This window comes from Eikenella sp. (assembly GCF_057315495.1).
Genome location: NZ_DBHKXY010000046.1, coordinates 57,161 through 108,186 on the forward strand (window position 1 = coordinate 57,161; position 51,026 = coordinate 108,186).

Below are 51,026 nucleotides of genomic sequence, written 5' to 3' on the forward strand. Positions count from 1 at the left end.
TACCACGCTGAAATCGTTGGATGGCGTGAAGATTTTGAAATGGAAATGTAACGGCAGTTGCAGGTTTTGCATCATCATTCTTTCTTGAAAGGTTGAAACCAAATTGGAGATAAGTTTCAGGTAGCCTCAAGCTGTGTGCTCACAGGCTACCTGAAAATGTATATATAAGATACCAAGGTGGCAAACGCTATTCTTCCCGCTCCGAATCCGCAGCATCGTAGGCATCTACAATTTTCTGTACCAAGGGATGGCGTACTACGTCTTCGCTGGTAAAGGTGTGGAAATAAATGCCCTCGATGCCTTGCAGTTTTTCCCGCGCGTCTTTCAGGCCGGATTTAATGTTGCGCGGCAAGTCGATTTGGCTGATGTCGCCGGTAATCGCTGCTTTGGCGCCGAAGCCGATACGCGTGAGAAACATCTTCATCTGTTCCGGCGTGGTGTTCTGCGCCTCGTCTAAAATCACATACGAGCCGTTCAGCGTGCGCCCGCGCATATAGGCCAGCGGGGCAATCTCAATCAGCCCGCGTTCCAGCAGCTTGGTAACGCGGTCGAAGCCCATCAAGTCATACAGCGCGTCATACAGCGGACGCAGATAAGGGTCTACCTTCTGCGCCAAATCACCCGGCAGAAAGCCGAGCTTCTCCCCTGCTTCCACCGCGGGGCGCACCAACACAATACGTTCCACTTCGTGCTTGCTCATGGCATCTACTGCCGCCGCTACAGCCAAATAAGTTTTGCCTGTACCCGCCGGGCCTAGGCCGAACACAATATCGTGGCTGAGCAGTGCGCGGATATAGCCGTTTTGGCGCGGTGTGCGCCCGCCCAGCTTGCCGCGCCGCGTTTGCAGGAAATACTGATGCCCGGCCTCGTTTTTCGGCACAAAAGCTTCATCGGCCGTTTTAGCTTCCACTGCCGAAAGCTGAATATCGTTATCGTCCAAATCCCGCCGCTCGGCCAATTCGGCCAGCTTCAAAAGCGCCTTCCGTGCCGCATGGGCATGGTTGCCGATAAAGGTAAACTCAGCAAACCGCCGCCCGATTTCCACTTCCAGCGCCTTACCCAGTTTTTCCAAATTTTCTTCCAATGGTCCGCACAGCCGTTGCAAAACGGTGTTGTCTATCTCTTCAAATTTCAGGTGTACAGTGTGGCTCATAAGCTCTCAAATATTCGTTGCAAACCTCCGGCTGTTGCTTTCCAAGTCTGCCGGAACAATATAATTTATAAGATGATAGGCCGTATTGCCCGCTAGGGCAAACTCCCTGTTGAACAGCTTTTAAGCGGCATAAAATCCATCCCCAACATGACGCCACATTGTTGCATAAAGCATACAATTTCGCCCGCATCTGCCGTTTTGCCCGCGATTGGATTTGTTTTTTTGCCGCCAAACAATTATATTGCAGTCATGAAATCGCTAATGCGGCGATTGCGTGAGAGCTTAAATAAAGAAAGACGAAGTTTCTTTTTTAAGTGTGTATTTTTAGTTTAGACATAGATAAAGGAATGCAGCATGAAAAAAACCCTGATTGCATTAGCATTGGTTTCCTTGCCGGTTGCCGCTTCTGCAGAAGTGATTCTGTACGGTACCATCCGTGGCGGTGTGGAATTTACTCGTGAAGGCACCTCCGCCCAGCTGAAGAGCGAAAGAAACGCTTGGGGCGTGGTTGACTACGGTAGCTACGTTGGCTTCAAAGGTTCTGAAGACCTGGGTGGCAACCTGAAAGCCATTTGGCAAGTTGAATCCAACGCCAGCTTGAACGGCGGCAGCTTTGTAAACAACCGCGACAGCTTCGTTGGTTTGGAAGGTGGCTTCGGTACCGTTAAAGTTGGTCGTGTAAGCACCCCGCTGAAACAAGCCCTGGATGCCCAAGACAACTGGGAATACAGCAACGAGGCTTTGGGTCTGTCCCGTTATACCCGTTTCGGTGCTCGTCGCACTAGCTTGAACTATCAGTCTCCTGACTTTGCTGGTTTCGACTTCTCATTCCAGATGGCTCCCGGTACTAACGTACGCGGCGGTCGTACTAACGATGGCAAACCGGTATTCGGTTTGGGTCTGGGCTACAAAAACAGTGGTTTCTTTGCACGTTACGCAGTTGAATACGCTCGCAAATCTACTGCCGCTGCTGGTGGTCTGAAAGACAGCCACGCTCATAACCTGTCTGCAGGTTACGAGGCTAATAACCTGTATGTTGCTGGTGGTATCCAGTACGCTAAGAACGTAAACTCTGACTTCCTCGCAGATGCTGACGTTGCTGCTAACACCGAACTCAACGGCAAAACCACAGAAGCTCAACTGTCTGCTGCTTACACTTTCGGTGCCGTTACTCCGAAAGTAACCGTAGCTTACGGTCGTGCTAAGAGCGATAGCGCTGCTACTGATGGTGGCCGCTACCTGCAAGCCATCGTTGGTGCTGACTACGCCTTCTCTCGTCGCACTACCGGTTTGGTATCTGTAGGTTGGTTGCGTGAAAAAGCCAACTCTGATGCTAAGAACGTTAACAACTGGGGCGTAGGCACCGGCTTGGTACACAAATTCTAATTTGTGGCTAGCTTAGTCTAGTAACCCGATAAAAAGGCTTGCTTCGGCAAGCCTTTTTCTTTGTCTATACTCTTCTATTTGCTTGGCATACAGGAGAGTAAGGCTACCTGAAAATATGGTTTCACCGAAATTAAACTAGTCATTTGTATTTTCAGGTAGCCTTCACTGAGACATAGCAAATTATGTGCATAGTGAGTATCACGCATATATTTAAGTCTCCCCTTGTAGTATTTCTCTTGCAGTATACGCATGGAATTGTTCTGTATCTTCCTTGTGCACTGAAGAGACTACCTGAAACCTAACGTTGTTGTTCTGCAGCTTTGTGTACTGTTTATCCACTCTCATATGGTGGGAGATAAACTACTAATTAGCAGGGGTGGTGGCCATAAGAGCATAGCCTTCTTCATCTATCCACATAAAAAGGCTACCTGAAACCTTTCAGGTAGCCTTTTCTTATCCAGTTGCAGCGGCTTAATTAGTAAACGGATGCTGCAGCACGATGGTTTCCACGCGGTCGGGGCCGGTGGAGACGATGGCGATGGGTGCGCCGCACACCTCTTCTATACGTTTCAGGTAGCCTTTGGCGTTTTCCGGCAGCTGATCAAAACTTTGCACGCCGAAGGTGGATTCTGTCCAGCCGGGTAAGGTTTCGTAGATAGGGGTGCAGCCGGCCACGGCATCGCTGCCGAAGGGCAGGATATCGGTGGTGCTGCCGTCGGGCAGGGTGTAGCCGGTACAGATTTTGATCTCGGGGATGCCGTCCATCACATCGAGCTTGGTGATACACAGTCCGCTGATGCCGTTGATTTGGATGGCACGTTTGAGAGCGGCAGCATCGAACCAGCCGCAACGGCGGGCACGACCGGTAACCGAGCCGAATTCGTTGCCGCGTTCGGCCAGGCCTTTGCCGGTGTCGTCGAACAGTTCGGTGGGGAAGGGGCCGGAGCCGACACGGGTGGTATAGGCTTTCACAATGCCGAGCACATAATCCAAAGCCTGCGGCGGTACGCCTGCACCAGCGGAAGCAGCACCTGCCAAACAGTTGGACGAGGTAACAAAGGGATAAGTGCCGTAGTCGATATCCAGCAGCGTGCCTTGTGCTCCTTCAAACAGCAGGCGTTCGCCGCGTTGAATAGTGTCATGTAGGCTGCGCGACACGTCGGCGAGCATCGGCAGAATACGCTCTTTGAAGGCGTTGATTTTGGCCACTACGTCATCAAACTGCACGGGCTCGGCGCCGTGCAGATGCTGCAGCTGCACGTTGTACACTTCGAGATTGGCGCGCAGTTTGTCGGCCAACAGTTTGGCATCGGCCAAATCGCCCAAACGGATGGCGCGACGGGATACTTTGTCTTCATAAGCCGGGCCGATGCCGCGGCCAGTGGTGCCGATTTTGCCAGCGCCTTTGGAGGCTTCGCGGGCATGATCGAGCGCAATGTGGTAGGGCAGAATCATCGGGCAGGTGGGGGCGATGTGTAGCCGGCCAGCCACGTTCTTCACGCCGGCAGCAGTGAGCTCGTCGATTTCGCCGAGCAGGGCTTCGGGGGAAACCACCACGCCCGAGCCGATATAGCAATGCAGGTTTTCATGCAGGATGCCGCTGGGAATCAGGCGCAGCACGGTTTTTTTGCCGTTCACCACCAGCGTATGCCCGGCATTGTGGCCGCCTTGGAAACGCACCACGCCGGCGCACTCTTCGGCCAGCCAGTCTACGATTTTGCCTTTGCCCTCGTCGCCCCATTGCGCGCCGATTACTACGATATTTTTTGCCATAATGTGTTGCCTTTATTTGTTAATTGGTAGAAATGGTTTTTTGTAACTTCTGCCTACATTAGCACCTTAATGTGTTCAGGTAGCATGGGCAGGGTCAGGAATGTTAATTCATACATACTGCTGAAAGCCTTGGCCTGTGTTTCGTCTATGTCGGTAACCAGTAAGATAAAGTTTTCGGCAGGAATATTCAGACGTTTGCGTAGGGTAAGGTATTTATCCAAATCGCGACGATATTCACCAGTTTTGCATTCGATTACCAAAGGCTGCTTGCCAGTAGGTAGAAAGACGACATCTAGTTCATGCAGGTCTTCATTGGCGAAACGAATTTCTAAGCTTCTGGCGCAAGAGAAAGAATAAGTTTTCCCCCGTTGCTTGGCTTCTTTCAATATCTGCCAGAGTGCGTACCATTCCAGCCATTCACCACTAAAAAATTGGCGGACAGGTGCGGCACTTTGTAGCTTCAAATGAATGAGTTTATCTTGTTTTTGATAAGAATAACGGGAGAATAGGGTGTTGCTATAAAACTCGCGGCAGAGGGTGTTAATTTGTTGGGCGTCTTTTTGCGAGTATTTTTTCAAATCCAAATTCAGCCCGCTGTGGCTATTGCGGTATGACCAAGCAATTCTGCCGATAATGTCTTTGAATACGTTGTAATACTTACCAATACGTTCGGCAGCTTCATCGTAGTAGCCGCTCATGTCCACGGCGGAATAGTCGAAGTTTGGGGTAATTTGTTTGTCAGCGAACCATTGCGCCAATCCTAAATGCTGTTGTGCAGTACTTAGAACTTCAGTATCCGACAATTTAATGCCGTATAGTGGATTGGTATCACTTGATTGTGTGGCCTCATCTGCTGAATTAGAAACCTGTTCGCTTTCCTGCTCTTTCAACGCATTTAATTCACGCATAACAGCAGCGTATCGGTTAATTAGCTGGCTGATGAAATACACGGTATCGTAAACGATAACGGGCTGCCCGCATTTTTGGCATACGGCACCTTCCTGTGCAGGATGTTCTCCTAGTTGTTTACAATGGTTACAGCGATAGACGCCCATTACTTCTCCTTGTTAATCTTAATAAATAAGAAATACTTGGATTTTCAGGTAGCCTCTAAGTGAGGTTACCTGAAATTATTTATGCCACCTGTGTTTGATGCTCGCTTCCCGCGCGTTCGCGGATTATGCCCAGGCGGTATACGGTTTCGCCTTGTTCGGTGAGGAAGGCCTGCGCCGCCTCAGCCTGTTCGGCAGGCACGATAACGGCCATACCGATGCCGCAGTTGAATGTGCGGTACATTTCCTGCTGCTCCACGTTGCCGGCCTGTTGCAGCCATTGGAACAGTTTGGGCAGCGGCCAGGATTGTGCATCGATTTGCGCCACGCAGTTTTCGGGCAGTACGCGCGGGATATTTTCTGTGAGGCCGCCGCCGGTAATGTGCGCCATGCCTTTGATTTCAAATTTTTCCAGCGCCGCCAAAATCGGCTTCACATACAGGCGGGTGGGCGCAATAACGGCTTGGCGCAGGGTTTTGCCGCCGTCGAATTCGGCATCCAAATCGGGATTGCTGCGCTCGATGATTTTACGGATGAGGGAATAGCCGTTGGAGTGCGCGCCGTTGGAGGCGAGGCCGAGCACCACGTCGCCGAGCCGGATGCTGCGGCCGTTGATGACTTTGCTTTTTTCCACCACGCCCACGGCGAAACCGGCCAAGTCGTATTCGCCTTCGGGATACATGCCGGGCATTTCGGCCGTTTCGCCGCCAATCAGGGCGCAGCCGGATTGTTCGCAGCCTGCGGCGATGCCTTTAATCACATCGGTGGCGCGTGCCACGTCGAGCTTGCCACAGGCGAAATAGTCGAGGAAAAACAGCGGCTCTGCGCCCTGCACCAGGATGTCGTTCACGCTCATGGCCACCAGGTCGATGCCCACGGTGTGGTGAATATCCCATTCAAATGCCAGTTTCAGCTTGGTGCCCACGCCGTCGGTGCCGCTCACCAGCACGGGGTTTTGGTACTTTTTACTGATTTCTACCAGTGCGCCGAAGCCGCCCAAGTCGCCCAACACTTCGGGGCGCATGGTGCGCTTGGCAAAGGGTTTGATGTTTTCGACCAGTTGGTCGCCCGCATCGATATCGACACCGGCATCGCGGTAGCTGAGGGATTGGGTCATGGCACTCTTTCGGGGAAAAATTTAAAACAGGAAAACGCTATTTTACCTGATTTTAAGCAGCAGCTAAGGATTGAATTAGACAAGCTAGCCGAGCAGGTTGTCGAGCGCGCTCTCAATGGTGGGGAAAGCAAACTCAAATCCTTGCTGCAACAGGGCTTTCGGCGGGGCAAATTGGCCGTCCAACACCAAATCGGCCTGTTCGCCCAGCATCAGGCGCAGCGCCTGTTCGGGAATAGAAAACAACAGCGGGCGGCGCAGCCGTTGGGCGGCGGCGCGGGCAAAGTCGAGCTGGGTGGTGCGCTTGGGGGCAGTAATGTTGTAGGCCTGAAATCCGTTGTGTGTTTGCGTGGCCAGGAAACGGATGGCGGCCACGACATCATCCAGATGCACCCACGGCAGGGGCTGCTCGCCGCTGCCGAGCCGGCCCGCGCAGTAGCGCACCGGTTTGAGCAGCTGCGGCAAAATGCCGCCATCCCTACCCAGCACCACGCCAAAACGGCACACGGCCACCGGCACGCCGCTCTCTTGCTGCACACGCTGTATTGCCGCCTCCCATTGCTGGCACAGCTGCGAAGGGAAAACATGTTGCGGCGGCGCATTTTCCATGCACGGCCGCCAGCCATCCGCGCTGCCGTTGCCATAATAGCCCACGGCGGAAGCCTGAATGATGAGGCGCGGCGGTTGCGGGTGGCGATGCAGCCAGTCGGCCACCGCCTGCACCGGCTGCAAGCGGCTTTGCAACAGCTCCTGCTTGCGCTGCGCCGTCCAGTGCCCTTCGCCCACCGACGCGCCGGCCAAGTTGATCAGCAAATCGGGGAGGATGCTGTCGTAGAGGTGGTGCAGTGCGGCGATGTATTCAAAACGCTTATCCGCCTCCCGCGCGCTGGCCGGATGGCGGCTAACGATAATCACGCGATGCCCTTCGGCCTGGTAGGCCGCGGCCAGATGGCGGCCGATAAAGCCGCTGCCGCCGATAATCACGATGGTTTGCCGACTCATGCGCACCTCCGGCCGGCAAAAGAAAAGGCTACCTGAAACATGATTTCTCTTTTCATGCGTAAATTTTCAGGTAGCCTGCCATGTTCCGGGCGGGCGTGCAAGTTTATTGACGTGAGGAATTGAGGTGGAGAGAGCGGAGTAGTTGGCTATTCTCTTCATGCAGAGCTAGGTTTCAAGGCGGATCGCTGAAAAAAGGCTACCTGAAAATTTTCAGGTAGCCTTTTTGTGTGAAATACCTTGTTGCTTACAGGCCGTGTACTTTAAAGCGGCCTTCAACCGGAGCGAACTGCTTGTCGGCGGCGGGCGCGGCAATGCCGCCGAATACGAGCTGGGCGCGCAGGGTCCAGCTGGCTGGGATTTGCCATTGTTCGGCTACGGCTTGGTCGATGACGGGGTTGTAGTGTTGCAGGTTGGCACCGATGCCGGCGGCGGCGAAGGTGGTCCACACGGCGTATTGGTGCATGGCGTCGGCGTGTTCGGCCCACACGGGGAAGTTGGCGGCGTAGGCGGGGAATTGCTCTTGCAGGCCGTGTACGACGGACTGGTCTTCAAAGAAGAGCACGGTGCCGGCTGCGGCGGCAAAGCCGGCCAGCTTTTGGGCAGTGGGCTCGAATTTGTCGGCGGGCACGATTTGGCGCAGGGCGGCTTCGGTGAGCTGCCAGAGCTTTTCGTGTTCGGCGCCGAACAGCACCACGACGCGGGTGGATTGGGAGTTGAAGGAAGAGGGAGTGTGCAGCACGGCGTGTTCTACGATGGCGGCCACTTCTTCGGCGGGCAGGGGCAGATTTTTGTTGAGCGCGTACACGGAACGGCGGGTGCGGGCGGCTTCTTGCAGGATTTGGTGGGTCATGATTTTTCCTTTCGGATGTGCTGGATAATGTAATGTGCGGCAGTATAAGGGTTTTGTAGCGCGGGGTGTAGCACTTTGCGGCAAGACGGTGTTTCTTGTTGGGAAAAGATGGGCGTGTTTTGTTTATGTTTTCAGGTAGCCTGTACCGGATGCGGGCTACCTGAAAAAGATTGGGCAGAGGCGCATTCATTTTATGGAGTGGCTATGCTCAATCTGCGGCGGTTGATTGAATAGAAAAGGCTACCTGAAATTCTAGCTCCGCAGAAACGTGCGCAGTCTGCTTTCAGGTAGCCTTCTGACTACTATGGCATCACAAAATCTGCCACACGAAGAAAATCAAAGTGTGCAGAATAAACAGCGGCACGAGGATGCCGAACGACCAGGCCATGTAGCCGAAGAAGCCGGGCATGGGCACTTTGCGCTGTTCGGCGATGGCTTTTACCATGAAGTTGGGGGCGTTGCCGATGTAGCTGAGCGCGCCCATGAACACGGAGCCCATGGATACGGCCAGCAGGGTGTGGAACAGGTGGCCGTTCATCAGGGTGTGCGCGTCGCCGCCGGCCATGTTGAAGAACACGAGGTAGGTGGGGGCGTTATCCAAAAAGGCGGAGAGCATGCCGGCCATCCAGAAATACATGGTGTTGATCGGGTTGCCGGAAGCGTCGTGCACCAGGGAAATCAGCGGGGCAAACGCGCCGTGTTCGCCGGCTTGCAGCATGGCCAATACGGGGGCGATGGTGATGAAGATGCCGAGGAAGAGTTTGCCCACTTCGGCAATCGGGCCCCAGTTGAATTCGTTTCCGGTACGCACCTGTTTGGGGGTGATGGCGAGGGAGGTGGCGGCCAGAGCCACCAAAATCAGGTCGCGGGCGAGGTTTTGCAGGGCGTAGTGGGTGCCGAAAATTTCCAGGCCGGGGTGTGCGGGCTTCCAAATGCCGGACATCATCACGGCTGCCACCACGCCGCCCAGGAGCAGGAAGTTCCATTTGCCCATGAGCTTGATTTTTTCGGGCGGGCTGTCGGGGCTCGGGTCTTTGGCAAGGACTTCATCGGCTTGGGCGAAGTATTTGCTGTCGAGGATGTAGAACACGGTGAGCAACACGGCGGCGCTAATCAGCACGGGCGGCAGCATGTGTTGCACCGTCCACAGGAAATCCACGCCTTTGAGGAAGCCGAGGAAGAGCGGCGGGTCGCCCAGCGGGGTGAGGCCGCCGCCGATATTGGCCACGAGGAAGATGAAGAAAACCACCACGTGCACGCGGTGCTTGCGATTGTCGTTGGCTTTGAGGATGGGGCGGATCATCAGCATGGCGGCGCCGGTGGTGCCCATTACGGAAGCCAGGAGCGTGCCGATGGCCAGCAGCGCGGTGTTCATGCGCGGGCTGCCGTGCAGATTGCCCCACACGAGGATGCCGCCGGAGATGGTGTAGAGCGCCCACAGCAGCAAAATAAAGGGAATGTATTCGGCCACCAAGGCGTGCACCAGCACATGCAGGCTGGTGGAGAAGCCGTAAACAAGCGTGAAGGGGATGAGGAAAGCCAAGGTCCACATTGCAGTAATTTTGCCAAAATGGTGATGCCAGATGTGGGCGAAAAACAGCGGGCCGGTGGCGATGGAGAGCAGAATCAGCACGAATGGGATGCCCCAGGGCAGGCTCAGCTCGGCGCCGTTAAGCTCGCCGGCCAGCGCGGGGAGCGGCAGGGCGAGCAGCGGCAGAAGGAGGGCGGTTCGGATACGCATTGGGTTTCCTTTTGGAGGGAGTCACAAACAAAATATTTCAGCCCGGATGGATGATCCTGGCTGCTTTACTGGGCTGATTGTAAATGAAAGCGGGCAGTGTGTCAGTATATGCTGTTGGGTGGCGGTTGCAGGCTACCTGAAAACAAGCAGGCTGTATTGCCTATGCCCGCCACTTGAGGCAGCAGAGGCTACCTGAAACCCGCCTGCCTGCTGTGATACAATCCCGCCCCTGAATCGAACTGCCGTAAACCCGCCATGACCAAGAAAAAACCGAAAACCTTTGAAGAAGCCGTGAGCCGGCTGGAAGCCATCAACCAAGCCATGCAGGCCAGCGATATGCCGCTGGAAGACGCGCTGGCCGCCTATCAGGAAGGCAGCGAACTGGTGCGTTTCTGCCAAGCGCGGCTGGCCGAAGTGGAGCAGAAGCTGCAAGTGCTGGATTCCGGCGTGGAACGTGAGCTGGTGTTGGAGCAAGATGAATAAACCCGATCATTGGCAACAACGCGCCCGCGCCCAAGCCGAACTCGTGCTGGAACGCGTACTGCCCGCAGAAAACAGCCGGCCGCAGCGGCTGCACCAAGCCATGCGCTATGCCGTGCTCGGCGGCGGCAAACGGCTGCGCCCGCTGTTGGTGCTGGCTGCCGCCGAATTGGGGCAGTCCGAAGCCGCTGCTGCTGAAGCCGCCCTAGCCGCCGTGGAGCTGGTGCACGTTTATTCCTTGGTGCACGACGACATGCCCGCCATGGACAACGACAGCCTGCGCCGCGGCAAGCCCACCTGCCACGTCCAATACGACGAAGCCACCGCCCTTCTGGTGGGCGACGCGCTGCAAACCCTCGCTTTCGACGTGCTCAGCCGCCCCAACGGCCTGCCCGCGCAACGGCAGCTGCAAATGGTGCACACCCTCGCCCGCGCTTCCGGCAGCCTCGGCATGGCTGGCGGGCAGGCCATCGATTTGCAATCCGTGGGGCAGCACATCGGCCAAGCCGAATTGGAAACCATGCACCGCCTGAAAACCGGCGCCCTGATCCGCGCCGCCGTGGCCTTGGGCGCGCTCAGCTGCCCCGATTTGGACGATGCCGCCCTGGCGCGGCTCGACGACTACGCCGCCAAACTCGGCCTTGCTTTCCAAGTGATCGACGACGTGCTCGATTGCGAAGCCGACACCGCCACCTTGGGCAAAACCGCCGGTAAAGACCAAGAAGCCGACAAGCCCACCTATGTCAAACTCATGGGGCTGAACGCCGCCCGCGACTATGCCGAACGGCTCGTGGCCGAAGCGCAGCAAGCCTTGTCTGGCTTCGATGCGCGCGCCGACCGCCTGCGCCAACTGGCCGCCTTCGTGACCGCACGGCGAAACTAAGAGATTGCCGGCCAAATATCAGATAAAGGCTACCTGAAAACCTGTTGAATCGGTTTCAGGTAGCCTTTAATTTGATCGGTGCAATCTATTTGACCGTGAACGGGTTTTGCCCATTTGCTGCAAGTGGAGGCTACCTGAAAAATCGGTGTGGTTTTTTCAGGTAGCCTGTGGCGGCACGGGTTATCTGAAATACAAAGTGCTCAAGCTTGCTGTTTGTAAGGCCATATTGATCTGCTTTGTGTGTGGCAAATAATCAAAAGGCTACCTGAAACTGTCAGGTAGCCTTTCGTTATGCTTCAACGTTGCCGGTGTAAAGCTTGGGGTTTACCAGTAACCCATCACTTTCCACCAAACGCCGCCGATGATCACGAAGACAGCGAGGTTGACCACGCTCATGATGAAGCCTGCTTTCCACCATTCGCCCAAGGTGGTGTAGCCGGAACCGAAAATCACAGGCGAAGTGCCGGTGGCGTAGTGGGTGAGGGTCATCATGATGCTGGAAGAGGAGGCCAGCAGCAGGGCGTAGAGCATGGGGGGCGCGCCCAGAGCCAGGCCGGCGGCATAGAAGGCGCTGAGCATGGCGGTGATGTGGGCGGTGGTGCTGGCGAAGATGTAGTGGGCATACATATAGGCCAGAAGCAGCAGGGTTACCGCGCCAACCCAGCCCATGCCCATGCCGCCGATGCCGCTTTCCAAGAGTTTGGAGAGCCAGGCAATCAGGCCGAGCTTGTTGAGGAGGGTGGCCATCATCACCAGGGCGGAGAACCAGGTAACGGTGTCCCACGCGCCTTTTTCAGTCAGAACATCCTGCCAGGTAAGCACGCCGCTGAGCAGCAGCAGGGAGAGGCCGAGGAAGGCGGTGGTGGTGGGGTTGACGGCGTAGGCTTTGCCGAAAATCATGGCCGGAATGCCTGCCCACAGCAGCAGCAGGATGACAAAAATGCCCAACATGATTTTTTCGCCGCGGTTCATCGGGCCCAGTTCTTGCAGCTTGTCTTTGGCAAACTGAGAAGCGTTCGGGGTTTCTTTGATTTCGGGCGGGAAGAATAGATACAGCACCAGCGGCATCAGGAACATGGCTGCCAAACCGGGCATAAGCATAGCAACAGCCCAAGTGCCCCAGCTCAGATGGATATCGGAGTTGGTGGCTTTGGCAATCAGATCCACGATCAGCGGGTTGGGTGCGGTAGCAGTAATGAACATGGCGGAGGTAATCGGATTGCTGTGGTAGTTTACCAGGGCCAAGTATTTGCCGATGCGGCTTTGCGTGCCTTTTTCCGGGTCGGAATCGAAGCTGCCGGCAATGGATTTCATAATCGGGTGGATGATGCCGCCGCCGCGCGCAGTATTACTGGGCGTTACCGGGGCGAGAATCAGCTCGGAAATGGCCAAGCTGTAACCGATGCCCAGCGTTTTCTTGCCGAACAAGGAGATAAAGTAATAGCCGATACGCGAGCCCAGCCCGGTTTTCAAGATGCCGCGCGAAATCATGATGGAAATACCGATGAGCCAAATCAGCGGGTCGCCGAAGGAGCTCAGCGCATCTTTAATGGCCACGGTGGCCGGGCTTTTGATCGGGTTGCCTTCGGGATCAAGCTCGGGCACGGTTACCTTGGTAATGGCCACCAGCATAATGGCGAGAATCGACAGCGCGCCGATGGGCATGGCTTTGCCGATAATGGCGGCAATCACGCCCACAAACAGCGCCAACAGATGCCAGGCATTGGGGGCAACGCCCTGCGGCACGGGAATGACAAACCAAATCAACAGCGTCAGCGCAACGGCCACCGCCATTGGTATGGGTTTAAACCCGAGTTTGTTGTCCATTTCCTACCCCTTAACTCAAGTTGATGAAAGTACTGCAACCAATGAATTGTCTAGCGCATTTTAGCAGTTTTTTACGTAAATAGAAGGAATTTACTTTGCTAAAATTTATCGTGAATACAATGAACTGTTGAAATGATATGAATGCGGAGGCATCGAGGCGGCGCAAAATGGCAAAGGCTACCTGAAAACCGGCGGGGATTTTCAGGTAGCCTTAATTCGGGGTTGGCTGTTATAGCTGTTCTTTTTTCACAGCAGCCAGGGCGCGGGCGAGGTTGTAGGCCAATACGTCGTCCACCAGGCGGGGCACTTCATCTAAGAAGGCCTGCTGCATATTCTGCACCATCAGCGCCGTTTGCCGCTGCAACGCGGTTTTCACCATGCCGGATACGGCATCGGCCAGATGCGGGCGCAGTTTTTCGGTTAGGCGTTCGAGCAGGACTTGCTCGCTCAGGCAGAGGATTTTGTGTTGCAGATTGCTGGGCAAGGTGTAGGCGTTGAGCAGCACCACTTTCTCGGCAGCAGCGGCCAGTTCTGCGGTGCCATGCTCGGCTTGGGCATCGTATTCGGACTGTGCGGCGGCCTCGGCAGCGGCTTCGATTTGTTCGGCTACGTCTTGGTTGGGCGTTACCGTGGGCTGTGTGCCGCCCAGCCACACGGTGGCCTGCTCGACCACGGGCTCGTTGCGGCCGACGCGCAGGGAGTTTTGGGCAGCCAGCCAGTCTTCTTGAAACAGGATTTGCGGGTTGTTCAGCTCGGCTTCGGAGCTGGCGGTTTGCAGGTTGTGCTGTTGCTGCCAGTGCTGGAGATAGGCTTGATAGGCCTGTTTTTGTTCGTCCAGATTCAGGCGGCGATGGCGGCTGCCGCTGAGCGCGCTGGGGCGCGTGCCGGAGCTGGCTGGCTGTGCGGCAGGTTCGGCCACGGCCACAGACGCGGGCGTATGAAGCGGTACGGTGCGGGGTTCGGCAGTAGGGGCGGCGGTTGGTGCCGGCGTTGGGCTGGCTTCGGCCACCAAGGTATCGTAAAGAAGAGCGGCAGAAGGATGGCGGTTGGATTGGGTGGCGGGCGGTTGTTGCGCCTGTTTGGCCAGATGGCGGCGTTTTTGTTGCAGGCGTTCCAGGCCTTTTTCCCAATCTTCGGTGTCGGATGTGGTGGATTGCGGGGCAGAGGAATCGTCGTTGAGGGTGAAAACCAGATTATCTTGCGCTTGGGTCATGGTGGTTTTTCCGAGGAGGGGTTAGCTTGGTATCGACGGTTTCAGGTAGCCTTTGATTGCTTGCCGAGAGGCTACCTGAAAATGTAACAAGCGATATTATTTCATAGAACATAACAAATCAAGCATTTATAAGGCTTCCATCTATATTTCCGTTCCGCAATCGTTGCGTTTGAAGCTGATTTTTATCCAACAAAATCAAAGGCTGGAAATTTTTTGCGGAACGGATTTCCTACCTTGGCCATGCCTTTATCAACCCGTCATGCCGTGCCGCGCAGTCGTTATACAGATGCACCACCTCCAGCGCCCACGGCAGCATCACCTTGCCCGTTGTGCCCGATAATTCAGGCAGCCTTGGGCAGGGAGTAGCCAAGTCGGCAGGCGGTTCAACGGCGTTCGGCAATGGCGGCGTTGAGGACTGACACCCCGCTTGCATCAGTGCAATCGTCAATATACACAGGCCGCTCGATAATTTGCTGTACCACTTCACGCTGTATTCTCACTTTCTCGTCCGCTTCGGACTTGGTTTGTTGATATTCCACGCTGGCCGTCCGGGCGGCTTTTTGATGCTGCTGATGCTGCTCTAGCATCTTGGCGGTGATGGCCGCCGTGGCTGCATCATAGCCCGCCTGATAGCGTTGCCTACCATACCAATATTCCCCGCCCACCGCCGCCGCCAGTAGCGCGGCGATAGCAAGCGGCTTCCAGTATTTGTATAAATAAGTCATATAATTACCAATGATATGTTTAATATGTCACTATTTTTAGTCACATTTACTTGATATGTACACGGCATCAACCTATACTGCAAATACCTTTAAAAATTCATAAAAAATAAACATGACAAAATGGCAAGCTGAAGTTCCTTACAATAATCTTCCATCATTACCTCCCGCCCAAGACGTTGAAGATAAATTTATTTTAAAACACTGTATCCGTGCCCGAGTGGCGCTTGGAGAGTTAAAACAAGCGGCAGAACTTATTCCCAATCAGGCCATGCTGATCAATACGCTACCAGTAATGGAGGCAAGGGCAAGTTCTGAGATTGAGAATATTGTTACAACTGCCGACAAACTGTTTCAGTCTCTGCAATTACCTCAAGACAGTATCGACCCCGCTACCAAAGAAGCTCTTCAATACAGAAATGCTTTATTATCAGGGTTCCAATCACTACAACGTCTCCCTTTGCGTACGCAAACTGCTGTGCAGGTATGTAGTGTAATTAAAGGGCGTGATATGGATATTCGCCGTATTGGTGGAACAGCGCTGAAAACTGGGCATAGCGGTAAAATTGTCTATACACCTCCGGAAGGAGAGGAGTTAATACGGCAGAAATTGGCTAATTGGGAAAAATTCATCCATGAATCCGACCATATCGACCCTTTGATAGTTATGGCAATAGCTCACTATCAGTTTGAAGCAATCCACCCGTTTGCAGATGGGAACGGGCGAACTGGCCGTGTACTAAATAGTCTGTTCCTGATTGAAAAAGGATTACTTGGGCTACCTATACTCTATCTTAGTCGTTATATTATTCAACACAAATCCGATTATTACCGCTTGTTGCTAGGCGTAACTGAGAAGCAGCACTGGCAAGATTGGATTGTCTATATTCTGAAGGGGGTGGAAGAAACTGCCGGCTGGACATTGGCAAAAATAGAAGGCATCAAGCGGCTGGCAGATGAAACCCGTATATACATCCAAAAGGCAGCACCAACACTATATAGCAGGGAGTTGTCTGATTTGCTTTTCGAGCAACCCTATACCCGTATCGGCAACCTTGAAACTGCAGGTATTGCCAAGCGGCAGACTGCTTCTAAATATCTAAAAGAGCTGGTGAAAATCGGCGTATTGCGTGAAATGACAATTGGTAGGGAAAAATTGTTTATTCATCCAAAGTTGATGGATTTACTATATAGCGATGACAACCAGTTTCAGCCATATGTCTGATTTTCAGGTAGCCCGCAGCCTTCCACGCTGCGGGTTTTGTTTACGCCTCGTTTCTACTCAGCTTCCCGTCGCTCGCGAGCAGCGGCAGCGTATAGCGCCCTTCTGCGGGGTAGGCAGGATTGCCGCCTTTGTTCGGCCACAGGTAGGCAATCACGCGGCTCTTGGCAAACGGTTTGATATTGACCGCGTCGCCCTGGTTGCCGCCCAATACCATCAGGTTGCCCTGCCTGTCCTGCCCAACGACAAAGCCGACATGCCCGCCGCCCTGCCGCTCAAATACCACGATGCAACCATACGCAGGTTTCTCCAAACGGGTAGCGCTGTTCACCCAGGCTTTCGCCCGATACCATTCTTTCGCAATATCCCTGCCAGCTGCCTGCAAACAGTGGCCGACGAACGTTCCGCACCACGGCGTTTTGGTGTCGCTCCACCAGCCTTTCAAAGCCCGTACCCACAATGGGATGGTCTTTAAGCCACGCGCATCCCGTTCGTGCATGCCGATGTATGCCCTTGCTTCCACAATCCATGCCAATTCCGTCATTTCGTTTCCCTTCTCTCTTTCAGGTAGCCTTTGCCTTTGCGCTGCAATATCCCGCTCAATAGATGAATACGGCGCGAACGCATCACGAAGTAAGATGCTGCTGCCACGTTGAACATGATTTCCGTCCAGTGATGTACCTGCCCACCAGCCAGCGAATGGCCGATGACCGCCACACTACCGCCCACCAGTAGGCTATGTATCCAGTAGTCAGGCTGCTTGGCTGTCCATTGCCGCACTGATAACGAGCAGGCGGAATAAACGAATATCGCCACCATCGCCGCTACGTTTATCATCAATAAGCATTGGGTAATCATCTCCATATTCATTTCCTTCTACCTCCCCATTTATCAATCCAGCCAGCCCACAAACGGCGCAGGCCGTCATTCAAAAGCGGGGTAGCCCAAGACCAGCCCAAACCAATCAGCATCGGCACGGCGGCCTTGAATACTTCCTGCTCCAGCCCTAAGCTCAACGCCAGATAAGCCATAATCACCGGCGATAAAGAACCGGCCAGCAGCATACTGGTAATGATGACCAGCATGCCGTTCTTGCGACTGCCCGGCTCCTTCAAGCCATGATGCAACGCCCCGGCCACCGCGCCCAACACGAGGGCTTCCAACGGCATACCGGCTATCGTGCCGGATATACCAATCATGCCCATGTTCAGCATATGGCCGGGAACGTTAGACGTTTCCAACGGTGTCATTTCTCCTCCCTTCCCATGTTCGCAATTACCGCTAAATCATTCGGCGAAAAACGCCAGCTTTCGGCCAGCCCCAACGCCTTGCCCACCCACTCGCTGCAAAACCAACGACGGCGGTTTTCTCTCAAACCGAACACCACACCGAACGCGCCGGGCAGGTCGTAGCCTTGGCCTTGGGTTTCCTGCCATAAGCTATGCAGCCGCTCGCCCACGCTGTCCGGTAGTGCAATCAAATCCCACTTGGCAGACGGCAGCGGCATGGTTTTTCTGCGTACCCCACCATCCCGCAGGCTGGCGGAATAGCACTCATATTCCTGCTCCCCTGCCGTTTCAGGTAGCCTGACGGCAATCTCACAATGGCTGTACTTGCCGCGCGTGAGAATGCGGGTTAAGCCATCGGTAAACCGTGCCACCCACATGCGCCAGCCCGTGCCGCCACGGTGGCCGTGATACAAAGCCAGGTAAATCATTTGCCCACCTCGCCCAGCTTGTCGGCAATCGGCTTAATCTCCGCCAAGATTTCCGCTGTGCGCTTGTCCACTTCGGCGGCAGTCTTTAGCCCTTTCAGTTCAAACTTACGCATCCGCAATGCGCCCAGCTTACCCATCACCATGCGCAGGTTGTCGGCTTGGGCAATGATGATGTCGGTCGCTTCGCACGCCGTCTTGCCTGCTGGCTTGGCAAAAGCGGCCACCTGCTCCGGGGCTTCCCCTTTGCAGCCGCCCGCCTTGTAATCCCTTGCCTGTTGCTCGCGTACTTCATATTCCGGTTGGAAGCGGGTTACATGGCGGTAGGCTTCATCCACCAAATCGTTAATTGCCTTAGTGCCGTTGTCGATGGATTCGGCCAGTAATTGAGAGGCGGCGGCCTTGTCTAACGTCCATTCCTTACCATCCCAACGGTGCAGATGGCTGGGGGCTTTGGAAGTCAGCACGGGCTTGCCGTCTTTGTCGGGCATGATGACTTGGCCGTTGGACTGCCCGGCCAGCAGTGCGGCGTGTTGCTCGAGGCTAATCTCTACCGCATCTTCAGGTATGGATGCATGGATGGTGTTGTCGTAAAACGCCTGATTAAATTTTGAATAATAGATGGTCATGCTGTAGCTCCTGTTAATATCCAATGGCCAACCAATACACAGGTCTTGGGCCGACTATGCCGTTTTCCGATACCCCAACATAGCATCCGGTTTGATTGACTCTCCCTACATGAGCGGATAATACGGTTGCGCCTGGGACGGCCTGGTCAAGAACGGCGGTGGCCTGCACATTAAGGCAGGCTGTCGGGAATGCTAGCGGGAATACCACCTGGACATAACTATCAATCGGCACTTGAGCCGTCCCCCATTCCAAAATCAGCCCACTTGGCGTTTTCATGTAGCCTGAAGAGGCTTTTTGGGAGATGAAATCATCCACATTAAGCAGGCGTTTGCCGTCATAACGTAGCTCGCCGTCGTTACGCATGGAGAGGTATTTGCCGCTCTTCTTGTTGTGGAGATATGAATTTACGTTGTTCGAGCCAATTTGCAGGTATTGGTTGGCGTTAAAGTCTTCCACGCTGTCGGCCACAATCGCGCCTTTTTTCAGGGCGGTAAGGCCGGCAAAGGTTTTGTCGCCAGCGATTTCTTGGTTGCCTGTGGTTTTAACTGAACCACCAGCGTCAATCTCCTCAAGCAAAAACGCCATCTTCTCGTCAATGTTGTAGAACAGATAGTTAAACTGTTCTTTAGTCGGCGGCCTGATGCCCACCATATCCCAGCCCAGCTTGTATTGCGGCTCTTCCCAGACCGTGCGCTGGCCGTTTTCGGCAAACTTTTTCGCAAATGACTGCTTGTTTACTGCCATGTTCATACTCCATAAAAAACCGCCGATTGGCGGTTAAATCACAATATCGGCGTTAGATAACATCACGCCCTGCCCGAAGCCGTAATAATTCTGGTCGGCAAAACCGAATGGGGTTTTATGTTTCACGATAACCACTTCCAAGCCCACCCCGGCGGCCTTGGGTATCAGCCGATAGCGGTTATTCAGCACATATTCCGGCGCATTCTCTGTGCTGAAGGCAACCTGAAATTTCGCATTCCCCCAGTCGCGGAAAATTGCCAGCTCTGCACCAAACACATTACTTAGCGCCGCCACAATTTCAGGCGCAGTGCCATGCCCGTTGTTCGCGGCAATTTTCCATTTCAGTAGGCCGCGATATTCATCATCCGGCAATTTAATGAATCCACCGGTAACAGTTTCGTTTTCGCGCCGCATTCGCGCCTGTCCGAAACTACGGGTATTTTCTTGCCCGGCAAAGCCGAAAAACGGGATAGCTGCCGCGTTGCTGACTGTGCGCGTCAAGCCAACGATTCTCCCCACTCCGTCTAACTGCTTGCCTTCTGCTGTATCTACCCCACGCTTATATAGCAGGTCGTAAAACACCTCATGCAGAACATTTACCGGCGCGAATAACGATTTAACCAAGCATTCAAACTGCCGGCTCTGCCGGAACTGCATCAGATTGTTGCCCCACGCTATGCCGCCGTGGTCGGTTTCTCGTTCCATTAGCGCACCTCAATTCGCATCGGGTCGAACATCGCCCGTTCATAGTTACCAATCACAATATTATTCGGGCTGAACGCACCATCAGCAGGTCGGATAGTCGGACTAGCGGAAGCGGCAAACTTGAACGTTACTGATTCAATGCCGGCCGTTTTAAATGCGCCGCAATAGAATTTCTGCGCCACCACATCATTGCCAACCTGTAATTTCTGCCCAATGGCGTTCAAATCTGCGCGTACTGATTCGTAACCGTCTGCCGGGAAGGCAGCATCTGTGCCGCGCAGCAGGGATAAGGTAGCCTGTACCCAAATATAGCGATAGGTCGGGCGGGAGAAACGGATAATCTGGTTTCCAGTCGGCGTTGGGATAGTCTTAGCTATATCGCCGTTGGTATCGATACCAGCCGCCTTCACGCGGTAGATAGCTTGAGCAATTTCATCATCCTTGCCGCCATCAATCAGCACTTTGATGGAGTGTGGCTTCAGGTCGCCGACTTGCAAGTCTGTGTTATTCTCGAAAACGTGAATATCGCTGGCGGTCGGAATATCTCGTTTCAGGTTGGCAAGAATAGTGGCATGCGTGGCCGCACCGAGTGCATATACGCCCGTTTCGTATCGAGCGCGCAAATCCTCGTCGCTTTCCGCCACCCTTCCTACCACCGCCACACGGTTGCGAACCCGTTTTAGTCCGTCAATCAACGTAACAGCTTCAGTAATCGTATCCGCTGCCGCTTCCTCTAAGCCTTCCAGCGGAGAAGCTGGCACTACTGCGCCGATTTCAACAATGGATAGATTATCGGATACCGCTGCTCGTACACTATCTGCTGCCACCGAGCGGATGCGCAGGAATACGCCGTTTTTCTCTGCTGCGAAGTCGGATGATGCTGATAGGGCGGTTTTCAGACCATCTACTACATCATCTGCGGTAGCGTTGCGACCACTGCGGTAGGTAAATCGCTGGTCGCCGATGGCTACCCAATAAGTGAAATCAGGCTGCGCAGTCAGCGTAATCAGAATTTCTGCCGCGTTAGCCGCTGAAACAGTCAAATCTGCTGTGGTTGCCCACACCGTCTGCGTAACGGTATTTTTGAACTGTGCGCCGCGTGGCACTTGAATGGTGCTGTCGGCATAAATCAGCAAGTCTGCCGAACTTGGCCGTTCTCCTAAGCGTCGCACACCGGTGAACGCCACCGCGTTATCCAGCGCTATGCCGGTAGCAGTATCGGGGTACATAGCGTTGTATACGCCTTCCGCTACGTTCCACAGCGCCGCCTCACGTTCGGCAAACGTATCAATTAGTAGCCCGAGCACACTATCGGGCCGGGTTTGAATATCCGCCGGCAGGCCGGCTGCAAGTAGCCGCTGTTTCAAGTCAGTAATAATGGCCGCCCGGATTTCAGGCAGCCTCATTTTTATAAAGCCCGTAGGCAAAACACCGTAATCCATCAAACCTCCGCCTTAATCTCAACTAAGCCTTCATCTGTGTGCGCCTTGGCATGTATCGCCAACCGTCTGCCGGGGCTATCTAGCAGCAGGCGCATTTCTGATACCGACACCACGCCGGGAACGTCTTTTACTTTGGCGCGGATAACCGCTTCAATCGCCGCCCGACTTGGTGCTTTCTTTAAAATCTGCTCAAAGTACGGTACGCCGTGGTCGGTATTGAGAAACCACTCACCAAGAAAGGTCAGCAACGTAACCTTGATTTGCTGTCGCACTCGTTCTGCGCCATCGGTCAAAGTCAGATTAGATAAATCCAAGTCATGATTGCCGTTTAATTTCAAATCTGCACTCATTGGGGCGCTCCAGTTGTTCCGCCGCTATCGCCAGGGTGGGTATGGGTGGCTAATGACTTGCCGGATGCAATCACATCTTGGTCGGTGGTGTAGTTGCCGCCAGTCTGTTTTATGTTGCCGCTAAACGTTGCCCCGCTGCCGCCTTCCACCGCCATGCCGCCGTTACCGTTGATTTGCCCTTGTGCTGTTACCACAGCAGAGAATTCCGACTGTGGTGCGTTCACTTGGAACTTGCTTGCATTCAGCGTTACTTCGCCGCCGGGCGACATCACGAAAGAGCTTGCCCCACACAGCAGGCGCAGATTAGCCGTATCAGCTGCCGCTACGGTCGGGCGCAGCATGGGGGCGGCGAAGCAGTCCGACATGTCGAAGCGGCGCGGGTCGTCTGGCGCAGCATCACTGCCGGAAAGCCAGCTATCCAGCGCCACTTCAGAGAAATACAGCAACACATCATCGCCGGCTTGCAGCGGCAGGCTAATCATTGCACTGCCGCCCAAGCCGGTAGGGAACAGCACCGGCACACTTACAATCTGCGGCGCGGCCAGTTCTCCACCGTTGGACAAGGCACGCGGCATGCTTGGCTTAACCGTGGCTGTCTTACCATCCCATGCCACGATTTTTCCGGGTAAGCAAACATGAATATCGTCTAGCTCGTTATGGATGGCTTCCGTCAAGGTCATTTGATTTCCTTCACTTCTAATTCAGTTTGCCAGTCACCGCCGTCCAGACTGCCTGAATGCTTTACGGTCTCCACGCGGAAAAAATCATTTACCGTTTCCGATTCGATTTTCACAATATCCGCCGGATTGATTTGCGGTAGTAATAATGAATGCACCTTCCAGCCATTGCGCGGCTCTGATTGCCCCGTCCGGCCTTTGCGGCGGCTGTTCTTCGGAACAGACTTATCCCGCGCCCCATCGCGGATTTTTTCAGGGTGACCGATTAACCCGCTATCAGCAGCCAGCACCACCGCCGTGCGTTTGGTCGGTTGCAGTTTCTGCACCACTTGCAGCGTTTGATTTTGCACAGACCATTCCAGCCCGGCACCGGCGACTATCTTGTCCAATGCCCGCCGTGCCGCACCGTAGAAACTGAAGCCGTTGCGCCATGTTCGATTAGGTAGTTTTTCATCCATGACTAACGTCAGATTCATTTGCTTGGCAATTTCACGAATAATGCTATGTGCTGCCACACCAGCACCAAACCCAAGCGAAACAGCCGTATCGCGCAACTCTACCCACCCATCGGCTACCGAAAGCTCCGTAATGCGTTCCGTACCCTCGCGGTAGGTGTAGGCATCCACCACCCCGCCAGATGCCATCAACACTTCGCCTTCATCTTCAGCGTAACCAGCATAGAGAACGCAAAAGCCATCAGGTTTACTGACGGCTTCGATGGTTTCCGGTGCCAAATTGTAGAGTTTCAGGCGGTGGATGTTCGGGTCTGGCTTGGTGTCTTTCTCAATCTCAAACTCAATCTGTAATGGCGGTTTGATTTCCACACCCTTGCCGCCTGCCTTGCCAATCAACAAGCGATACACTCGATTGAATTTATACATTTATGCGCCTTATTTTGATTTCAGGTGGTCTGCGCAGGCAAATACACCAGCTCTGCCGACCCATCGGCAAACGATTGCCTGCCTATCGGCTCGCCGTCTAATGACACCACCACCAGCTCGCCTTTTGGTACAGCTAAATGACGGAAGCGGCCTAACAGCGGCCAGTCAGACACCAGCCGGATACCGGACAAGATGACATCGTTTTCAGCGTTCTCCAGCGATAACGTCCACATTGCATCGTCATCGTTCCACGCTAGATGCAAGAAACAGGTCATTTCGTCCAGTTCCGCTTCGACAATGAAGTCGTTTTGGTTTGCGAAGGGGATTCTTATCATTTCCCAAACTCTGTTATTGATGAGAATTTCGTTCTACCTTGTACCGCTGCTTGGGCTCGTTGCTGCGCCTGTGGGCTGGGCGTGGTATTTGCCGCCTGCCGCCCGGCAGCCTGCCTACTGGTAACGCGGCCGGCCGGTTTTCGCGTTTCCCCCGCCTTGCCTGCCGCATTCTGCCGCACCTTCCCTGGCGGAATATCCGCTTCTCTGGTTTTGGCTTTGCGTATCTTAGTTAGGCTGATGCTGATGCGTAGCTGTTCGCCATCATCTGCATTACGCGAAATATCGCAGCTCTCCATAGCAAATTCAGGGTAAACGTCTAAGCCAGTAACAACAGTAATCGGCTGCCGCTGCTCGTTAATCACACGCAGGGCTTCCTTGGCTTCAATCATCTTGCTGCGGCCATGCCCCCCGAACAGGCTCACGCTTGCGCCGGTTACCACTCCTTCAATCGTCAGCTTTTCCGCTTCGGTTGAGATGTGGTCGCTTACCGGTGTACCTTCTTCTACCGCGTACTGCGTTACTCCATTAACTAGAGAGGTTTGCTCGCTAATCAGCGCATCTAACTGCAATGCGCCTATCATGGTTTGCGGTGTGTCTTTCAGACGAAATACTAAGTCGATAAGTGCCATTTTTACCTTCCTAACACAGGGGCTGGCAAGTTGTAGCGGGAATTGATATGGGCCGCTGTTTTGCCAGGGTCTCTCGCCCCGTGAACCGTAGTGTTGAAAGTTTGGGTTATATTGCCACCACTATTAGCCAACGGCGCTTTGCCGCCAAAGCCGGGGAATGAAAAGCCGCCAGATATGAGGTTTTTCAGGTTGTTCCAGCTTTGCACGATGTTATCAATCCAGCCGGTAACTGCCCTGATAGCCCCATCCCAAGCTGTACGGACAAAATCCGTTACCGCCTGCACTGCTGACCTGATGCCTTCCCAAGCAGCGCGTCCTCTACTTAGCACCCAGTCCCACGCCGCAGCAGCCGCAGCCTTGATGCCGTTCCATGCGGCCAGCGCCTTAGCTTTAATCCAATCCCAAGCCGCCGCCCCTGCTGCTTTAATATCATCCCAGTAATACCAAATCAGCAGCAGCAGGCCGATAATAATCATCAGAATAGCAACAATCGGATTGGCCATCATTAGGGCGTTGATAACTGCCACCATCATTCTGATGCCACGTAAAACCGCAAATACCACTCCGATGATTTTTACCAGTGCCATCAGCACTGCTAGGATAGCAAAGCCTTTGACTGCCCATTCCTTGAACGTCATGCCCGCGCCAAATAGCAGGTCTTTAATGAATCCGAGAATGTTTTTTACCGTCTCGATTTCATCCGCCCATTCTTCAGCGCGGCCAATTAGTCCTCCAATTACGGAAATATCGCCTTTGAGCCAGCCGTAAATATCATCGCCTATCAAGTAGAGGCCATACAGGATGGCTGCCAGTCTTGCCCATTGCCCAAGCGTGCGAGCGTTGCTCGCAGTCATCACCTGCCTCAACCGGATTTGTGCCGCCGTCAGCAGATTGGTTGCGCCAGTGGCCTCCAGTAGTGCGTTTTGCCAGCTCAGGATTTTGGTTACCACCAGACTACCAGCAATAATCATTGCCAAAGTCTCGAAGTTGTCGATAAGCCAGTTTGAGACTTTATAAAACGCCTCTGCTGCGCGGGTGGATTTATTCAAGCCACTAACCACCTGACCCAGCTTGTTGCGGATGATGGTAAAGCTGCCGGAAAACGTCTTGGGCATCCGTTCAAACTCTTCATTGAGCTTGTCGGCCTGTTTCAGCAAGCCCTGCGCCAGTTCTTTACTGGTTAGGCGGCCTTCTTTACCCATCTCCCGCAGCTTACCTACCGGCACACCGAACGCATCGGCAATCGCCTGCGCCAAGCGCGGGGATTGCTCAAGAATAGAGTTCAGTTCATCGCCGCGCAGCGTGCCGGAACTCAAAGCCTGCCCCAGTTGCAGCAAGGCCGCTTGTTGCTCTCCGGCATCGCCGCCGCCGATAACCATCGATTTGCCGATAACGTCCGTCAGTTGCAGCGTTTGGTCTGTGGACAAACCCAAGTCGTCTTTGTTGCGGGCTACTTTTTGGAACAGGTCGGCGGTGGCGGTAAATTCCTGCCGGTTGCGCTGTGCGGACTTGAACAGCTCATCCATCACATATTTTTGCTCTTCCGCGCTCTTGGTGGTCAGGGAGATACGCCCTTCCACGCTTGCCCAGTCATCAGCCATACTCATCAGCATACGAGTGCCGATGCCGCCCAATACCGCCCGCACGATGCCGCCCAGGCGCGAATAGGCCGCCGCCGCTTGGTTTGCCCCGCGAACGGCGGTATTGTTGCTTTTCTGTATTGCCTCGCCGTAGCTCTGCGCTGATTTGCGCACCTGTTGCACGGCGGCGCGATAGCGCCCGATGCCGGACTGTTCCAGTTTGAAACGCAGCAGCGTTACCAGTTCTTGTGCAATCATGATTTGTGCCTTGCCATTGCCGCCGCTTCGGCGGCTTCCTGTGCATCCATTACCGCGTTAATCTTCATCAGGTCAATCAGGCTCGCCGTCCCGTTTTTGACTTCCGAAAGTGTGATATGGCCTGCCATCACAGGCCGCCATATCACAAATTCTGCGGTCAGATCTTCGCGGAAGCTGCCGACTGTACTTTGTCTTTCAGCTGTGCTTCCAGTCCAGAACGGGCGAGCCATTGCATCAAAGGGTCGGCGAAGTTCTCCCGAATGACTGCTACCATCAGCTCTAAGATTTCTACCGCGGTTTCAAACACCAGCTCGCGGCGGTCGGCGGTCAATTTCTCTAAATCGCCGTCTGCGTTCTCTACCGAGATATAGTCAGGGTCGAGCAGGCGGCTTGCCCATTTGGTTAGCGATTTGCCCGACAAGCTGCCGGAAAGTGCGGCCAGCGCATTCATTGTGCCGTCTTGTTCGCCTTCCGGCTTCATCAAGCTGCCGAGAGCCGGTAACAGCTCTTTTTGCAGGTCGCCAAACACTTCTAAGGCTGTAAACGCATCCATGCGCGTGATGCCGAATTTGTGTGCGCCAATGCTGACAATTTTCGGTTTACGCATTAGTTACCCCCTACAGAGTAAACAGCGGAAGCAGTCTCAAATACCCACTCACGGCTGCCTACTTCTTTGCCAAATTCGCTATTGGGTTTTTTCACAATCCACGCCGCACCGGCCATGAACAAGGTATCGCCTCGCAGGTCTTTAATCAGCAGCGGCAGCGGCATCGCGCCACCTGATGCAATATCCGCATCATGGAGCGCGCTCAATACGTTATTTGATTGGCTGGTTTGTTGCAGGGTAAGCGTTACCTTGCAGCGTTTATCCGCGCTCATGGAGCGGGCTACTTCGCCATCTGCCCCAGCTTGGCTGGTAATGCCGTCAGCCATCTGCTCAATCGAAACGAACGTGCCGTCTGTCATGCCCTTGACGCTGTGTGCGCCGAACGTAACCGCCACGCGGTCGCTTGCATACGTTTTTACGTCTGCCATTTTGGTTCTCCAAGTAAATAGGCCGCCTGAAGTTCAGGCAGCCTTGTTTCAGATAGCGTTACAGCGTATAGCCTAGGCTGAATTTGATTTCTACCAAATGCACCGCCCCGGCCAAGCGAGCCGAGCCACCAATATCCTGCAAGATACGGGATGCCTTACGATTCGGGCTGATTTCCGATGCGCGGGGGTAGGTAATGCGGAATGATGGGATAACGGCGTTGTTTTCGTCCAATTCCTCTTCCGCAATGCCGCCGCGCCGTACACCCAGTACAAGGCTTTGTTGCATGGCATTCACGATGATTTGAATGCCTTTGTCGGTGTAGGGGATTTTCCCGCCGGCGTTAATCAGCGCATAGGCAACGTCTGCCTGCATGGTGGCTTTGAGCCAGTCGCGGAAGCGGATAACGTCTATCCACTCGCCCGCTGCGGTCTTACCGCCCTGCGAAATAGCGAAGCTGCCGAAGGTTTCAAAGGTCGTGCCGTTCTTTTTCTGCACCACCAGCACATCGCCCTCCGGCAGTCGGTCGGCGGTAATGCCGTTGAGCTTCACGTTTGCCCAAGTCTCGCTGCCCGGATAGTAGGTAAAGCGTTCGGCCATCAGCGCCACTTCAGGATATTCCGCCGCCGCTTGGGTGTGATACAGGCCGAAGGTGTAGGCATAACCCTTGGTCTTCAGTTTGCTCAATAGGTCGTTATCCACCGAGCCGTCGGTAATATTCTGCGCGGCGGATGCCGTACCGAACAGCTTGTGGTTGGTTTCCGCCCAAGCAGCCACCGCCAATACATCGGCTTCGGTGCGGCTGTCCACCGTCAGGCCGTACCACTCGTCGCTCTCGCGTTTTACCGCATTGAGCGTCTGCGCCCAATCTTCGTTCGATGTAGCCGTGCCAACGGTCATATTCGCGCCGGTTCGCACGGTAAATGCTGCGCCTGATTTGTGGGTCAGTGTCAATGTGCTGCCGGAAACAGCGGCTTCTACCTGCACATCGGCCACACCGGCGAGCGAGGTTTTCAGGCTGTTGGCAATCTGCTCAGTGGTCTCGGTATTAGCAGTCAGCTTCACGGTATGGGTTACGGTGTCGCTGTCTTTCTTCCACGCCACGGTCAGCGCGTATTCCGCGCCTTTTACCGCCTTGTCCACCGTTACCGCCACGCTTTGCGCCAAGCGGCGGCCAATAAACATCTTGGCGGGATGACGGCCTTGCGAGAAAAACGCCTGCGCCGCGCGATACAGCGCATCAGACGGTTTCGCGCCCAAATCCAAAAGCTGGTCTGCGCCGGTAATCGCCATCACGCGCGACAGGCTCAAAACGTGCGGGGCGACAAAAATCATGTCGCTGAAATTGGATACCGCAATGCCCGTGGTGTTCAGCGAAATCTGCACATCCACCAGGCGGTCGATATTTGCCATTTTTGGTTCTCCATAATAAAAAAGCCGCCCTATGGCAGCACACCGGCAGACAAATCCACCGAATCAATCGTTTCTAACTGTTCAATCAGGCTGGTAGTGTAGCGGTAGCGGAAACCGCCCACCGCCTGCGGTTCGTAGTCCACCTCAAGCAGTTTAGGCACTTGCTGCACCGGCTCGAAATCGACAATATCGGTATTCGCCGCTTCCAACATCTCCGCTACTGCCTCCGTTTGCAGGCGGTTAATCAGCGCATCCAACTCCTCAAAACAACCAGCGCCGAAGCATTGCAGATGCACTTTAGCTTCGCGCGTACCGTCCAGCTTGCGGGTGCGGTCTGTGCCGATTTGCCCAGCATGTACCGGCCATACGGCGGTTGTTTGCCGTACATCCAGCACCATGAACGGCGGCTTTGGGCGTTTGCCGTTCTCGTGTGCCCAAATCAGCGGCAGGGTGGTTTGTGATGCCAAGATGTCATATAACTTCTCTTTCATCGCTCCGCCTCCGCTGCCAGATAGCGGTAATGGCTGATGACGTTGGAGCGGTAGGGCGCAACCGCAATCACGCGGTAATGCCGCCCCTGCCACACCAACACATCACCGTTATTGTCCGCCCCGTCCACATTCAGCAGCGCATCGGTATAAATCCGCACCGCCCGCTCAATACGTTTGCCTTCTGGCAGGTTCTGGGTGTCATCATTGGTGGCAGGCTGCACCGATGCCATGATTTCCATCGTGGTATCGCCACCTTTAACCCAGCGGCCTTTCACATACTGCCCGTCAGGCTGCCGGATGATTTGCTGTTTACTGCGAAAGCTCATGAACGCTCCCAATCTACCGAATTCATCATATCTGCCGTATCTATCAGCGGCTTGATTACATCCCCTGGCCGCTTCATCTTTTTGCGCTTTTTGGTTGATTCCGCATTAGGAAACCAGCTGCCATGTGCAATATGACCTTTCTGCACGTTCACATACCATGCTCCGAGCTGTGCCAACGCCCCGTCCGCGCTCAAACTGCCTTGATACACGCGGTAAACCAGCCGCTTCTGCGCCTCTTGGATCTGCCCGGCATTCTTTTCCGCGCAATCGCTTATAAACGGGCGGGCGGGGATGGTGGATGTGCCGAAGTGGTTATATACCGCAATATCCAGCATATCCGTACCGTCGTGCGAGCCTTTGCCGCGCCGGATGCCGACCTTCACGCCTTTGCCGTCCAGCTTCAAAGCCTGCTGGATGATTTTGTCGAAGCCGCGGTCTATCAGCTTGACTTCAACACTCATACAGCCTGCTCCCCACCATAATGCCGCCAAGCCTTGCTTCCAAATCCATCAGTGCTTTCCAGCGGGCGTAGTAGCCGAACGGGTCGCCTTCTTCGGCCAGGCTGCCGTAGCTGCGCGACAAATCGCCTTCGCTCTCGGACTTGATGCCGACCGGCGGCAATGTACCGTTATCCGCCGCCTGTTTCATGGTCAACAGATGGGCGGTGTACCACAGCCGCGCTTCGTTTTGCTTCTTGGGCGGCAGCTTCAAAGGCATAAACCCTTCCGCCGCATCCCAAGCCGCATTCATAGCATCTTCAGTCATGGCCGCCACATTCGGCGCAAGCGTTTTCAGCAATGTTACCGTCTGCGTGTCCATGATTTACCGTCCTATTTGCTCTTGCCGGAAGTTTTATCAGCAGTATCTTCGCCGGCCTCTTCTTTAGATTCGGCTTCAGTTTGCTGTGGAGTCTCTGCTTTAGTGGCTTCAACCAAGTGGCCGCTCTCAATCAGGCTTTTCACGCCGTTGTCTTTACCGTCCACTTCCACTACTTCCAACGGGGCAATTACCGTTTCGCCGTTCAGTACCACCACGGCAGGTTTTACGTTTTTCACAAACATAGCGTTCTCCTAAAAAAGGCTACCTGAAACCGTATCGCAGATTTCAGGCAGCCTGTCAGGTTAATTTTCGGCTTTGGTAAAGGCCAAGGGATAATGTACAACCACACCGGCGGTTCGTGCATAGCACGGCACAACCAGTTCCAGGTTGCGGGCTTGCGCCTCCAGCTGGTTGAACGGCATTACCAATTCATGAGCCATGTTTTCAGCTGCAAATTCGCCGATGAAAATCAGGTCTTTATTGCCGCTGCCGGTTTTCTCGAATTCCGGCGCTTCCACCAGTTGCAGGCCGGGGTGTTTGGCGCTAAAGAACTCCCAAGCGGTCTTGCCGTAAGATTCAGCATAGACTTTGGAAGTCAGTTGCGCGTGCAGGCTGGATGACACAATCAGGCGGTTGGGAGTGTGCACCCCTTGCGATTGCAGGCGCACCGCATTCCACAACGCATCCAAGTCAGCCACGATTTCCTGACCGGTAGCCTGTGCCCATTTCTTAGCAGAAGGCAGGGTGGTTGTACCGATGTTCGGATGGGTCAGCATGCCGTGCAGGTTGTAAGCAGCATCGCCAGTCATTGCGATTTGGTTCAGCTTCACTTCGATACTGCGGCGGGCGGCTTCGCCTTTGCGGGTGGGTAGGTTAGTACCCAAACCGGCAGATGCTTTCAGCTCTTGCACGTTGTAGCCGTAGCTTGCGCCGATGCTTTTCACGCGCACGGTGTGTTCAGTACCGGCTACATCAGCACGCGGCAGGTCATCGGCGTAGTTGGCAATCACTTTCGCCATGCCTACGGTGTCGTAGGTTTTGTAAACGATGGTTTCTGCCCATTCTGGGGCATCGGTTTCAGCCGGCACGAGGCTCAAACCCAACATGGGCGGGCGTTTTTTCTCGTAAACTTTGGCTTTCACATAATCCAGCTCACGGGCAACAAAAACGCTTTCATCTTCGCGCATAGATTGCCCGACAGACTGGGCAAATGCGGATACCGCAAGTTTTTCCGCTTCGTCATAGTGCATATGTTTCTGCATTGTTTTTCCCTTTCAGTTAGGCGGTGGGAGCGTGCAGCTCAACCAAGGCAAGAGTTTTGCCGTTGGCAGCGCGTACAGAGCGCACTACGGCGTTTTTCAGCGTATCAGTAGCGGTGTTATCCAATTCGCCTTTCGCGTTGAATTTAACCGCTTCGTAACCGGCTACGGTTTTACCGTCAGCCACACGCGCCCATACCAGGCCACGGGTCATCACAGACACCGCATCGCCCTGTTTCATCGGCTCAATCGTGGCATGTGAATGCACAGTAATACCGACTGCCGCAGTACCCTTACCGGCTACCGCTTTGCCGCTGGCATCACGCCCCACTACCACACCGTACACCAAGCCATCTGCGGCCACTGGGTAGGTTTCCACGCGATCGAAGCCGGCATCGGCCTTCATACCCGCAAATGCGGGGTTCATTTGGTTTTCGTACATTGATTAACTCCCTTCCGTACCATTCATACTGTTGATGTATTTGGCTCGCGCTGCTTCCGCGCTTACTTCAGGCTGGCCTTTGTCAGCCATATCTTGCCGCTGCTTGGCTACTGCATCCGCTTTCTGGGCTTCAGCGTGGCTCTGTAGCGCGAAATCGTAGGCAGCCTGTACATAGTCATCAGACTTGCCGTCAAAGCTCACGCTATCGCCGCGAATAGCCTTAATCACGCCTTCTTTAATGGCGCGGTCGGCGCTGTCTGCGTTAAATTCCACTTGATGCGTGTTGGCTACCGCTTCCAACTCCACGCGGGAACGAGCGGCGACTAATGCATCCTGCTTCATTTGCGGCAGTTCGCTTTGCAGCTTTTTCAAATCCGCTTCAGCAGCATCGGCACGCGCCTGCTCTTTGGCTTTGGCGGCTTCACTGTCTGCGGCATCCTGTTTCAGTTTGTTGTACGCCTGAATGACTTCGGGCGCGGCATCGTATTCAATGCCGTTATCCAAACGCATTTTTGACATAGTTACGTCCTTATCGTTAAAAACGGCATCGCCGTCCATGTTTAAACGTGCCACCCCGGCACGCCCCTTCTTCACAATCGCCAAATGGTTTGGGCGGATGTTGCGCTGTACTGCATCGTAGCGTTCGCCGTCAGGCGAAATGCCCGGCGTTTCGTCCAAGTCCAATTTGTAGCCGACTGAAAGCTCTTTATTCCCCGCGTTTACCGCTGCTGGGTTGTGAATCACAATATCGGCAATCAGGTTGTTGCCATCTTGCCTTGCTTCGCCAAGCACTGCGCCTATTGTGTGGTTGGCGGCGTTGGCGCTGGTTACTAATCCTGGATGGCCGTTGGTAATCGGCAGCCCCTTGTATCCTTGCAGGCTGTCTGCGTGAAATACCTCTTCAGGTGGGCGATATTCGCGCCGCTCGCTGCCGTCCGGGTTGAGATAAACAAAAACGCCCGTCCGGGTTAGGACAGGCGTATCGTAAATAAAGCCATCTTCATTTTTAGTCGCTTTAACCGGCGCTCGGTCGTAGCGGATGCTCATAAACCACTCCCTTTAAATCTTCTAAATCTGGGAATACTGCTTCAGCGTAGCAGCGGCATTGGAAATCCATGCCTGGGTGTCCACCTGTCGGCGGGTTGTTCCAGTTGAACTTCTTGCCTTCGCGCTCAATATGGTGTTCGCGCTCGCGGTTATCCAACACGCCGCGCCAAACGTACTCTTCTACGCCGATTTGTTGCTGACGGTATCGGGTAAGCTGCCCATTGAGCTTGCCGGTTTGGTCTCTAGCAATCAGCCGCGCCCTGTTTTTCGGCAGGTGGTAGCTGTCGCGTATCAAGGCCATCAAATCCCGATGATTGCCGCCGTTGCGTATTGTTGCCACAATCTTGCCATGTAGCGTCTCGAGATACTGCGCGGGGATGGATTGGATAAGCCGGATATTGTCGGCTTCAAATCCGCCCAGCAGTTCCAGCAGCCACGGTTCATGCGTGAAGATTTCCACGCCGTACACCGAACGGATAACCGCATGGAACTGGCGGCGGTTGAATCTGTCCACTTGCCGAAGCAGCAGCTTCATGGCGGTGGTGGCCGCCTCCTTCGATGCAGCCAAACTACCAGCAACCGATAGCAGCCATTGCCGCAGCTTTTCAAACCAACCACCACCGGCTGGGATGTCATCCAAGCCGTCTAGCCGAATATCGCGCAATAGTGGCAGGCGTTTTTCTATTTCGGTCTGCATATCATCACACAGCTTCAGCAGCAGCTCTTCGTATTCACGCTCCACTGATAGCGGATACAGCCATTTTTTCGGCTTTCTCCGCTGCCTAGGTTTCCGCTGCATATGCTGCCGCCTTCTCTTTGCTGCCGGCCTCTTCACTCAAGCCGAACAGGCGCTGCGATTTCAGGTATTCGTGCGCTTGCTCCTCGCTAACCGCGCCCATGCCGACAACCTTATCCAGGGTCGCCATCTCTACCGCCTGAGTATCAGCGGCCAGCTTTTTCATTTCTGCCGCCTCTTTCGCGGTCGGGGTATATAACGGCGGCCATTCGATACGCCAGCTTTCCGCCGGTTCGCCAGGGATGCCACGTTGTGCCACAATCAGGCTGATTAGGCGTTCTAGCGCGGGTTGTGCGCGGCGCAGCCGTTCGGTCTCTACCAGTTCATGATAAATGCGCAGGTCGCCTTCGCCGGTGGCGTTCAGCCCTTTGGCGCTTTCGCCGAACAGTACCGTAATCGGGATACCGGTTTCTGCTGAAACCACCTGCTCGAATTTACCGATGATGTCAGTCAGCCCACCCAAGCCCAAATCGATGATATTGAAGCCGTCCTCACTATCTACTGCTACCGTGTTCAGGATATTCCGCACCGAATCGACTACGTTAATACGCTGCTGAACTTGCTGCTCCATATCGGCAGCAATTAGGTCGCCAAGCCCTTTCATCGAGAATACTGCTTGCTGCTTGCGCTCCATGATGGATTTAGTACGGCAGCGGGCTTCTTCCCATTCCAATACGGCTTTATAGCCGCGCGTTACTGCATCTCGCCCTTGCCAGTAGATGCGGCTAGTCTTTGCACTATGTGGCATCGGGTCGCCAGCAAGGGGGATTACGCGGCTTTCATGCACGATAAAGCTGCCGCCAGTGGTATGCACTTCATACCGTTCAGGCTGCCCAAAATTCGGCTTTGTCGCATCTGAATACAGGCTGCCTGAAATGGATATTTGGTCGATGTGATAAACGCGCAGCTCTTCGATGCGTTCTAGGCGCTGGTAGTCCAGCGGTTCGGATAGTGATTTATTATCTGACACCACCGGCACGATACACGCGCCGCCGTATAGCCTAGCCCAGCGCAAGGCATCTGCAACGGTTGCGATTACTTTCAGGCGGTCGATTTCGTTTTGTATCGTGCCGTCATCGCCAGCCACCGTGAAACCGCCAGCCATTGCCTTGTCGGCAGGGGCATCAACAATCCGCGCGAATATCCCGCCTTGGGCATACAAGAAAGGCGCAGAAACCGAAGTTACCCGCGCCTTAGTCATCCTGCTGCCCAATACAGCAGATTGATAATTATCTAGTCGAAATTGTTTCATATCAGCTCAACGCCTTAAAGCGGCTTACTATACTGCCGTTTTTCATCAGCGGTTCTAGCGCATAGCGTACCGCATCGATGTAATGGTTATTCTCATCCAGCACCACAGGCAGCACATCACCGCTTAATCTGTCCGTTTTGTAGCTGTACAGTTTAAATTCACGCAGCGTGGCCGCCGCATCTGGGTGGATGAATACCCGCTTGAACGACTTGATAAACTCAATACCATCTTCCACGCTGCCTTTGCCTTTCTGCACACCAGTAATACGGGGCAGGCCGTGGCGTTTCAGGTAGCTGATGGATTCAGGCCGTGCGCTGTCTGCGCGTACCACGTATTTTTCAATACCAGGCAGGTATTGCCGCATCATCGGCGCGGTGTCATCCAGTTCCAGCCCGATTTTGCCGTAATCATGCTCGATATACAGGCAGCCATCGTACACCCAGCATTTAACCGCCGCTGTCGGGTCTTGTGAAAAGCCGAAGTCCAAACCGAAATATGGGCCATCCCACTCTTCGCGCGGAGTGAAGGCTTTTTCTTCATACTTGCCACGGAAAATCTGCGCTTCGTTTTTGGTGTTGTATTCCCCAAGCCATACATGGCCGAACGACTGCGGGTTATATTTGCGGTCGTACTCCATTTCCCGGCGCAGCTCATCCGGTAAGTGCGGGTTATCGTAGTAGTTCACATGAACCAAGCACACTTCATCCGAACCGTTGGCAATCGCTTCGTTAAAGAAAGCATCTACTGCATCTGTTGGCTGTTCAGGATTCCACGTTACCCAAATTTCACTACCCGGGGCGCGGATAGTAGGGCGTAGTAGTTGGAAGCTGCGATGCGACAAGCTTTGCCCTTCTTCCACCCATGCAATATCAAAACCTTCTAATGATTTAATACTGTCGGCGGTGTGGTCTTGCATACCCTGAAAAATTATCAAGCCGCCGCCCGGGGTGCGGATTTCATCGCGCGTTATCTCAAATAGGCGCGAAAGCCCGAATTTTTGTATTTTACTTTCAATCAGCGCTTTGGCTGAAAACTTGAGTGATTTCTGAATCTCGCGGATGCATACCACCTTTAAGCCGGGGCGCAATATCGCTTGCTCTACCAGCGACTCAGCCCGTTCATGTGATTTACCCGAACCGCGCCCGCCTTTCACTCCTTTGTATCGGCATGGCTTCAACAAAGGGAGAGACCAGCGTGGGGTATCAATGCTCAGGTTCATTCTGCTTGGGGTCAATCACGATACGGGTAATGGTTGTTGGTGTCATGCTGCCATCAGAACTGACGTTATCCACCACTTGGGTTTCACGCCAGCCGGCCTGAGTTTTTAAAAAGAAGATTGCAGCGGCCATATTCCCTTCGCGAGCCTGCTGTAGTAAACCTTGCGCTACAGAACTAATGGCATCTGCCTTCCCTTTTTTATATCGTTCTGATACTTCAGGCTGGCGCTCCATAATCGCATAAAACGTTGTTTTACCAATGCCGAAGTAGTCTGCAATCTGCTCCACACTCAAAACAGCCGCCAACGCTTCAACCTGTACAATTTGTTCTGCAGTGAGATTCTTTTGCGGCTTCCCTCCGCATCCCTTCTTACCTGCCATTTAAACCACCTTTACCACAGACAGCGCCGTCAGTCTGAAGGCGGCTGCTCCTCTCTTGAGTTACACCAGCAAATGCAAAAAGCCCGAATGCAACAAAGCACTCGGGCTGGAATTCTGTTTCTTTTACCCACGGCAAAACCCCCGCATGGGTAACGATTGAATAATACGCCCCTGATAACCGAAATGCAAGTGTTTCTATGTTATCTGTTGCTGATTTATTGCATTTCAAAAGCGAAAGGCCCCGGTAACCGGAGCCATGACGCCGACCAGGGAACCCCCCAATCCACTTAATGCATAGTATATAGCCTTGGGCATTTATCCTTCAATGTATTCCCCTTCCCAAATAGGCATTCCAGAATCTATTGCGGTTAGATTTAATTCCATTTGGAGGTGGACACCCACTGCGATTTGAGAGTATTTATGTAATTTTTCAATTAGTGCATGGTTACCACTTAATACTTGCTCCGGTGTTTGTTCACCAATACCAGTCAAACGGAAGAATACCATGTATTCTGCCTCAATAGAGAAGATATTCTCTTCCTGTCCGTTAACCGCCCTAAACCACACTTTAGGACGTAGCAAAATCTGGTCATTCTCTTCATTCAAGAAGAGCTTCCCTGGAGTAACGGTAAGCCGCCTGGTTATTTCTGATATATCAATACTCTTTTCCGCAACCTGCCGATTTGACGTACCCTGTTTAACATCAAGTATCTGAATCTTCATCTTATACTTCCAGTGCTAGCGGTCTAAAGTTTCCGATGTGGTAAGGTTGTCGCTTAGATAAGTTGGTTATAGGGGAGGCGGATGTAATATTCAAAACCCGTCCATATTCTGCTTGCAGCTTAGACTCGGTTGAAATCACAATCCTTTCATCCAGCGCAAATAGCATGGAAACCATTGTCTCGATAGTCAGATTATTACTGCCCCCCATAATCCTAGAAACAAGAGATTTACTTTTGCCCGTGAGTTTGGCTAGGTCGGTATAGGAGAGTTTCTTTTCATCCAAGAGGTTATTCAGCATGATGGCGAAATCTACTTTTACCTCTTCTTGAGCTTCTATTAGCTCGTAATTTTCTATTTTATTCATGGCACTAAATGCTCCAAGGACAACATATTTTGTAGTTGCCGATAAGTCTTTTCCAAATCTGCCGGCTTAGTTTTCTGCCATTTTTTCAACACACTGTGGCTAAGCAAGAAGCAACCTTGCAAGTTTGGAGTGCTTACACAATAAATGCGAATCGGTTGTTTAATAAACTCATACACTTGAATGCCGTGTATCTTGCCAGCCTTGTGAAACATCTGTGATGGCAGCTGCTCACCGCGAGCGAAACGCTGCATAATAATCCGGATGCTGGCCACATGACGGACAGTTTGAGCGGATTGCTGATAGTCATCCAGCTCACGTTCCAAGCTGGATACTTCTTCCCCATCTTCGCATAGTACGCATAAAGGGCGTATGCCATTGTATAGCAGTTTAGGTTTCATTGTACACTTATAAGTAAACTATAGGCATCAAATTTATCAAACAACACACCTGAGCAAATCAAGTTTCATCATACCCTAAGCCAAATAAAAAAAGCAGCCCGAAGGCTGCTGAAAAGCCCGCACGGGGCGGGCTGGGGATGAAATATTATTCCGGTAGGGCTTTGTGTTTGAGCGCCTCAATTGCAACTTGGGCAGATGCTTGCGGCAGTTTCCCTTTTTTAACTTGCCCAATCAAATACTTAGGGAACTTGTTCAATATGTAGTTAGTTCTCAACCAGCTTCTAAACTCCCCTAATGCAGCATCAGGGTAGCACCAAGATGGCTGCGGGTTGCTTTTCGCTTGTGGATAATAGAGCGGGTAATCGTGATCGTATTTTTTTCTGTCGCCATATAAAGCTGACATCTCTTTTTCTTGCCAATATGCACTCCATGCCTTACCGACAGATATATCAGGGATAACTTTATCGCTGATAATTAGGCCAGAACGTATCATTGGAACAATCATTGATGCAATCTCTCGGAATACACTGAAATATCCAAGCGGAACTGAATCTAAAGTCATATCTATGCGGTCATGGAAATGCCGCCAGCTATCAATTAGCCGTTGCTCCGGCGAGTAGCCGACAGCTTCATAGATAAACAGCCTAAAAGTTGTCCTAGCAAGGCTTCTAAATGCATTCAAAGCCTCCATTCGGCGCTCGTCAGCAACAAAAGCATAATACTCAAGCAAGGCAAGGCAGACCGGCTCGGTATAAGCATTTATCGTTACACCATTATGGAGAGACTTTAAAAATAATGTGTCTTCTTCATACCCATGCTGCAGGAGTAATTGTGTAATCGCCCTACCTCTAGGCTTATGCCTCTCTTCCAGCCAATTTGCAGCCAGGCGGTTTAACACTTTCCTGTCTATACCGCACATACGGGCAAGGCCACTTTCTGTAAGGAATGGAAGCCCATTTTCCAGAACGCCCATTTCAACGCCATCTATTTCAATTTGGCGCTCCACTACAAATAACTCTGTTTGAACTTGCAACGGGGGTGGGACTAAATCCGTATTTTTCTCATCTATCGCCATGTTTTTTAACACCTCTTACCCGGGACTAAAACGCCATTATAACGCAGCCAGTCCTAATTACTATTATCCAACTCGCTCCACGTTTCAACACCCAGCCGCCATACAGACGGCTGGGTTGAAATCATACCACCGGCGCCAATCAGCGACTAACCTGATGCCTCAAGCAGGGAATCTGCTCGTCGATAAAGTTCATCCGGCTGTAAGTGATACGGTGGCGGTAGATTTTCCCATCGTGCACCGTTACATCAAAGCGCCCCTCGTCGTTCAAATCAAACGGCAGATTGGCCTGATGGCGGAACAATTTCGGCACAGTCTCCAGCTCCACTTCGTTAACCAACGGGCGGCCTTGCAAAACCAACGAATGCACATAAGCCACCGCAGCAGGCAGCAGCGGGGCGGCGATTTGGTCGATATGCGCCACGCCGAAGCGCTGATGCACCATGCGGTAGGCTGCCGAATAATCGATACCGCAGCGGGCGACCAGCAGCTTGACTGCATCCACCAAGCCGCGCCGTTCGTCTATCGTGGTTTGGGTTTCGAGCTTGGGGCTACCTGAAACATCTTCCTGCGTATCGAGAAACGCGCGGATAACCTTCAGCGAGAAGGCCGGAGAAATCCACATGCCGTAGTGAACCACCAGCTCTTTACTTACGAATGTGCCAAGCCCTTGTTTCTTTTGGATAGCAGGAATTCCTGCTTTCTCAATTTCCGAAATTAAATCAAGCGTTTGATTGTTATTCGACCAAAGGCTAGGTTTGTGGCGATTTTCGCCGCCTGCTGCTTTGTGTAAATCGTTGAGGGAATAAAGGTTGTCGAATTGACGGATAGCCACATTGGCCACAGAGACTTGAGCGTTCATTTCTGAACTCCTTTAGATTTAAGGTTTAGGAGACCACCTGAATAGGTGGGGGTGTCCTACGCTCTAAAGATGCGCCGGGTCGTTGCCGATACCCGCACCCCCGTAAACTTGAAAATCTGTTGAAGGAGAGAGCAATCAGCAGACTGTTGGGGATTTGGTACAGATACAAAAATACCGACAACTGGTCGGGTACAGCTTTAGAGATAGGAGACTGCATCATAAACAAAACCGCAGCATCGCGCAAGATATTTTTTAACTAGCAATTTATTATTTGCAAGTATATTACTTGCAATATATAATTTGCACATCTTTTTAATAGGAGAACAGCGATGTCAAAAACTCAATCAGCAACAGGCCGTGCTATTGGCGGGAAAGCCAGGGCAGCGAAAATGACACCGGAACAACGCAAGGAGCAGGCGGCTAAAATGGTAGCCGCTAGGCAGGCTAAGGCAGCAATGCCGAAAGTGATTCACAAGAAATTGCCTTTAATATTAGGAGATGTTCAGATTCCATGTGCCGTTATTCAATATCCAAATGGCGAAGTAAAGCGCGTTTTGACTGAAAACGGTATCCTGACAGCTATCTACGGCAAAGCCGGGATGGCATCTGGCGCTTCAAAAAGAGGCCGCGAAAAAGCGTTGAACGACGGCGTGGCCCCTATGCCGTTATTTCTATCTCCAGAACGACTTAGACCTTTGATTTTAGAAGATGAAACGTTATCGGCCCTACTGCTGAAAATAGAGTACATGGACGATAAGGAAATAGTAAGTGGATATGATGCCTCTATTCTGCCATCTGTCTGTGAGATATGGCTTAAAGCTAGGGATATGGGAATTTTGCAAAGCCAACAGTTAGGTCGAGCGCAAAAAGCTGAATTGTTAATGCGAGCATTGGCTCATATCGGCATTATTGCTCTTGTTGATGAGGCAACTGGCTATCAAGACGTACGAGCCAAAAATGCCCTTGCCAAAATCCTTGAGGCTTTCGTTGCGAAAGAACTGCAGCCTTGGGTTAAAACATTCCCTTTGGAATATTATAAAGAGCTTTGCCGGTTGTATAACGTTCCTTTCCCCCCGCTTAAAAACAACCAATTCCCGCAGTTCTTCGGGCATATTACCAACAACGCTGTATATGCCCGTCTTGCTCCAGAGCTACTGCCTGAGTTGAAAAAAGCAGCCAGCAAACAGGAGAGAAAAGCCAAACTACATCAACTCTTAACACAAGATGTCGGGCATCCGAAACTGAAGGAACACCTAGCTTCCGTCGTTACGTTATTGAAGTTGGCTAAGGATAAGGATGACTTCAACCGTATGCTAGATATTGTCCATCCCAAACTAAATAACACTATACCGCTTGATTTAGGCGAGTAAAAAGCAGTCATCTCCTCCATGAACAAAGCCCCTGCGAATGCAAGGGGCTCCAATTATTGGTTACTTCATCGCCATACTGACTTCTACATCTGTATCGGTAATGACGCAACGTGCGCGGTACTCTATTTCCATGCCAGCGTTATTTTTTGCAGTAAAGCCACGGGTGACAACAATATTCCCCGTCGCCCCGATAGATGTTCCTGTATCAAGAATATGCCCGCTAAATGTGGATGGGTTTGCTAATTGCCGCTTAATAGCAGCATCACATAGGTTGATAGCAGCGGCTTCATCAACCTGCTTATCCTGCACAGCCGTAACAGATGCTTGGCCTTTAATATCAGCCTCGGAAACATAGAAACGCTTACCGTTGGCGCAATCGGCGAAGAATACAATCTGACTGCGCGGCTTACTCTTGCTGTCAGAAACCTCTACGATTTCCACCCTATCGCAAGTGGATTCACTGGCTACAAGTAAAGCCGCTTGTGGCAGTAGCTCGTTGATTTTCGCAACGCCTGCTCTGCCCCAACGCTGGTAAAGTTTCGGGTAGTCTTTTTGCGTGTATTTGAAATCCAAAATACCAGCAGCAATTTTGGATTCTGGAGAGACAGTAGAAGATTGGCTGGGCTGGCTACCTCCGCCAGACGAGCCGCCGCCATCACACCCCTTACTAAGCAAAAAAACCATAAAGACGGCAAAAATTATCCAAAGCACTTTCTTGGTAGGCTTGGTAGGAGTTGTTGGTTTGATTTTTACGCCTTTTTGTTGTTTAGCTTCCACACTCGCTAATGTTTGGCGCTGTATCCAGTTCTGCCTACGGACTTCCAAATCTTGCGGTTCATCAAATAACGCGGTACGTAATGTTTTGATAAATGCATCATTTTGCTCTATCAGTAACCGCCTACCATCAAATAGGTGGATTTCAATCACGCCGCCGCTTTCTTCGCTATATGATTCAATATCGATTAGATAAATCTTTGTTTTCATATTAAAAGCAATAAACTTATCATTATAAGCGGCAGGAGATTTAGGGAAGTCGCCAGCCAGTACTTTAATTAAACGCGCCATCTTCTAGCTCTCTTGTGTAGTTGGGGGATATTACGAAATCTTAACAAAACCATTACAACCGTTCAAACAACAGCTCGAAATCTTCCCCTGCCAGCCTGCGTATTTCCTCCAGCCAGCGCATCAGGCCAGTATCGGTTTGGGTGTGGACTGCTTTTTCCCCATGGGTGGCAAACGCTTGCTGTAGCCGCTCTTCGTAGTCTGCCTGAGATTTTGCGCCCATACCGAACGATACCTTAATCATCTTTTGCATGGCCTGCGGGACTTTGCCCCATGCGGTAAGGCCAAGCCAAAAGGCATCTTCGCCGTATGGATATGCGGTTTTCCTCTCTTGCTGCTGTTGCGGTTGCGGCTCGCCTTGGTAGCGGTGCTCGATGCTCAAACAATGCGAGCGGGCGCGAACATCACGATAACGGCACTCGAAGGCTTGGGCGTAATCAATCATCAGCTCTAAATTGTTCATGCTATTTCCTGTTCATCTGTTTGGATAGTAGTTTCTTGATGCGGCGGCGTCTCATTACTCGATACCAGCGGCTTGCCCTGATTTTTGCCTTGCGCTGCCGCCGGGCTTCACGGCGGGCTACTTCATCAAAGGTCGGGTCTTTGTAGGTTTGTGCCATTACGCCGCCTCCAGCAGCCCTTTATCGGCTAGGATTTGCTGTGTCCGCATTACGCCTTCGGCGAAGGCCAAGCGGACGGTTTCCGCATCCAAATGGCGGGTGCGGCGGTCGATTTCGTCGTGGCAGGCACTACAGGCATACGCGCCCATGAAATCGGGTGGCTTGATGCCAATGCCGCACGCACCGGCCATGCGGTAATGCGCCAGTACGGTTGTTTCAGGATTGCCATTACAGATGCCCGGTAGGCGGACTTGGCACTCTTGGCCGCGCGCGGATTTACGGATTTTGCTCATTTGGAATTCCTGTTCAGATTGTTCAATGTTGCAGATAACTTTTTTCTTGCGTTCATATAACGCTGCAAACGTAGTAAATCTTGATTGTTCAATCCTTTTAGTCTGGACACATTCAGATTGTCGTTGAGGTCGGCTATTTTTACAGCCAGGATGATTTTGTCGTTATATTGCTTGGCATATTTTTTGATGCGGTTGATATAGTGTTCATAAACATCATCAGGCTTTCTTGTCAGCACGCTTACGCGATTAATGTCGGCATTTCTAACTCCGAGCAGGAATAAATCATCTGCGGTTAGATCGGTATCTTCCAATGCGTCATGTATCAGACCGGTTATATATGAGCCGACTTGCAAGGCTTCAGCTTCCTCAGCCACTCGGAATATGTGTTCTATGTACGGATGCCCGCCACGGTCTTTCTTGTCTCTAAATTTTTCAATCAGAACTTCAATTAATTGTTCAGTCATTTGGACGTCTCCTTATTGAACATCAAGCTCAGTGCGATAAGCGTATTGAACGCCTGCACCGCCGCCAGCGCCGGCCAGCCGTAGAAAATACTGGCAATAGTGAATGCGGCATCAAACAGAACGCTGGGTTGGAAGCCTTTAGCCTTAGTTTCTTGTTGCAAATCTTTGGAAAACAGAAGCACGAGCAAGGCAGCAACGTTGAGCACCCAAAGGAAGTAATGCACTGATTCGCGGGCGGTCTGATTGAAGTGGGCGGCAACCAGCCACAGACTGATTGTGCCGCCGGTAATCCAGTTGGTTTTTTTCATCTTCCAAACTCCACCTCATTACCCGCCGCCCAAGCCTGGATATACTCAATCAAACTCGCCAGCCTGCGTACTCCCATCCGCGCCGTACTCTCCCGCAGGTTGATGACTTCGCCCTCCAAGCCGATTGCCATTTCAGCCGTGCCGCCGGTGGCAATCCGATGCCCCGACACAAAAATCATCTTCCATTGCTCGATTGAGAGTTTTTGGCCGTTAAAGGTTTTCTGTTTCGCAATATCCCCCAGCATCGCATGCAGCTTCGCGTTCTGCTCATCCGTGCGGGTTTTCTCCCGTACCTCCACGACTGCTTTGTCATGCACCTGAAGCAGCGCTCCCGCCACCTCATACGCCAGCCGCATCACATCCCGCTTGTTATCCCGTGTGATGAAGCGCTTAAACTTTTGCGTCATTCAATCTCCCTCGCCTTCCTGCGGTACGCCGCCGCCAGTTCGCGCAGATCCTCTTTCGTCCACTTCCGCGCTTCATGGTCGGCATCCAACTCCTCCACCCGTTCCGCGCCGATGCGTTCAATCAAGCCCTGCCGGTAGCCCCGGATATTGCCGCTCTCGTACAGATTGCAGCGCACACAGCCGCCATGCACATTGTCTTCGTCAAAGCGCAGCTTGTTGCTCCTGCCCGCCGGCACATAGTGGCAGGCTTGAAAGTTCTCTTTCCACGGCGTACCACAGCTGATGCAAGGCTTGCCCCTATCCCGTAGCCGGATGTAGCGGTTGAACGCCGCCTGCGCCTTCTTGGTCAGTTCCGGTATCGTTTCCAGCTTGTGCCGTAGAGCCTTGGTTCTTGCCCGTTCCTTGCGCTTGGCTTCACGCTCCGACTTGATGGCCGCCTTGCGCTTCTGCTCGCGCTGATACTCAATCCCGCAGGCTGGGGAGCAGACAAACTGCAACGGTCGCTGCTTCTCAAACACCATGCCGCATACTTTGCATTTACGCTTGGCCATCCTGTTTCCTCCTCTTTAACCAATCAGCACGTTTCGCAATATCGTTTTCAGGTAGCCTTTCATGTTTGCCGTTGTGGCATTCGTGGCGGGCGGGATAGGCGCGGTAGGTTTCGCCGTGTTCACAAGCCGCCATACCGTGTGCAATCAGCCAGCCCGGCTTGCGTGTGCGGTCATGGCCGGTCACGCTGAATTGCCAGTGGCGGCAGGACAGGCAGGTCGTCATAACTTCCTCCTGCCTTGTTTACCCTGCACAGGCGGCGGATTACGTTTGCGCCAAATCGCATCCACATACTCATCGGCCACATCCACCGCCCGGCTGAACGCCCCTTGGAAGCAGGCATAGGCGGTGCCGGTTTCGCCCATGCGCTGCTTGGCCACAATCAGCTCCAGCATGTCATCGGTGTTGTCTTTGGTGTAGTAGCCGTGGCGGTAGTTGAAAATCACGGCATCCGCATCCTGCTCAATCGCGCCGGAATCGCGCAGGTCGCTCAAAGTCGGGCGCTTGTCAGAACGCTTCTCACATTCGCGGGAAAGTTGGGACAGCACAATCAGCGGCACATCCAGCTCTTTTGCCAAAATCTTGCATTGGCGGGAAAGCCAAGTTACGCGGGCGGTGTCGTCCTTGAACTTGCGCCCGCTCTCGTCAATCAGTTGCAGGTAATCAATCACCACCAAATTCAAGCCGTGCTTGTTTTTGATTTGGCGGGCTTTGGCGCGGATTTGGGCAATGGAAAGCGTTGCCCGCACGTCCGTGAACATCTTGCGCCCCATGGATTTGCCCAGCCCGTTATTGAGTTTTGTCCAGTTCTGCCCGCTGTCATCGCTGCCTCTCTGCAAATCTTTCAGGCTCACTTCCGCCACCGAAGCCAAAGCGCGTAATGCCAGCTGCTCCTTGCTCATCTCCAAGTTAAACACCAGCACCGCACCATCCTGATAGCGGTCGGCAATGTTTTCCGCAATCGTCATGCTGACCGCTGTTTTACCCATGCCGGGGCGGCCGGCCATGATGTACAAGCTGCCTTTCTGCAAGCCCATCATCAGCTCGTCCAAACTACGCAGGCCGGTTTCCAAACCAACCAATGCGCCTTGATTGCGGTAGCGGCGGTCAAACTCTTGGATGCCGATGCGCATCAGTTCCAACGTGTCGAAGGTGGCTTCGTTGTCTTCAGTCGAAAGCGCCATCTCATCCAGTTGGCGGGCAAAGTTGGCAATCGCTTCATTCGCGCCATAGCCACGGCTGGCCATCAGCTGGCCGGCAAATTCCTGCGCCTGCCGGTAAGCTTCACGGGCGCGGTAGCGTTCGATGATTGATGCCGCGCAATGTGCTACCCTGCCGTAGCCGGTATTACCGTGGACGAACATCAGCAATTCAGGGTCGAATGCTTCCGGCTGATTGGCTCGTATCCAATCTTCAATCGTTACTAGATTCGGGTCTTGCCCAACTTCGGCCAAAGCTTGAGCAGCACGGAAAGCGGCAGCCAGTCTGAAATTGTAGAAATGCTCCGGTTTCAGCTCCGGCACTTCGTCCAAAGCTTGGCGGCCACGGCAGATGATGCCGCCGATTACTTCGGCTTCTGATTCGTCGCTGTGCAAGCAATCCATATTCAGCTCGTCCATTTCAAGCTCCCTCCAATACCCGGGCTTCCATCACTTCCGCCCGCAGCAGATATTCAAATCCGGGCTTCCAGTTCTCATGCCCTTTACTCCGCCCGCCTTCTCCAGTGATAAACGGGTCTTGTCGGCATTGCTCGAAGTACAAACCAAACCACTCAACGCAATGCTTGCCGCTTGGTGTTTCGCCTTCAATCAGGCCGTTATCGTCTGCCCATGCCGCAATACGCTGCTTGGCAATCGCCCAAGCTTTCGGGATTAAGCGCATCCGCTTGGCATTGGTTTGGGTGGCATCAAGGTTTACCTTGCGCACTCCTTGGCAATCAGCAAACACCCGATTGAATTCGCCAGCAATCGCCTCGAAGCGTTTGCGGTTGTCGGCAGCCTGTTTGGATTTCTTGCCTTCAGGTAGGCGGGTTGGACAATCCGCATCCTCTCCCGCGCTTTCGGTAGCCATTGCGTCAGCGATGGCAAAAGTCTGATGTTCAGCATCCGCGTTTTCGTCTTGCGTTGACGAATATATATTTATGTATTTTGGTAGTTGTATATTGTGTGTGTTAATTTGACACGGTGAAGCGTGTTGTTTTGACACGGTCGTGTTATTTTTACCGTGTGAATTTGACACGGTCGTGTTAATTTCACATGCCCATTTTTCTACCGGATTAAAGCCCGTAATGAAGCCAAATTTACCCTTGCGCGAATAAATCACGCCCATCTTTACTAGCCGGTTATAGGCGCGGCTCACATTACCTCTGTCGATACCTAAGCCATCAGCAATCTGCTGTATGGTCATATCATCTTCGGTCTTGTTGTAGCCGTATGTTTTGTCCATCACTTCGCAGGCTACTTTGTAATCATTGCCCTTCAGTACACGCCTGGCAGTCCTAAACACGTCATTTGGAATTTGGATAAATCCGCTGTCCATACGTTTAACCTCGGCAGGCGGCGTATCCCGCCGCTCAAATTTGATAATCTTGGCCGTACTCATAACCAACCCTCCCGGCGTATCGCTTCTTCCTTGCGGCGTATCATTCGCGCAATCTGCTGCGGCGAACGATTGGCAATCTCTGCTTTGAGCAGGTCGAGCAGCTGGCGCACATTGCCGGCCTTGGCTCGATGTGCAGCAACCAACCGCCGCCCAATCCGCTTAATCCGCCGCTCACGCAGCAAATCCTCAATACGTTGTTTCATTTTCTGGCTCCAACAGCCGCACACATCTTGCGGCTGCAAAAATTGCACCATGACAGCGGCAGCCCTAATTTCAGCGATACCGTCAGCAGCTGCGTCCAAAACCATTCGGCCTTGCTTTGTGTTGTTTTATTTGTCATAATTAAGCCTCCTTATATTCTGTTAATATTCCTTTGCCCGCCAGCTTCAGCGGGCTTTCTTTTGCCCGTCTGTCCGGGCTGCCAAGCGTCTGTCCGCTTTGTCTGCCGTGGTAAAATGGCTGTTCCCCAACAACCGACCACGAAACCATGTTGTCATCCATTGCTTCCGCTTTTGCCGCACTGAAACAAGCGGGCGAGGTTCTCCAAACTTTTCAAAACGCCAAAACGGAGATGGAAATTCATCAAAAGACGACCGAGCTTTACGGCATCATCTCCAGCATTTACCCCGAACTCATCAGCACCCAAGAAGCGCATGCGGCGGCGAAAAGCCGAATTGCAGAGCTGGAAGGCGAGATTGCTCGTCAGAAAGATTGGGAAGCAGAAAAACAACGTTATGCGCTGCACCAGCATCCGCTCGGAGCGCTGACTTACCGATTGAAGGAAGCGCAGCCCGATGGCGCACCCGTTTACGACCTTTGTACAAACTGCTATCAGGAAGGCATCAAATCTATCCTGCAATACGCGGGAGCATCTGGCGTTGTTGTTAAGCACCGGTGCCCGCGTTGCCGTACCGAATTCCTTACGGGGAATGTTCATTATTAGACCTGTACCCTTCTTATCTATCCGCGCGGCTGGCGAAGTATTCAGCCGAGATGCGGCACATCAGCCGGTATTCTTCGGCATTCACAACCACAGCATCTTCAGCCACCACCTTGCCGCCACAGGCCGCAATCATTAGCGCCGACCGCATTAGCCCGCATTCGTCAGACTTCCAGCGGCTCACGGTGGCATCATCCATGCCAAGCAGCAGCGCGACTTCGTGCTGTGATTTATCCGCAAGCATTCTCAAAACAGCAGCTTGCAGCTTGTGTGCCTTTGTGATGACTTCCACTGATAATTCAGTCATGGCCTAGCCCGCCAATTCCGGCCAAATCTTGTGCCAATCATCCGGGCGCATCTCTTGGCGCGTTACTTCCCCGTCTGTAGCCAGTTCAATACTGGCGCAATATTCAATAGGGATAGGGCGATGGCCGGTAACAATCTGGTTCATGTATGCGTAAGCAATGCCGATTTTTTCAGCGATTGCCCGCTGTCGGCCGCGCTCATGCGCGCAGTATTCTTTTAGTTGCATATAGCTTGCTCCTGTCTATTTAGCATAAATTATAGCATAGCTAAATAGAAAAAGTAGCCTTGCTAAATTAAGCATTGCTGTATATTTAGATAACTTACTAATATGGAAGAGAAAATGACACGGCTAGAAAGGGTAAAGGCCCTGATTGAAGAAAAATTTAACGGCAGCCAAGCTGACTTTTCCCGTGCAATCGGCAAAGCCCCTGCCCAGGTTAATCAATGGCTTAACGGCTATCGCAACATTGGGGATGCTGCCGCGCTAAATATTGAGAAATCTCTTGGATTGCCACAGGGATACTTAGACGGCACGGGCGAAAAATATCAGTCAGCCTCTCCCGGCAAACCGATAGAATCAAACGCGACTGCATTCGCCGTGGTCGAAACATGGCAGGATGGCACGCCGCTCAATGATGCGGAATGTGAAGTGCCGTTCCTGAAAGAAGTGCGCTTGGCAGCCGGGGCAGGCACATTTGAAGCAGCCGACTTCAACGGCTACAAACTGCGCTTTCACGAATCCAGCCTGCGCCGCAAAGGCATCAACCCTAAAGATGTGGTGTGCGTGTCTGCCGATGGCAACAGCATGGAGCCGGTATTCCCGGACGGCGCTACGCTTGGCGTGGACACCAGCCAAAAGCACATTAAGGACGGCAAGATTTACGCCATCAATCATGACGGCTGGCTACGCACCAAAATCCTTTACCGCCTACCCGGCAACAGAATCCGTATCCATAGCTACAATGAAGATGAACACCCGGACGAAGAAGTAGATGCCGCCGATATTCAAATCATAGGCCGCGTGTTTTGGTGGAGCGTGTTGGATTAAAAATGTTGCTAATGCGGCGCGATAATATCGATAGGACTTTCGAAATTCTCAAGAATAAACGGTTTGATTCTCCTTGGTCGCCAGGGGATTACGATGCCGGCATGAATTTCCTAGGCGTACAAGGAGAGCTGAAGGTTCACGAACTACACTACAGAACGGCAACACTGTACTTTGAGTGGCTTGGCGAAGTATCTGCGCCGCGTAGAAAAGAGGATTACAAAAACCTTAAGCCAAATGTGCTGTATGACTTTGATGGCTCTGGTAAGCATTTTGCTAACCCAGATCCAAGGTATCTATTGCCCGTTGGCTCAAGCGGCTTAGTCTTAAAGCATATCCAAATCGATGACGAAGCCACGCTATTGCGGCTGTGGTGTGCACGAAATATCCCAATGCCACGCCAGCTATCTAAAATCCCGATGCTGCGGCAGCGTTATCTAAGCAAGGCATGGCATGAAATATATTTGATAAACCAGAAGCTAAGAAAAACAAAGTTTACGATTGATGTGGCGTATAAACCTGTGAATTAAATTTGCATGGAGACATAATGACCATAACGGTTACAGAGGCGCAAGCATTAATAGCAATGCCAAAGGCCGCAATTTTGCCAATGACATGGCAGGTTAAAATCGGCGGATATAATCCAAGTCGTTTTATGTTCGATAGCGCATTAAGAATAGATGATGAAGTTAGAGAAGATCTCTTTTTGCGTTTTCGTTTCCGTGGTGAATATCAGCAGATGAAAGGTGGGGTAGCTGTTATTCGAAGTGCTAATATCGCTAGCGGACTATATGCAGCAAACA

At 52.8% G+C, this 51,026-nt stretch carries 70 protein-coding genes (2 of these 70 running past the window's edge); 9 read left to right on the forward strand and 61 right to left on the reverse strand.

The window, feature by feature from the left end:
* A protein-coding gene (locus ACO6EE_RS08215; protein ID WP_485960538.1) for an LURP-one-related family protein crosses the window boundary here: on the reverse strand, positions 1-78 show its beginning. It extends 519 nt beyond the left edge of the window; the window shows 78 of its 597 coding nt (coding positions 1-78); the start codon lies at positions 76-78; the stop codon falls past the left edge of the window.
* A 109-nt stretch (positions 79-187) separates the two neighbouring features.
* Entirely contained in the window at positions 188-1,153 is a 966-nt protein-coding gene (locus tag ACO6EE_RS08220; protein ID WP_485960540.1) for a PhoH family protein, read from the reverse strand.
* A 354-nt stretch (positions 1,154-1,507) separates the two neighbouring features.
* Here ACO6EE_RS08220 and ACO6EE_RS08225 point away from each other — a divergent pair, with 354 nt between their 5' ends.
* Positions 1,508-2,539 carry a porin gene (locus ACO6EE_RS08225; RefSeq protein ID WP_485960541.1) on the forward strand — a complete coding sequence of 344 codons (1,032 nt, stop codon included), beginning with the start codon at positions 1,508-1,510 and terminating at the stop codon, positions 2,537-2,539.
* Between the two features lie 471 nt (positions 2,540-3,010).
* On the opposite strand, the gene ACO6EE_RS08230 is transcribed toward ACO6EE_RS08225, so the two are convergent.
* The 6 genes from ACO6EE_RS08230 to ACO6EE_RS08255 form a co-directional block, all read right to left on the reverse strand.
* Complete coding sequence (locus ACO6EE_RS08230) at positions 3,011-4,312, reverse strand: adenylosuccinate synthase (RefSeq protein WP_485960543.1); 1,302 nt, start codon at positions 4,310-4,312, stop codon at positions 3,011-3,013.
* A gap of 53 nt (positions 4,313-4,365) precedes the next feature.
* Positions 4,366-5,367, reverse strand: a complete 1,002-nt coding sequence (locus tag ACO6EE_RS08235) for a hypothetical protein (protein WP_485960544.1) — start codon at positions 5,365-5,367, stop codon at positions 4,366-4,368.
* Between the two features lie 79 nt (positions 5,368-5,446).
* On the reverse strand, positions 5,447-6,481 hold the full coding sequence (gene purM / locus ACO6EE_RS08240) for a phosphoribosylformylglycinamidine cyclo-ligase (protein ID WP_485960546.1): 1,035 nt from the start codon (positions 6,479-6,481) through the stop codon (positions 5,447-5,449).
* Positions 6,482-6,565: 84 nt separating this feature from the next.
* Positions 6,566-7,480 carry a TIGR01777 family oxidoreductase gene (locus ACO6EE_RS08245; protein WP_485960548.1) on the reverse strand — a complete coding sequence of 305 codons (915 nt, stop codon included), beginning with the start codon at positions 7,478-7,480 and terminating at the stop codon, positions 6,566-6,568.
* A 244-nt stretch (positions 7,481-7,724) separates the two neighbouring features.
* On the reverse strand, positions 7,725-8,330 hold the full coding sequence (locus tag ACO6EE_RS08250) for a nitroreductase family protein (protein ID WP_153715457.1): 606 nt from the start codon (positions 8,328-8,330) through the stop codon (positions 7,725-7,727).
* 310 nt (positions 8,331-8,640) lie between these two features.
* Positions 8,641-10,071 carry a sodium:proton antiporter gene (locus tag ACO6EE_RS08255; protein ID WP_485960550.1) on the reverse strand — a complete coding sequence of 477 codons (1,431 nt, stop codon included), beginning with the start codon at positions 10,069-10,071 and terminating at the stop codon, positions 8,641-8,643.
* A gap of 255 nt (positions 10,072-10,326) precedes the next feature.
* Here ACO6EE_RS08255 and ACO6EE_RS08260 point away from each other — a divergent pair, with 255 nt between their 5' ends.
* On the forward strand, positions 10,327-10,554 hold the full coding sequence (locus ACO6EE_RS08260) for an exodeoxyribonuclease VII small subunit (protein ID WP_003823446.1): 228 nt from the start codon (positions 10,327-10,329) through the stop codon (positions 10,552-10,554).
* On the forward strand, positions 10,547-11,434 hold the full coding sequence (locus ACO6EE_RS08265; protein ID WP_485960552.1) for a polyprenyl synthetase family protein: 888 nt from the start codon (positions 10,547-10,549) through the stop codon (positions 11,432-11,434). Before ACO6EE_RS08260 ends, ACO6EE_RS08265 begins: the two co-directional genes overlap by 8 nt.
* Before the next feature lie 324 nt (positions 11,435-11,758).
* Here ACO6EE_RS08265 and ACO6EE_RS08270 read toward each other — a convergent pair whose 3' ends face one another.
* From ACO6EE_RS08270 to ACO6EE_RS08285, 4 genes are all read right to left on the reverse strand, one after another.
* On the reverse strand, positions 11,759-13,261 hold the full coding sequence (locus ACO6EE_RS08270; RefSeq protein ID WP_485960554.1) for a DASS family sodium-coupled anion symporter: 1,503 nt from the start codon (positions 13,259-13,261) through the stop codon (positions 11,759-11,761).
* 229 nt (positions 13,262-13,490) lie between these two features.
* Entirely contained in the window at positions 13,491-14,474 is a 984-nt protein-coding gene (locus tag ACO6EE_RS08275; RefSeq protein WP_485960555.1) for a hypothetical protein, read from the reverse strand.
* Between the two features lie 229 nt (positions 14,475-14,703).
* Positions 14,704-14,907, reverse strand: a complete 204-nt coding sequence (gene lysC / locus ACO6EE_RS08280) for an Rz1-like lysis system protein LysC (RefSeq protein WP_080543231.1) — start codon at positions 14,905-14,907, stop codon at positions 14,704-14,706.
* Entirely contained in the window at positions 14,858-15,199 is a 342-nt protein-coding gene (locus ACO6EE_RS08285; protein ID WP_485960556.1) for a hypothetical protein, read from the reverse strand. Before ACO6EE_RS08285 ends, lysC begins: the two co-directional genes overlap by 50 nt.
* A 112-nt stretch (positions 15,200-15,311) precedes the next feature.
* On the opposite strand from ACO6EE_RS08285, the gene fic reads away from it, so the two are divergent.
* Positions 15,312-16,421 carry a protein adenylyltransferase Fic gene (gene fic, locus ACO6EE_RS08290; RefSeq protein ID WP_485960557.1) on the forward strand — a complete coding sequence of 370 codons (1,110 nt, stop codon included), beginning with the start codon at positions 15,312-15,314 and terminating at the stop codon, positions 16,419-16,421.
* Between the two features lie 40 nt (positions 16,422-16,461).
* On the opposite strand, the gene ACO6EE_RS08295 is transcribed toward fic, so the two are convergent.
* From ACO6EE_RS08295 to ACO6EE_RS08465, 35 genes are all read right to left on the reverse strand, one after another.
* On the reverse strand, positions 16,462-16,962 hold the full coding sequence (locus ACO6EE_RS08295) for a TIGR02594 family protein (RefSeq protein WP_485960559.1): 501 nt from the start codon (positions 16,960-16,962) through the stop codon (positions 16,462-16,464).
* Positions 16,959-17,282, reverse strand: a complete 324-nt coding sequence (locus ACO6EE_RS08300; RefSeq protein ID WP_485960560.1) for a hypothetical protein — start codon at positions 17,280-17,282, stop codon at positions 16,959-16,961. The genes ACO6EE_RS08295 and ACO6EE_RS08300 overlap by 4 nt, the downstream gene beginning before the upstream one ends.
* A 2-nt stretch (positions 17,283-17,284) precedes the next feature.
* Complete coding sequence (locus ACO6EE_RS08305) at positions 17,285-17,668, reverse strand: hypothetical protein (protein ID WP_485960561.1); 384 nt, start codon at positions 17,666-17,668, stop codon at positions 17,285-17,287.
* On the reverse strand, positions 17,665-18,135 hold the full coding sequence (locus ACO6EE_RS08310; protein ID WP_485960562.1) for a hypothetical protein: 471 nt from the start codon (positions 18,133-18,135) through the stop codon (positions 17,665-17,667). Before ACO6EE_RS08310 ends, ACO6EE_RS08305 begins: the two co-directional genes overlap by 4 nt.
* Positions 18,132-18,761 (reverse strand): hypothetical protein, encoded by a 630-nt coding sequence (locus ACO6EE_RS08315; RefSeq protein WP_485960564.1) that lies wholly within the window; start codon positions 18,759-18,761, stop codon positions 18,132-18,134. The genes ACO6EE_RS08310 and ACO6EE_RS08315 overlap by 4 nt, the downstream gene beginning before the upstream one ends.
* Before the next feature lie 13 nt (positions 18,762-18,774).
* Positions 18,775-19,506, reverse strand: coding sequence for a gp53-like domain-containing protein (locus tag ACO6EE_RS08320; protein ID WP_485960566.1), 732 nt, complete (start codon positions 19,504-19,506; stop codon positions 18,775-18,777).
* A 33-nt stretch (positions 19,507-19,539) separates the two neighbouring features.
* Positions 19,540-20,211: a baseplate wedge 1 family protein gene (locus ACO6EE_RS08325; protein ID WP_485960568.1), complete on the reverse strand. Its 672-nt coding sequence runs from the start codon at positions 20,209-20,211 to the stop codon at positions 19,540-19,542.
* Positions 20,211-21,653: a hypothetical protein gene (locus ACO6EE_RS08330; RefSeq protein ID WP_485960569.1), complete on the reverse strand. Its 1,443-nt coding sequence runs from the start codon at positions 21,651-21,653 to the stop codon at positions 20,211-20,213. The genes ACO6EE_RS08325 and ACO6EE_RS08330 overlap by 1 nt, the downstream gene beginning before the upstream one ends.
* Entirely contained in the window at positions 21,653-22,003 is a 351-nt protein-coding gene (locus tag ACO6EE_RS08335) for a contractile injection system sheath initiator (protein WP_485960570.1), read from the reverse strand. Before ACO6EE_RS08335 ends, ACO6EE_RS08330 begins: the two co-directional genes overlap by 1 nt.
* Entirely contained in the window at positions 22,000-22,683 is a 684-nt protein-coding gene (locus ACO6EE_RS08340; protein ID WP_485960572.1) for a Gp138 family membrane-puncturing spike protein, read from the reverse strand. The genes ACO6EE_RS08335 and ACO6EE_RS08340 overlap by 4 nt, the downstream gene beginning before the upstream one ends.
* Positions 22,680-23,561 carry a phage protein gene (locus ACO6EE_RS08345; protein ID WP_485960573.1) on the reverse strand — a complete coding sequence of 294 codons (882 nt, stop codon included), beginning with the start codon at positions 23,559-23,561 and terminating at the stop codon, positions 22,680-22,682. The genes ACO6EE_RS08340 and ACO6EE_RS08345 overlap by 4 nt, the downstream gene beginning before the upstream one ends.
* A 20-nt stretch (positions 23,562-23,581) precedes the next feature.
* A complete protein-coding gene (locus tag ACO6EE_RS08350) occupies positions 23,582-23,836 on the reverse strand; it encodes a phage baseplate plug family protein (RefSeq protein ID WP_485960575.1) in 255 nt (84 codons plus the stop codon).
* Positions 23,837-23,892: 56 nt separating this feature from the next.
* Positions 23,893-24,525 (reverse strand): phage baseplate protein, encoded by a 633-nt coding sequence (locus ACO6EE_RS08355; RefSeq protein WP_485960576.1) that lies wholly within the window; start codon positions 24,523-24,525, stop codon positions 23,893-23,895.
* A 2-nt stretch (positions 24,526-24,527) separates the two neighbouring features.
* Entirely contained in the window at positions 24,528-26,363 is a 1,836-nt protein-coding gene (locus ACO6EE_RS08360) for a tape measure protein (protein ID WP_485960578.1), read from the reverse strand.
* Entirely contained in the window at positions 26,360-26,491 is a 132-nt protein-coding gene (locus ACO6EE_RS08365) for a hypothetical protein (RefSeq protein WP_256374339.1), read from the reverse strand. The genes ACO6EE_RS08360 and ACO6EE_RS08365 overlap by 4 nt, the downstream gene beginning before the upstream one ends.
* Positions 26,492-26,520: 29 nt before the next feature.
* On the reverse strand, positions 26,521-26,970 hold the full coding sequence (locus ACO6EE_RS08370) for a phage tail assembly chaperone (protein ID WP_485960579.1): 450 nt from the start codon (positions 26,968-26,970) through the stop codon (positions 26,521-26,523).
* Complete coding sequence (locus ACO6EE_RS08375; RefSeq protein WP_485960580.1) at positions 26,970-27,398, reverse strand: phage structural protein; 429 nt, start codon at positions 27,396-27,398, stop codon at positions 26,970-26,972. Before ACO6EE_RS08375 ends, ACO6EE_RS08370 begins: the two co-directional genes overlap by 1 nt.
* Before the next feature lie 58 nt (positions 27,399-27,456).
* Positions 27,457-28,809, reverse strand: a complete 1,353-nt coding sequence (locus ACO6EE_RS08380) for a DUF3383 family protein (RefSeq protein ID WP_485960581.1) — start codon at positions 28,807-28,809, stop codon at positions 27,457-27,459.
* Between the two features lie 29 nt (positions 28,810-28,838).
* Positions 28,839-29,300, reverse strand: coding sequence for a phage neck terminator protein (locus tag ACO6EE_RS08385; RefSeq protein WP_485960582.1), 462 nt, complete (start codon positions 29,298-29,300; stop codon positions 28,839-28,841).
* A complete protein-coding gene (locus ACO6EE_RS08390; RefSeq protein WP_485960584.1) occupies positions 29,297-29,626 on the reverse strand; it encodes a hypothetical protein in 330 nt (109 codons plus the stop codon). The genes ACO6EE_RS08385 and ACO6EE_RS08390 overlap by 4 nt, the downstream gene beginning before the upstream one ends.
* On the reverse strand, positions 29,623-30,087 hold the full coding sequence (locus ACO6EE_RS08395) for a hypothetical protein (RefSeq protein WP_485960585.1): 465 nt from the start codon (positions 30,085-30,087) through the stop codon (positions 29,623-29,625). The genes ACO6EE_RS08390 and ACO6EE_RS08395 overlap by 4 nt, the downstream gene beginning before the upstream one ends.
* Entirely contained in the window at positions 30,077-30,445 is a 369-nt protein-coding gene (locus ACO6EE_RS08400) for a DUF4054 domain-containing protein (protein ID WP_485960586.1), read from the reverse strand. Before ACO6EE_RS08400 ends, ACO6EE_RS08395 begins: the two co-directional genes overlap by 11 nt.
* Positions 30,446-30,456: 11 nt before the next feature.
* The gene (locus tag ACO6EE_RS08405) at positions 30,457-30,687 is read right to left on the reverse strand and encodes a hypothetical protein (RefSeq protein WP_485960588.1); all 231 of its coding nucleotides are present in this window, start codon (positions 30,685-30,687) and stop codon (positions 30,457-30,459) included.
* Positions 30,688-30,747: 60 nt separating this feature from the next.
* Complete coding sequence (locus tag ACO6EE_RS08410; protein ID WP_485960590.1) at positions 30,748-31,707, reverse strand: DUF2184 domain-containing protein; 960 nt, start codon at positions 31,705-31,707, stop codon at positions 30,748-30,750.
* Between the two features lie 16 nt (positions 31,708-31,723).
* Entirely contained in the window at positions 31,724-32,146 is a 423-nt protein-coding gene (locus ACO6EE_RS08415; RefSeq protein ID WP_485960591.1) for a structural cement protein Gp24, read from the reverse strand.
* Positions 32,147-32,149: 3 nt separating this feature from the next.
* Entirely contained in the window at positions 32,150-33,193 is a 1,044-nt protein-coding gene (locus tag ACO6EE_RS08420) for a DUF2213 domain-containing protein (RefSeq protein ID WP_485960593.1), read from the reverse strand.
* Positions 33,162-33,992, reverse strand: a complete 831-nt coding sequence (locus tag ACO6EE_RS08425) for a phage head morphogenesis protein (RefSeq protein WP_485960595.1) — start codon at positions 33,990-33,992, stop codon at positions 33,162-33,164. Before ACO6EE_RS08425 ends, ACO6EE_RS08420 begins: the two co-directional genes overlap by 32 nt.
* Positions 33,976-35,241 carry a phage portal protein gene (locus tag ACO6EE_RS08430; RefSeq protein WP_485960597.1) on the reverse strand — a complete coding sequence of 422 codons (1,266 nt, stop codon included), beginning with the start codon at positions 35,239-35,241 and terminating at the stop codon, positions 33,976-33,978. Before ACO6EE_RS08430 ends, ACO6EE_RS08425 begins: the two co-directional genes overlap by 17 nt.
* Position 35,242: 1 nt before the next feature.
* The gene (locus tag ACO6EE_RS08435) at positions 35,243-36,460 is read right to left on the reverse strand and encodes a PBSX family phage terminase large subunit (RefSeq protein ID WP_485960599.1); all 1,218 of its coding nucleotides are present in this window, start codon (positions 36,458-36,460) and stop codon (positions 35,243-35,245) included.
* On the reverse strand, positions 36,444-36,839 hold the full coding sequence (locus ACO6EE_RS08440) for a hypothetical protein (RefSeq protein WP_485960600.1): 396 nt from the start codon (positions 36,837-36,839) through the stop codon (positions 36,444-36,446). Before ACO6EE_RS08440 ends, ACO6EE_RS08435 begins: the two co-directional genes overlap by 17 nt.
* A 315-nt stretch (positions 36,840-37,154) precedes the next feature.
* On the reverse strand, positions 37,155-37,562 hold the full coding sequence (locus ACO6EE_RS08445; RefSeq protein ID WP_485960601.1) for a hypothetical protein: 408 nt from the start codon (positions 37,560-37,562) through the stop codon (positions 37,155-37,157).
* Position 37,563: 1 nt separating this feature from the next.
* Entirely contained in the window at positions 37,564-37,926 is a 363-nt protein-coding gene (locus tag ACO6EE_RS08450; protein WP_485960603.1) for a helix-turn-helix domain-containing protein, read from the reverse strand.
* Positions 37,923-38,249, reverse strand: coding sequence for a hypothetical protein (locus tag ACO6EE_RS08455; protein ID WP_485960605.1), 327 nt, complete (start codon positions 38,247-38,249; stop codon positions 37,923-37,925). The genes ACO6EE_RS08450 and ACO6EE_RS08455 overlap by 4 nt, the downstream gene beginning before the upstream one ends.
* 220 nt (positions 38,250-38,469) lie before the next feature.
* Positions 38,470-39,399: a BstA C-terminal domain-containing protein gene (locus ACO6EE_RS08460; protein WP_485960607.1), complete on the reverse strand. Its 930-nt coding sequence runs from the start codon at positions 39,397-39,399 to the stop codon at positions 38,470-38,472.
* A gap of 139 nt (positions 39,400-39,538) precedes the next feature.
* Positions 39,539-40,258: a KilA-N domain-containing protein gene (locus ACO6EE_RS08465; RefSeq protein ID WP_485960609.1), complete on the reverse strand. Its 720-nt coding sequence runs from the start codon at positions 40,256-40,258 to the stop codon at positions 39,539-39,541.
* A 329-nt stretch (positions 40,259-40,587) separates the two neighbouring features.
* On the opposite strand from ACO6EE_RS08465, the gene ACO6EE_RS08470 reads away from it, so the two are divergent.
* A complete protein-coding gene (locus tag ACO6EE_RS08470; RefSeq protein WP_485960610.1) occupies positions 40,588-41,628 on the forward strand; it encodes a P63C domain-containing protein in 1,041 nt (346 codons plus the stop codon).
* A 60-nt stretch (positions 41,629-41,688) separates the two neighbouring features.
* Here ACO6EE_RS08470 and ACO6EE_RS08475 read toward each other — a convergent pair whose 3' ends face one another.
* From ACO6EE_RS08475 to ACO6EE_RS08530, 12 genes are read right to left on the reverse strand one after another with little or no spacing between them, the layout of a single operon-like run.
* Positions 41,689-42,693 (reverse strand): hypothetical protein, encoded by a 1,005-nt coding sequence (locus ACO6EE_RS08475; RefSeq protein ID WP_153717168.1) that lies wholly within the window; start codon positions 42,691-42,693, stop codon positions 41,689-41,691.
* Between the two features lie 52 nt (positions 42,694-42,745).
* A complete protein-coding gene (locus ACO6EE_RS08480; RefSeq protein ID WP_485960612.1) occupies positions 42,746-43,153 on the reverse strand; it encodes a hypothetical protein in 408 nt (135 codons plus the stop codon).
* A gap of 1 nt (position 43,154) precedes the next feature.
* Entirely contained in the window at positions 43,155-43,310 is a 156-nt protein-coding gene (locus tag ACO6EE_RS08485) for a hypothetical protein (RefSeq protein WP_485960613.1), read from the reverse strand.
* Positions 43,310-43,603, reverse strand: coding sequence for a DUF1364 domain-containing protein (locus ACO6EE_RS08490; protein ID WP_485960614.1), 294 nt, complete (start codon positions 43,601-43,603; stop codon positions 43,310-43,312). The genes ACO6EE_RS08485 and ACO6EE_RS08490 overlap by 1 nt, the downstream gene beginning before the upstream one ends.
* The gene (locus tag ACO6EE_RS08495; RefSeq protein WP_485960615.1) at positions 43,600-44,067 is read right to left on the reverse strand and encodes a hypothetical protein; all 468 of its coding nucleotides are present in this window, start codon (positions 44,065-44,067) and stop codon (positions 43,600-43,602) included. Before ACO6EE_RS08495 ends, ACO6EE_RS08490 begins: the two co-directional genes overlap by 4 nt.
* Entirely contained in the window at positions 44,064-44,375 is a 312-nt protein-coding gene (locus tag ACO6EE_RS08500; RefSeq protein ID WP_485960616.1) for a hypothetical protein, read from the reverse strand. Before ACO6EE_RS08500 ends, ACO6EE_RS08495 begins: the two co-directional genes overlap by 4 nt.
* Positions 44,372-44,782, reverse strand: coding sequence for a recombination protein NinB (locus tag ACO6EE_RS08505; RefSeq protein WP_485960617.1), 411 nt, complete (start codon positions 44,780-44,782; stop codon positions 44,372-44,374). Before ACO6EE_RS08505 ends, ACO6EE_RS08500 begins: the two co-directional genes overlap by 4 nt.
* Entirely contained in the window at positions 44,779-45,333 is a 555-nt protein-coding gene (locus tag ACO6EE_RS08510) for a recombination protein NinG (RefSeq protein WP_485960618.1), read from the reverse strand. The genes ACO6EE_RS08505 and ACO6EE_RS08510 overlap by 4 nt, the downstream gene beginning before the upstream one ends.
* Positions 45,320-45,556 carry a hypothetical protein gene (locus ACO6EE_RS08515; protein WP_485960619.1) on the reverse strand — a complete coding sequence of 79 codons (237 nt, stop codon included), beginning with the start codon at positions 45,554-45,556 and terminating at the stop codon, positions 45,320-45,322. The genes ACO6EE_RS08510 and ACO6EE_RS08515 overlap by 14 nt, the downstream gene beginning before the upstream one ends.
* Positions 45,553-46,950, reverse strand: coding sequence for a replicative DNA helicase (locus ACO6EE_RS08520; protein WP_485960620.1), 1,398 nt, complete (start codon positions 46,948-46,950; stop codon positions 45,553-45,555). The genes ACO6EE_RS08515 and ACO6EE_RS08520 overlap by 4 nt, the downstream gene beginning before the upstream one ends.
* A gap of 1 nt (position 46,951) precedes the next feature.
* Positions 46,952-47,932 carry a replication protein gene (locus ACO6EE_RS08525; protein ID WP_485960621.1) on the reverse strand — a complete coding sequence of 327 codons (981 nt, stop codon included), beginning with the start codon at positions 47,930-47,932 and terminating at the stop codon, positions 46,952-46,954.
* Positions 47,929-48,240 (reverse strand): hypothetical protein, encoded by a 312-nt coding sequence (locus ACO6EE_RS08530; RefSeq protein WP_485960622.1) that lies wholly within the window; start codon positions 48,238-48,240, stop codon positions 47,929-47,931. The genes ACO6EE_RS08525 and ACO6EE_RS08530 overlap by 4 nt, the downstream gene beginning before the upstream one ends.
* A 179-nt stretch (positions 48,241-48,419) precedes the next feature.
* On the opposite strand from ACO6EE_RS08530, the gene ACO6EE_RS08535 reads away from it, so the two are divergent.
* A complete protein-coding gene (locus tag ACO6EE_RS08535; RefSeq protein ID WP_485960623.1) occupies positions 48,420-48,875 on the forward strand; it encodes a hypothetical protein in 456 nt (151 codons plus the stop codon).
* A gap of 13 nt (positions 48,876-48,888) precedes the next feature.
* On the opposite strand, the gene ACO6EE_RS08540 is transcribed toward ACO6EE_RS08535, so the two are convergent.
* Positions 48,889-49,179 (reverse strand): CII family transcriptional regulator, encoded by a 291-nt coding sequence (locus ACO6EE_RS08540; RefSeq protein ID WP_485960624.1) that lies wholly within the window; start codon positions 49,177-49,179, stop codon positions 48,889-48,891.
* 3 nt (positions 49,180-49,182) lie between these two features.
* Positions 49,183-49,404 carry a transcriptional regulator gene (locus ACO6EE_RS08545; protein WP_064087627.1) on the reverse strand — a complete coding sequence of 74 codons (222 nt, stop codon included), beginning with the start codon at positions 49,402-49,404 and terminating at the stop codon, positions 49,183-49,185.
* A gap of 114 nt (positions 49,405-49,518) precedes the next feature.
* Between ACO6EE_RS08545 and ACO6EE_RS08550 the strand changes: the two genes are divergently transcribed.
* The 3 genes from ACO6EE_RS08550 to ACO6EE_RS08560 all read left to right on the forward strand — a co-directional run.
* Positions 49,519-50,226: a LexA family transcriptional regulator gene (locus ACO6EE_RS08550; RefSeq protein ID WP_485960625.1), complete on the forward strand. Its 708-nt coding sequence runs from the start codon at positions 49,519-49,521 to the stop codon at positions 50,224-50,226.
* A gap of 101 nt (positions 50,227-50,327) precedes the next feature.
* On the forward strand, positions 50,328-50,753 hold the full coding sequence (locus tag ACO6EE_RS08555) for a hypothetical protein (protein ID WP_485960656.1): 426 nt from the start codon (positions 50,328-50,330) through the stop codon (positions 50,751-50,753).
* A 17-nt stretch (positions 50,754-50,770) separates the two neighbouring features.
* A protein-coding gene (locus ACO6EE_RS08560; protein WP_485960626.1) for a hypothetical protein crosses the window boundary here: on the forward strand, positions 50,771-51,026 show its start. The gene runs 260 nt beyond the window's last position; only the first 256 of its 516 coding nucleotides appear in the window; the start codon lies at positions 50,771-50,773; its stop codon lies off the right edge, out of view.

Excerpts from the sequence above, each read along its gene's own strand:
- ACO6EE_RS08220 (WP_485960540.1), bottom strand. The coding sequence starts at position 1,153 with ATGAGCCACACTGTACACCTGAAATTTGAAGAGATAGACAACACCGTT.
- ACO6EE_RS08225 (WP_485960541.1), top strand. The coding sequence starts at position 1,508 with ATGAAAAAAACCCTGATTGCATTAGCATTGGTTTCCTTGCCGGTTGCC.
- ACO6EE_RS08230 (WP_485960543.1), bottom strand. The coding sequence starts at position 4,312 with ATGGCAAAAAATATCGTAGTAATCGGCGCGCAATGGGGCGACGAGGGC.
- ACO6EE_RS08235 (WP_485960544.1), bottom strand. The coding sequence starts at position 5,367 with ATGGGCGTCTATCGCTGTAACCATTGTAAACAACTAGGAGAACATCCT.
- purM (WP_485960546.1), bottom strand. The coding sequence starts at position 6,481 with ATGACCCAATCCCTCAGCTACCGCGATGCCGGTGTCGATATCGATGCG.
- ACO6EE_RS08245 (WP_485960548.1), bottom strand. The coding sequence starts at position 7,480 with ATGAGTCGGCAAACCATCGTGATTATCGGCGGCAGCGGCTTTATCGGC.
- ACO6EE_RS08250 (WP_153715457.1), bottom strand. The coding sequence starts at position 8,330 with ATGACCCACCAAATCCTGCAAGAAGCCGCCCGCACCCGCCGTTCCGTG.
- ACO6EE_RS08255 (WP_485960550.1), bottom strand. The coding sequence starts at position 10,071 with ATGCGTATCCGAACCGCCCTCCTTCTGCCGCTGCTCGCCCTGCCGCTC.
- ACO6EE_RS08260 (WP_003823446.1), top strand. The coding sequence starts at position 10,327 with ATGACCAAGAAAAAACCGAAAACCTTTGAAGAAGCCGTGAGCCGGCTG.
- ACO6EE_RS08265 (WP_485960552.1), top strand. The coding sequence starts at position 10,547 with ATGAATAAACCCGATCATTGGCAACAACGCGCCCGCGCCCAAGCCGAA.
- ACO6EE_RS08270 (WP_485960554.1), bottom strand. The coding sequence starts at position 13,261 with ATGGACAACAAACTCGGGTTTAAACCCATACCAATGGCGGTGGCCGTT.
- ACO6EE_RS08275 (WP_485960555.1), bottom strand. The coding sequence starts at position 14,474 with ATGACCCAAGCGCAAGATAATCTGGTTTTCACCCTCAACGACGATTCC.
- lysC (WP_080543231.1), bottom strand. The coding sequence starts at position 14,907 with ATGCAAGCGGGGTGTCAGTCCTCAACGCCGCCATTGCCGAACGCCGTT.
- ACO6EE_RS08285 (WP_485960556.1), bottom strand. The coding sequence starts at position 15,199 with ATGACTTATTTATACAAATACTGGAAGCCGCTTGCTATCGCCGCGCTA.
- fic (WP_485960557.1), top strand. The coding sequence starts at position 15,312 with ATGACAAAATGGCAAGCTGAAGTTCCTTACAATAATCTTCCATCATTA.
- ACO6EE_RS08295 (WP_485960559.1), bottom strand. The coding sequence starts at position 16,962 with ATGACGGAATTGGCATGGATTGTGGAAGCAAGGGCATACATCGGCATG.
- ACO6EE_RS08300 (WP_485960560.1), bottom strand. The coding sequence starts at position 17,282 with ATGGAGATGATTACCCAATGCTTATTGATGATAAACGTAGCGGCGATG.
- ACO6EE_RS08305 (WP_485960561.1), bottom strand. The coding sequence starts at position 17,668 with ATGACACCGTTGGAAACGTCTAACGTTCCCGGCCATATGCTGAACATG.
- ACO6EE_RS08310 (WP_485960562.1), bottom strand. The coding sequence starts at position 18,135 with ATGATTTACCTGGCTTTGTATCACGGCCACCGTGGCGGCACGGGCTGG.
- ACO6EE_RS08315 (WP_485960564.1), bottom strand. The coding sequence starts at position 18,761 with ATGACCATCTATTATTCAAAATTTAATCAGGCGTTTTACGACAACACC.
- ACO6EE_RS08320 (WP_485960566.1), bottom strand. The coding sequence starts at position 19,506 with ATGGCAGTAAACAAGCAGTCATTTGCGAAAAAGTTTGCCGAAAACGGC.
- ACO6EE_RS08325 (WP_485960568.1), bottom strand. The coding sequence starts at position 20,211 with ATGGAACGAGAAACCGACCACGGCGGCATAGCGTGGGGCAACAATCTG.
- ACO6EE_RS08330 (WP_485960569.1), bottom strand. The coding sequence starts at position 21,653 with ATGGATTACGGTGTTTTGCCTACGGGCTTTATAAAAATGAGGCTGCCT.
- ACO6EE_RS08335 (WP_485960570.1), bottom strand. The coding sequence starts at position 22,003 with ATGAGTGCAGATTTGAAATTAAACGGCAATCATGACTTGGATTTATCT.
- ACO6EE_RS08340 (WP_485960572.1), bottom strand. The coding sequence starts at position 22,683 with ATGACCTTGACGGAAGCCATCCATAACGAGCTAGACGATATTCATGTT.
- ACO6EE_RS08345 (WP_485960573.1), bottom strand. The coding sequence starts at position 23,561 with ATGTATAAATTCAATCGAGTGTATCGCTTGTTGATTGGCAAGGCAGGC.
- ACO6EE_RS08350 (WP_485960575.1), bottom strand. The coding sequence starts at position 23,836 with ATGACCTGTTTCTTGCATCTAGCGTGGAACGATGACGATGCAATGTGG.
- ACO6EE_RS08355 (WP_485960576.1), bottom strand. The coding sequence starts at position 24,525 with ATGGCACTTATCGACTTAGTATTTCGTCTGAAAGACACACCGCAAACC.
- ACO6EE_RS08360 (WP_485960578.1), bottom strand. The coding sequence starts at position 26,363 with ATGATTGCACAAGAACTGGTAACGCTGCTGCGTTTCAAACTGGAACAG.
- ACO6EE_RS08365 (WP_256374339.1), bottom strand. The coding sequence starts at position 26,491 with ATGGCAGGCCATATCACACTTTCGGAAGTCAAAAACGGGACGGCGAGC.
- ACO6EE_RS08370 (WP_485960579.1), bottom strand. The coding sequence starts at position 26,970 with ATGCGTAAACCGAAAATTGTCAGCATTGGCGCACACAAATTCGGCATC.
- ACO6EE_RS08375 (WP_485960580.1), bottom strand. The coding sequence starts at position 27,398 with ATGGCAGACGTAAAAACGTATGCAAGCGACCGCGTGGCGGTTACGTTC.
- ACO6EE_RS08380 (WP_485960581.1), bottom strand. The coding sequence starts at position 28,809 with ATGGCAAATATCGACCGCCTGGTGGATGTGCAGATTTCGCTGAACACC.
- ACO6EE_RS08385 (WP_485960582.1), bottom strand. The coding sequence starts at position 29,300 with ATGAAAGAGAAGTTATATGACATCTTGGCATCACAAACCACCCTGCCG.
- ACO6EE_RS08390 (WP_485960584.1), bottom strand. The coding sequence starts at position 29,626 with ATGAGCTTTCGCAGTAAACAGCAAATCATCCGGCAGCCTGACGGGCAG.
- ACO6EE_RS08395 (WP_485960585.1), bottom strand. The coding sequence starts at position 30,087 with ATGAGTGTTGAAGTCAAGCTGATAGACCGCGGCTTCGACAAAATCATC.
- ACO6EE_RS08400 (WP_485960586.1), bottom strand. The coding sequence starts at position 30,445 with ATGGACACGCAGACGGTAACATTGCTGAAAACGCTTGCGCCGAATGTG.
- ACO6EE_RS08405 (WP_485960588.1), bottom strand. The coding sequence starts at position 30,687 with ATGTTTGTGAAAAACGTAAAACCTGCCGTGGTGGTACTGAACGGCGAA.
- ACO6EE_RS08410 (WP_485960590.1), bottom strand. The coding sequence starts at position 31,707 with ATGCAGAAACATATGCACTATGACGAAGCGGAAAAACTTGCGGTATCC.
- ACO6EE_RS08415 (WP_485960591.1), bottom strand. The coding sequence starts at position 32,146 with ATGTACGAAAACCAAATGAACCCCGCATTTGCGGGTATGAAGGCCGAT.
- ACO6EE_RS08420 (WP_485960593.1), bottom strand. The coding sequence starts at position 33,193 with ATGAGCATCCGCTACGACCGAGCGCCGGTTAAAGCGACTAAAAATGAA.
- ACO6EE_RS08425 (WP_485960595.1), bottom strand. The coding sequence starts at position 33,992 with ATGCAGCGGAAACCTAGGCAGCGGAGAAAGCCGAAAAAATGGCTGTAT.
- ACO6EE_RS08430 (WP_485960597.1), bottom strand. The coding sequence starts at position 35,241 with ATGAAACAATTTCGACTAGATAATTATCAATCTGCTGTATTGGGCAGC.
- ACO6EE_RS08435 (WP_485960599.1), bottom strand. The coding sequence starts at position 36,460 with ATGAACCTGAGCATTGATACCCCACGCTGGTCTCTCCCTTTGTTGAAG.
- ACO6EE_RS08440 (WP_485960600.1), bottom strand. The coding sequence starts at position 36,839 with ATGGCAGGTAAGAAGGGATGCGGAGGGAAGCCGCAAAAGAATCTCACT.
- ACO6EE_RS08445 (WP_485960601.1), bottom strand. The coding sequence starts at position 37,562 with ATGAAGATTCAGATACTTGATGTTAAACAGGGTACGTCAAATCGGCAG.
- ACO6EE_RS08450 (WP_485960603.1), bottom strand. The coding sequence starts at position 37,926 with ATGAATAAAATAGAAAATTACGAGCTAATAGAAGCTCAAGAAGAGGTA.
- ACO6EE_RS08460 (WP_485960607.1), bottom strand. The coding sequence starts at position 39,399 with ATGGCGATAGATGAGAAAAATACGGATTTAGTCCCACCCCCGTTGCAA.
- ACO6EE_RS08465 (WP_485960609.1), bottom strand. The coding sequence starts at position 40,258 with ATGAACGCTCAAGTCTCTGTGGCCAATGTGGCTATCCGTCAATTCGAC.
- ACO6EE_RS08470 (WP_485960610.1), top strand. The coding sequence starts at position 40,588 with ATGTCAAAAACTCAATCAGCAACAGGCCGTGCTATTGGCGGGAAAGCC.
- ACO6EE_RS08475 (WP_153717168.1), bottom strand. The coding sequence starts at position 42,693 with ATGGCGCGTTTAATTAAAGTACTGGCTGGCGACTTCCCTAAATCTCCT.
- ACO6EE_RS08480 (WP_485960612.1), bottom strand. The coding sequence starts at position 43,153 with ATGAACAATTTAGAGCTGATGATTGATTACGCCCAAGCCTTCGAGTGC.
- ACO6EE_RS08485 (WP_485960613.1), bottom strand. The coding sequence starts at position 43,310 with ATGGCACAAACCTACAAAGACCCGACCTTTGATGAAGTAGCCCGCCGT.
- ACO6EE_RS08490 (WP_485960614.1), bottom strand. The coding sequence starts at position 43,603 with ATGAGCAAAATCCGTAAATCCGCGCGCGGCCAAGAGTGCCAAGTCCGC.
- ACO6EE_RS08495 (WP_485960615.1), bottom strand. The coding sequence starts at position 44,067 with ATGACTGAACAATTAATTGAAGTTCTGATTGAAAAATTTAGAGACAAG.
- ACO6EE_RS08500 (WP_485960616.1), bottom strand. The coding sequence starts at position 44,375 with ATGAAAAAAACCAACTGGATTACCGGCGGCACAATCAGTCTGTGGCTG.
- ACO6EE_RS08505 (WP_485960617.1), bottom strand. The coding sequence starts at position 44,782 with ATGACGCAAAAGTTTAAGCGCTTCATCACACGGGATAACAAGCGGGAT.
- ACO6EE_RS08510 (WP_485960618.1), bottom strand. The coding sequence starts at position 45,333 with ATGGCCAAGCGTAAATGCAAAGTATGCGGCATGGTGTTTGAGAAGCAG.
- ACO6EE_RS08515 (WP_485960619.1), bottom strand. The coding sequence starts at position 45,556 with ATGACGACCTGCCTGTCCTGCCGCCACTGGCAATTCAGCGTGACCGGC.
- ACO6EE_RS08520 (WP_485960620.1), bottom strand. The coding sequence starts at position 46,950 with ATGGACGAGCTGAATATGGATTGCTTGCACAGCGACGAATCAGAAGCC.
- ACO6EE_RS08525 (WP_485960621.1), bottom strand. The coding sequence starts at position 47,932 with ATGAGTACGGCCAAGATTATCAAATTTGAGCGGCGGGATACGCCGCCT.
- ACO6EE_RS08530 (WP_485960622.1), bottom strand. The coding sequence starts at position 48,240 with ATGGTTTTGGACGCAGCTGCTGACGGTATCGCTGAAATTAGGGCTGCC.
- ACO6EE_RS08535 (WP_485960623.1), top strand. The coding sequence starts at position 48,420 with ATGTTGTCATCCATTGCTTCCGCTTTTGCCGCACTGAAACAAGCGGGC.
- ACO6EE_RS08540 (WP_485960624.1), bottom strand. The coding sequence starts at position 49,179 with ATGACTGAATTATCAGTGGAAGTCATCACAAAGGCACACAAGCTGCAA.
- ACO6EE_RS08545 (WP_064087627.1), bottom strand. The coding sequence starts at position 49,404 with ATGCAACTAAAAGAATACTGCGCGCATGAGCGCGGCCGACAGCGGGCA.
- ACO6EE_RS08550 (WP_485960625.1), top strand. The coding sequence starts at position 49,519 with ATGACACGGCTAGAAAGGGTAAAGGCCCTGATTGAAGAAAAATTTAAC.
- ACO6EE_RS08555 (WP_485960656.1), top strand. The coding sequence starts at position 50,328 with ATGAATTTCCTAGGCGTACAAGGAGAGCTGAAGGTTCACGAACTACAC.